This is a genomic window from Arthrobacter echini (genome assembly GCF_004803505.1).
In the GTDB taxonomy this organism is placed as follows: domain Bacteria; phylum Actinomycetota; class Actinomycetes; order Actinomycetales; family Micrococcaceae; genus Arthrobacter_D; species Arthrobacter_D echini.
Window position 1 is genome coordinate 1 of record NZ_SSWH01000005.1, and the last position, 56292, is coordinate 56292.

The 56292-nt window shown below is 68.0% G+C and carries 52 protein-coding genes, 2 tRNA genes, 1 rRNA gene and 1 pseudogene (1 of these 56 only partly in view); 30 read left to right on the forward strand and 26 right to left on the reverse strand.

What is annotated here, in order from left to right; genetic code table 11:
- The first annotated feature begins 193 nt into the window (after positions 1–193).
- The 4 genes from rrf to E8P82_RS06850 all read left to right on the forward strand — a co-directional run bounded on the left by rrf (position 194) and on the right by E8P82_RS06850 (position 2923).
- Positions 194–310: ribosomal RNA gene (gene rrf, locus E8P82_RS06835) — 5S ribosomal RNA — on the forward strand.
- 124 nt (positions 311–434) lie between these two features.
- Positions 435–968: an SRPBCC family protein gene (locus E8P82_RS06840; RefSeq protein WP_136453763.1), complete on the forward strand. Its 534-nt coding sequence runs from the start codon at positions 435–437 to the stop codon at positions 966–968.
- Entirely contained in the window at positions 968–2332 is a 1365-nt protein-coding gene (locus E8P82_RS06845; RefSeq protein ID WP_136453764.1) for an FAD-binding oxidoreductase, read from the forward strand. Before E8P82_RS06840 ends, E8P82_RS06845 begins: the two co-directional genes overlap by 1 nt.
- A 99-nt stretch (positions 2333–2431) precedes the next feature.
- On the forward strand, positions 2432–2923 hold the full coding sequence (locus E8P82_RS06850; RefSeq protein ID WP_136453765.1) for a DUF4190 domain-containing protein: 492 nt from the start codon (positions 2432–2434) through the stop codon (positions 2921–2923).
- A gap of 53 nt (positions 2924–2976) precedes the next feature.
- Here the strand turns inward: E8P82_RS06850 and E8P82_RS06855 are convergent, their stop codons facing one another.
- The 4 genes from E8P82_RS06855 to E8P82_RS06870 form a co-directional block, all read right to left on the reverse strand.
- Positions 2977–4338, reverse strand: coding sequence for a DUF4032 domain-containing protein (locus tag E8P82_RS06855; RefSeq protein ID WP_136453766.1), 1362 nt, complete (start codon positions 4336–4338; stop codon positions 2977–2979).
- Positions 4339–4495: 157 nt separating this feature from the next.
- A complete protein-coding gene (locus tag E8P82_RS06860) occupies positions 4496–5584 on the reverse strand; it encodes an ABC transporter ATP-binding protein (RefSeq protein WP_136453767.1) in 1089 nt (362 codons plus the stop codon).
- A 120-nt stretch (positions 5585–5704) separates the two neighbouring features.
- Positions 5705–6493 carry a trehalose-phosphatase gene (gene otsB, locus E8P82_RS06865; RefSeq protein WP_136453768.1) on the reverse strand — a complete coding sequence of 263 codons (789 nt, stop codon included), beginning with the start codon at positions 6491–6493 and terminating at the stop codon, positions 5705–5707.
- Complete coding sequence (locus E8P82_RS06870; RefSeq protein ID WP_168796509.1) at positions 6483–7970, reverse strand: alpha,alpha-trehalose-phosphate synthase (UDP-forming); 1488 nt, start codon at positions 7968–7970, stop codon at positions 6483–6485. The genes otsB and E8P82_RS06870 overlap by 11 nt, the downstream gene beginning before the upstream one ends.
- Positions 7971–8134: 164 nt before the next feature.
- Here E8P82_RS06870 and E8P82_RS06875 point away from each other — a divergent pair.
- Positions 8135–8211: transfer RNA gene (locus E8P82_RS06875), tRNA-Thr, on the forward strand.
- 45 nt (positions 8212–8256) lie between these two features.
- Here E8P82_RS06875 and E8P82_RS06880 read toward each other — a convergent pair.
- The 3 genes from E8P82_RS06880 to E8P82_RS06890 all read right to left on the reverse strand — a co-directional run bounded on the left by E8P82_RS06880 (position 8257) and on the right by E8P82_RS06890 (position 10017).
- On the reverse strand, positions 8257–9114 hold the full coding sequence (locus E8P82_RS06880) for a metal-dependent hydrolase (RefSeq protein ID WP_136453770.1): 858 nt from the start codon (positions 9112–9114) through the stop codon (positions 8257–8259).
- Positions 9115–9184: 70 nt separating this feature from the next.
- Complete coding sequence (locus E8P82_RS06885) at positions 9185–9385, reverse strand: hypothetical protein (RefSeq protein WP_136453771.1); 201 nt, start codon at positions 9383–9385, stop codon at positions 9185–9187.
- 116 nt (positions 9386–9501) lie between these two features.
- Complete coding sequence (locus tag E8P82_RS06890; RefSeq protein WP_136453772.1) at positions 9502–10017, reverse strand: metallophosphoesterase family protein; 516 nt, start codon at positions 10015–10017, stop codon at positions 9502–9504.
- A 109-nt stretch (positions 10018–10126) separates the two neighbouring features.
- On the opposite strand from E8P82_RS06890, the gene E8P82_RS06895 reads away from it, so the two are divergent.
- The gene (locus E8P82_RS06895; protein WP_136453773.1) at positions 10127–10318 is read left to right on the forward strand and encodes a hypothetical protein; all 192 of its coding nucleotides are present in this window, start codon (positions 10127–10129) and stop codon (positions 10316–10318) included.
- A 164-nt stretch (positions 10319–10482) separates the two neighbouring features.
- The gene (locus E8P82_RS06900; RefSeq protein ID WP_136453774.1) at positions 10483–10692 is read left to right on the forward strand and encodes a hypothetical protein; all 210 of its coding nucleotides are present in this window, start codon (positions 10483–10485) and stop codon (positions 10690–10692) included.
- Positions 10693–10702: 10 nt separating this feature from the next.
- Here E8P82_RS06900 and E8P82_RS06905 read toward each other — a convergent pair whose 3' ends face one another.
- The 3 genes from E8P82_RS06905 to E8P82_RS06915 form a co-directional block, all read right to left on the reverse strand.
- Positions 10703–11791, reverse strand: coding sequence for an alkene reductase (locus E8P82_RS06905; RefSeq protein WP_211096826.1), 1089 nt, complete (start codon positions 11789–11791; stop codon positions 10703–10705).
- Positions 11792–11984: 193 nt separating this feature from the next.
- Positions 11985–12503 carry a hypothetical protein gene (locus E8P82_RS06910; RefSeq protein WP_136453776.1) on the reverse strand — a complete coding sequence of 173 codons (519 nt, stop codon included), beginning with the start codon at positions 12501–12503 and terminating at the stop codon, positions 11985–11987.
- Positions 12504–12601: 98 nt separating this feature from the next.
- Positions 12602–13606, reverse strand: a complete 1005-nt coding sequence (locus E8P82_RS06915; RefSeq protein ID WP_136453777.1) for an aldo/keto reductase family protein — start codon at positions 13604–13606, stop codon at positions 12602–12604.
- A 226-nt stretch (positions 13607–13832) separates the two neighbouring features.
- Here E8P82_RS06915 and E8P82_RS06920 point away from each other — a divergent pair, with 226 nt between their 5' ends.
- From E8P82_RS06920 to E8P82_RS06930, 3 genes are all read left to right on the forward strand, one after another.
- Positions 13833–14873, forward strand: a complete 1041-nt coding sequence (locus E8P82_RS06920) for a lipid II:glycine glycyltransferase FemX (protein WP_168796510.1) — start codon at positions 13833–13835, stop codon at positions 14871–14873.
- An 80-nt stretch (positions 14874–14953) separates the two neighbouring features.
- Entirely contained in the window at positions 14954–16021 is a 1068-nt protein-coding gene (locus tag E8P82_RS06925; RefSeq protein ID WP_136453779.1) for a lipid II:glycine glycyltransferase FemX, read from the forward strand.
- 113 nt (positions 16022–16134) lie between these two features.
- Positions 16135–17649, forward strand: coding sequence for a threonine/serine exporter family protein (locus tag E8P82_RS06930; RefSeq protein ID WP_136453780.1), 1515 nt, complete (start codon positions 16135–16137; stop codon positions 17647–17649).
- 10 nt (positions 17650–17659) lie between these two features.
- Here the strand turns inward: E8P82_RS06930 and E8P82_RS06935 are convergent, their stop codons facing one another.
- Positions 17660–18463 carry a uracil-DNA glycosylase gene (locus E8P82_RS06935; protein WP_425456010.1) on the reverse strand — a complete coding sequence of 268 codons (804 nt, stop codon included), beginning with the start codon at positions 18461–18463 and terminating at the stop codon, positions 17660–17662.
- Positions 18464–18575: 112 nt separating this feature from the next.
- Between E8P82_RS06935 and E8P82_RS06940 the strand changes: the two genes are divergently transcribed.
- Positions 18576–18881, forward strand: a complete 306-nt coding sequence (locus E8P82_RS06940) for a DUF3263 domain-containing protein (RefSeq protein WP_246021047.1) — start codon at positions 18576–18578, stop codon at positions 18879–18881.
- A 232-nt stretch (positions 18882–19113) separates the two neighbouring features.
- Positions 19114–20751 (forward strand): chaperonin GroEL, encoded by a 1638-nt coding sequence (gene groL / locus E8P82_RS06945; RefSeq protein ID WP_136453781.1) that lies wholly within the window; start codon positions 19114–19116, stop codon positions 20749–20751.
- Positions 20752–20892: 141 nt separating this feature from the next.
- On the opposite strand, the gene E8P82_RS06950 is transcribed toward groL, so the two are convergent.
- The 6 genes and pseudogenes from E8P82_RS06950 to E8P82_RS06975 all read right to left on the reverse strand — a co-directional run bounded on the left by E8P82_RS06950 (position 20893) and on the right by E8P82_RS06975 (position 28046).
- Entirely contained in the window at positions 20893–21183 is a 291-nt protein-coding gene (locus tag E8P82_RS06950) for a WXG100 family type VII secretion target (RefSeq protein WP_136453782.1), read from the reverse strand.
- 63 nt (positions 21184–21246) lie between these two features.
- The gene (locus E8P82_RS06955; RefSeq protein ID WP_342773231.1) at positions 21247–22818 is read right to left on the reverse strand and encodes a sensor histidine kinase; all 1572 of its coding nucleotides are present in this window, start codon (positions 22816–22818) and stop codon (positions 21247–21249) included.
- 10 nt (positions 22819–22828) lie between these two features.
- Positions 22829–23539, reverse strand: a complete 711-nt coding sequence (locus E8P82_RS06960) for a response regulator transcription factor (RefSeq protein WP_136453783.1) — start codon at positions 23537–23539, stop codon at positions 22829–22831.
- Between the two features lie 59 nt (positions 23540–23598).
- Positions 23599–25269: pseudogene (locus E8P82_RS06965) on the reverse strand (DNA repair helicase XPB).
- Positions 25262–27691, reverse strand: a complete 2430-nt coding sequence (locus tag E8P82_RS06970; protein ID WP_136453784.1) for a helicase-associated domain-containing protein — start codon at positions 27689–27691, stop codon at positions 25262–25264. Before E8P82_RS06970 ends, E8P82_RS06965 begins: the two are co-directional and overlap by 8 nt.
- A 70-nt stretch (positions 27692–27761) precedes the next feature.
- Positions 27762–28046 carry a hypothetical protein gene (locus tag E8P82_RS06975; protein ID WP_136453785.1) on the reverse strand — a complete coding sequence of 95 codons (285 nt, stop codon included), beginning with the start codon at positions 28044–28046 and terminating at the stop codon, positions 27762–27764.
- Between the two features lie 178 nt (positions 28047–28224).
- Between E8P82_RS06975 and E8P82_RS06980 the strand changes: the two genes are divergently transcribed.
- Genes E8P82_RS06980 through E8P82_RS06990 form a run of 3 tightly spaced genes read left to right on the forward strand, consistent with a single transcriptional unit; the run spans position 28225 to position 30496 of the window.
- Positions 28225–28608: a cold-shock protein gene (locus E8P82_RS06980; protein ID WP_136453786.1), complete on the forward strand. Its 384-nt coding sequence runs from the start codon at positions 28225–28227 to the stop codon at positions 28606–28608.
- A 9-nt stretch (positions 28609–28617) separates the two neighbouring features.
- On the forward strand, positions 28618–29193 hold the full coding sequence (locus E8P82_RS06985) for a DUF3027 domain-containing protein (RefSeq protein ID WP_136453787.1): 576 nt from the start codon (positions 28618–28620) through the stop codon (positions 29191–29193).
- Between the two features lie 25 nt (positions 29194–29218).
- Positions 29219–30496: an MFS transporter gene (locus tag E8P82_RS06990; RefSeq protein WP_136453788.1), complete on the forward strand. Its 1278-nt coding sequence runs from the start codon at positions 29219–29221 to the stop codon at positions 30494–30496.
- Positions 30497–30521: 25 nt separating this feature from the next.
- On the opposite strand, the gene serC is transcribed toward E8P82_RS06990, so the two are convergent.
- Positions 30522–31646, reverse strand: a complete 1125-nt coding sequence (gene serC, locus E8P82_RS06995) for a phosphoserine transaminase (protein WP_136453789.1) — start codon at positions 31644–31646, stop codon at positions 30522–30524.
- A gap of 248 nt (positions 31647–31894) precedes the next feature.
- Here serC and E8P82_RS07000 point away from each other — a divergent pair, with 248 nt between their 5' ends.
- The 5 genes from E8P82_RS07000 (at position 31895) to E8P82_RS07015 (ending at position 35420) form a co-directional block, all read left to right on the forward strand.
- A complete protein-coding gene (locus tag E8P82_RS07000; RefSeq protein ID WP_136453790.1) occupies positions 31895–32593 on the forward strand; it encodes an iron-dependent transcriptional repressor DtxR in 699 nt (232 codons plus the stop codon).
- Positions 32594–32756: 163 nt separating this feature from the next.
- Positions 32757–33254 carry an HNH endonuclease gene (locus E8P82_RS07005; RefSeq protein ID WP_136453791.1) on the forward strand — a complete coding sequence of 166 codons (498 nt, stop codon included), beginning with the start codon at positions 32757–32759 and terminating at the stop codon, positions 33252–33254.
- Positions 33251–33859 carry a molybdenum cofactor guanylyltransferase gene (gene mobA / locus E8P82_RS07010; protein WP_246021049.1) on the forward strand — a complete coding sequence of 203 codons (609 nt, stop codon included), beginning with the start codon at positions 33251–33253 and terminating at the stop codon, positions 33857–33859. Before E8P82_RS07005 ends, mobA begins: the two co-directional genes overlap by 4 nt.
- A 17-nt stretch (positions 33860–33876) precedes the next feature.
- Positions 33877–34161 (forward strand): DUF6457 domain-containing protein, encoded by a 285-nt coding sequence (locus E8P82_RS15005; protein WP_168796511.1) that lies wholly within the window; start codon positions 33877–33879, stop codon positions 34159–34161.
- Positions 34158–35420 carry a molybdopterin molybdotransferase MoeA gene (locus E8P82_RS07015; protein ID WP_168796512.1) on the forward strand — a complete coding sequence of 421 codons (1263 nt, stop codon included), beginning with the start codon at positions 34158–34160 and terminating at the stop codon, positions 35418–35420. Before E8P82_RS15005 ends, E8P82_RS07015 begins: the two co-directional genes overlap by 4 nt.
- Positions 35421–35457: 37 nt before the next feature.
- Here E8P82_RS07015 and E8P82_RS07020 read toward each other — a convergent pair whose 3' ends face one another.
- Positions 35458–36177: an RAD23 family protein gene (locus E8P82_RS07020; protein ID WP_136453793.1), complete on the reverse strand. Its 720-nt coding sequence runs from the start codon at positions 36175–36177 to the stop codon at positions 35458–35460.
- A gap of 293 nt (positions 36178–36470) precedes the next feature.
- Between E8P82_RS07020 and fdhD the strand changes: the two genes are divergently transcribed.
- Complete coding sequence (gene fdhD / locus E8P82_RS07025) at positions 36471–37298, forward strand: formate dehydrogenase accessory sulfurtransferase FdhD (protein ID WP_136453794.1); 828 nt, start codon at positions 36471–36473, stop codon at positions 37296–37298.
- A 42-nt stretch (positions 37299–37340) separates the two neighbouring features.
- Here the strand turns inward: fdhD and E8P82_RS07030 are convergent, their stop codons facing one another.
- The 3 genes from E8P82_RS07030 to E8P82_RS07040 form a co-directional block, all read right to left on the reverse strand.
- On the reverse strand, positions 37341–38105 hold the full coding sequence (locus E8P82_RS07030) for an amino acid ABC transporter ATP-binding protein (RefSeq protein ID WP_136453795.1): 765 nt from the start codon (positions 38103–38105) through the stop codon (positions 37341–37343).
- Entirely contained in the window at positions 38092–38751 is a 660-nt protein-coding gene (locus E8P82_RS07035) for an amino acid ABC transporter permease (RefSeq protein WP_136453796.1), read from the reverse strand. The genes E8P82_RS07030 and E8P82_RS07035 overlap by 14 nt, the downstream gene beginning before the upstream one ends.
- A gap of 63 nt (positions 38752–38814) precedes the next feature.
- Positions 38815–39642: an amino acid ABC transporter substrate-binding protein gene (locus tag E8P82_RS07040; protein WP_136453797.1), complete on the reverse strand. Its 828-nt coding sequence runs from the start codon at positions 39640–39642 to the stop codon at positions 38815–38817.
- A 141-nt stretch (positions 39643–39783) separates the two neighbouring features.
- Between E8P82_RS07040 and E8P82_RS07045 the strand changes: the two genes are divergently transcribed.
- Entirely contained in the window at positions 39784–41667 is a 1884-nt protein-coding gene (locus E8P82_RS07045) for an ABC transporter ATP-binding protein (protein WP_136453798.1), read from the forward strand.
- 32 nt (positions 41668–41699) lie between these two features.
- Here E8P82_RS07045 and E8P82_RS07050 read toward each other — a convergent pair.
- Both E8P82_RS07050 and E8P82_RS07055 read right to left on the reverse strand, forming a co-directional pair.
- Positions 41700–41776, reverse strand: a tRNA-Arg gene (locus E8P82_RS07050).
- Positions 41777–41812: 36 nt separating this feature from the next.
- Positions 41813–42448: a hypothetical protein gene (locus tag E8P82_RS07055; RefSeq protein ID WP_136453799.1), complete on the reverse strand. Its 636-nt coding sequence runs from the start codon at positions 42446–42448 to the stop codon at positions 41813–41815.
- Positions 42449–42612: 164 nt separating this feature from the next.
- Between E8P82_RS07055 and E8P82_RS07060 the strand changes: the two genes are divergently transcribed.
- The 6 genes from E8P82_RS07060 to E8P82_RS07085 all read left to right on the forward strand — a co-directional run bounded on the left by E8P82_RS07060 (position 42613) and on the right by E8P82_RS07085 (position 50700).
- The gene (locus tag E8P82_RS07060) at positions 42613–44154 is read left to right on the forward strand and encodes an alanine/glycine:cation symporter family protein (protein WP_246021051.1); all 1542 of its coding nucleotides are present in this window, start codon (positions 42613–42615) and stop codon (positions 44152–44154) included.
- Between the two features lie 127 nt (positions 44155–44281).
- Complete coding sequence (gene pcrA, locus E8P82_RS07065; RefSeq protein WP_425456011.1) at positions 44282–46759, forward strand: DNA helicase PcrA; 2478 nt, start codon at positions 44282–44284, stop codon at positions 46757–46759.
- Positions 46760–46905: 146 nt separating this feature from the next.
- Complete coding sequence (gene sucC / locus E8P82_RS07070; protein WP_136453802.1) at positions 46906–48072, forward strand: ADP-forming succinate--CoA ligase subunit beta; 1167 nt, start codon at positions 46906–46908, stop codon at positions 48070–48072.
- Positions 48073–48081: 9 nt separating this feature from the next.
- On the forward strand, positions 48082–48984 hold the full coding sequence (sucD, locus tag E8P82_RS07075; RefSeq protein ID WP_136453803.1) for a succinate--CoA ligase subunit alpha: 903 nt from the start codon (positions 48082–48084) through the stop codon (positions 48982–48984).
- Between the two features lie 132 nt (positions 48985–49116).
- Positions 49117–50172, forward strand: a complete 1056-nt coding sequence (locus E8P82_RS07080; protein ID WP_136453804.1) for a zinc-dependent alcohol dehydrogenase family protein — start codon at positions 49117–49119, stop codon at positions 50170–50172.
- A 57-nt stretch (positions 50173–50229) separates the two neighbouring features.
- Positions 50230–50700 carry an SRPBCC family protein gene (locus E8P82_RS07085; protein ID WP_136453805.1) on the forward strand — a complete coding sequence of 157 codons (471 nt, stop codon included), beginning with the start codon at positions 50230–50232 and terminating at the stop codon, positions 50698–50700.
- A gap of 19 nt (positions 50701–50719) precedes the next feature.
- On the opposite strand, the gene E8P82_RS07090 is transcribed toward E8P82_RS07085, so the two are convergent.
- Positions 50720–51814 (reverse strand): VIT1/CCC1 transporter family protein, encoded by a 1095-nt coding sequence (locus E8P82_RS07090; RefSeq protein WP_246021053.1) that lies wholly within the window; start codon positions 51812–51814, stop codon positions 50720–50722.
- A 125-nt stretch (positions 51815–51939) separates the two neighbouring features.
- Between E8P82_RS07090 and E8P82_RS07095 the strand changes: the two genes are divergently transcribed.
- Both E8P82_RS07095 and E8P82_RS07100 read left to right on the forward strand, forming a co-directional pair.
- Positions 51940–53670, forward strand: coding sequence for a long-chain-fatty-acid--CoA ligase (locus E8P82_RS07095; protein WP_136453807.1), 1731 nt, complete (start codon positions 51940–51942; stop codon positions 53668–53670).
- Positions 53667–54992: an AI-2E family transporter gene (locus tag E8P82_RS07100; RefSeq protein WP_136453808.1), complete on the forward strand. Its 1326-nt coding sequence runs from the start codon at positions 53667–53669 to the stop codon at positions 54990–54992. Before E8P82_RS07095 ends, E8P82_RS07100 begins: the two co-directional genes overlap by 4 nt.
- Before the next feature lie 63 nt (positions 54993–55055).
- Here the strand turns inward: E8P82_RS07100 and E8P82_RS07105 are convergent, their stop codons facing one another.
- On the reverse strand, positions 55056–56292 hold the 3' portion of the coding sequence (locus tag E8P82_RS07105) for a sodium:solute symporter family protein (RefSeq protein ID WP_136453809.1). Its footprint extends 257 nt past the window's final position; the window shows 1237 of its 1494 coding nt (coding positions 258–1494); its start codon lies beyond the right edge, outside the window; its stop codon occupies positions 55056–55058.

Genomic DNA, 56292 nt, shown 5'->3' on the forward strand with positions numbered 1-56292 from the left:
CGGTTCCCGACCAACAACCACGGAAACCACCACCCACAAGCACAAACCCACGGGCGGTACCCCACAGGCGCAGACTCATAACTCAATACACGACACGTACACCAGACTTACCGGCACTCCCACCCACCCCGAACCCCCACAAAGGGGGCCACGGGCCAAGGGCACACCAGGGGACGCGACCGGTACACAAGGTTACGGCGGTCATAGCGTGGAGGAAACGCCCGGTCCCATTCCGAACCCGGAAGCTAAGACCCACAGCGCCGATGGTACTGCACCCGAGAGAGTGTGGGAGAGTAGGACACCGCCGGACACACCATCACGGGAAGGCCCCGCACCACCAGGTGCGGGGCCTTCCCCACTTAAAACACCCCACCCCACCCCACCGACCACAGACACACTGCGAACAGAGCTAGGCCCGGCGCTAGGATCGGGGCATGAATGCATTGTTCTCGCATGCCGTCGTGCCCGGAGCTGAATCCGGCGATAGATCCGATCTGCGCGCTGCGGTGACGGTTCCCGCCCCGGCTGACCACGCCTGGGCGGGGTTGACCGAGCATGTTCATCTGTGGTGGCCCGCGGGGGTGCTGAGCCGATGGGGAGAAGATGGCTTCTTCGACCTCGAGGACAACGCGCTCGTCGAGACCTCGGCGCAGGATGATGAATATGTCTGGGGCGAAGTCACCGACGGACGACCCGGGCACTGGCTCTCACTGCGGTGGAGACATGTTGGGTCCGACTCCGTGACGCAGGTCCTGCTGGAGCTGACCACGCAGCCCGGTTCGGCCGCTGGCGACACCACATCGCCGGCGCGCATCGAGAATGGCACCGACATGCCGGAGTCCGTTTCGGCGCTGACGCTCACGCACGGGGGATGGTCCGGCGCCGACGCGCAGGACCTCTACGATTTCTATCGCGCGTTCTGGCCGAAAGCCTTGGCCGCTTACCAGCGCTTCATGGGCGGCTCGTGATGGACTGCGCGCTCCTGGAGGAACTGCAGGCCGTTCTACCCGGACGCGTGTCGACCTCGTCGAGCGACCTGGATCGGTACTCCACCGATGAAGGGCCCGTCGTGAGCCCTGCATCGCCCGAAGCCGTGGTGCGCGCCCGTTCGGTGGCCGATGTACAGAACCTTCTCCGCTGGGCTACCCGGCATACGGTGCCGGTGGTGAGCAGGGGCGCAGGCTCGGGGCTGTCGGGTGGAGCCCATGCGACGCCCGGATCGGTGATTCTGTCCCTCGAGGACATGAACAGGATCGTCGCCGTGAATCCAGACGACGAGACGGCCGTCGTCGAGCCGGGGGTCATCAACGCAGACCTGAACCAGGCGGTGGCCGAACACGGACTGATGTACGCCCCGGATCCTGCGAGCCATCGGTGGTCGACCATCGGCGGTAACGTCGCGACGAACGCCGGAGGACTACGGTGTGCGAAGTACGGCGTCACGCGGGACTCCGTACTTGCGCTCGAGGTCGTCCTCGCGGATGGCACGCTCGTATCGACCGGTCACGCGCCGTTCAAGGGTGTCGCCGGCTATGACCTCACGTCCCTGATGACGGGCTCAGAAGGAACCCTCGGAGTCATCGTGGGCATCACGGTCCGCCTTCGCTACCTGCCACGTTCAGTGCATACGCTCGCAGCGTTCTTCGGCGATTTCCCGAAAGCGGCCGCCGGGGTCCTCGCAATCGGGCGTGCACGCGTTCAACCCGCCATTCTCGAACTCCTCGACGGCCGGACACTCGAGGCCCTCGATCGGGCCCATGGATCGAACCTGCGCCGGCGCGGAGGCTCCCTGCTCCTGACGCAGACGGACGGATACGGCGCTGCAACGGAAGCCGAGATGATCACGGCAGCGCTGACAGAAGCCGGGGCTGTCGTGAGCGAGGAGAACTCGGCTGAGGCGGAACATCTTGTCGAGCTGCGGCGCGACAGCAGGGGAGCCAGCGCGGAGGATCTGTACCGGGTGGGGGAGGACGTCGCAGTACCGAAGTCCCAGCTCGTGTCCTACGTAACAGCTCTCGGGGCCATGGCGGAGAAGCACGGGGTGCAGCTGAAGGTCATCGCGCACGCTGGTGACGGCAACCTGCACCCGACGTTCTGGGTCGAACGCAGCCAGGGTGACCTGGGCCGCTCGCGCCTGGAGGAGGCGCTCGATGAATCGGTACGGAGTGCGCTCGAACTCGGAGGGACGATCACAGGAGAGCACGGGGTGGGCCAGCACAAGCGACGCTGGCTGGCATGGGAGCAGTCAGAGGAAGTCCTTGACCTGCAATCGGGGATCAAGCGGCTCTTCGATCCTTTGGGCATCCTCAACCCTGGAAAGGCCATCTGCTGATGGTCCTTCCAACTCGCTCAGCTCTCGGTCGGCGAGTGATACTGTCGACGAAATCGTCGGGTTCCGCCGACGCTTCCGACACCATCCCCTGGGGGCATCATGAGTGACAACACGCCGGAATCGAAGGGCGCCTCGCCCTACGGTCAGAACCAGCCGCAGTACGGCGAACAGAGCCCGTCGCCCTACGGGCAGCAGAGCCCGTCGCCCTACGGGCAGAGTTCAGCACCATATGGCCAGGCGGATCCCGGCGCATCCAACTACCCGGGACAGCAGTACTACCCTGGCCCGCCGGCGGAGAACCCGGGCAGGACCCTGGGAATCGTGGGCTTCATCCTGGCGATCTTCATCGCGCCCGTGGGACTGATCATCAGCATCATCGCCTTCGTGAAGTCACGGAAGGCCGGCATGGGCAACGGTCTCGCCCTGGCCGGCATCATCATCGGCGCCATCTTCACAGTCCTCCTCGTGCTTGGCGCGATCGCTTTCGGGGCCCTGTTCAACGAGATCGCACAGCAATTCGCCGAAGCCTGTGAGGGACTGCCATCGGGCACAACGGTGACGGTAGAGGGACAAGCGCTCGACTGCCCTTAACGACGCAAGCACAGGACCGGCAGTCACCCGGCTGCCGGTCCTGTCATGACCACCTAAGTGCTCTCGTAGTCCGAGTCCGCGTCGATACCTATGGTCCGTGCATCGGCCGTGAGCATGATCTCTGCTTCGTCGCGCCGATGCCTGAGTTCGTCGTCGATGTACGACTGGACGGCCTCGGCCATCGGTACGTTCCGGTCCTCGCGTTCCGACATGTACCACCGGTGCTCGAGTACCTCGTGGACGACTTCGGCTGGTTCGAGCTTTCCACTGAGATCGCGGGGCACCGCGCGCACGATCGGTTCGAAGACCTCGTTGACCCACAGATGGGCGCTGAACTCCTCATCCAGCTGTGGGTTGTTGTCCACCCTGTAGGCGTCCATGTCATTGAGCAGGCGCCGAGCCTGGTTCTGCTGGGCATCGAGTCCGGTGAGCCGTAGCAGGCGGCGGCTGTGATGACCGGCGTCGACGACTTTCGGCTGCAACTGGATCTGGGTGCCGTCGGACGCCGCCCGGATCGCGTATTCCTCGACGTCGAACCCGAGGTCGTTCAATCTGCGGATCCGCGCACCGACGCGCCAGCGTTCACCGAGTTCGAAGGATTCCTTCTCGGTGAGCTCGCTCCAGAGCCGGCGGTAGCTGTCCATGATCAGCTCGCTCGTCGCGAGCGGATCCACCTTCTCCTCGATGAGTCCGCCTTCGGCGAGATCCATGAGCTCACCGGCGATGTTCACCCGGGCTATCTCGAGATCGTACTCACGCTGGCCCACCGACAGTTCGGGATAGAGCTCCCCCGTCTCGGCGTCGACGAGGTAGGCGGCGAAGGCTCCTGCGTCACGACGGAACAGCGTGTTGGAGAGGGACACATCGCCCCAGTAGAAGCCGATCAGGTGCAGTCGCACGAGGAGCAGTGCCTGCGCGTCGATGAGGCGGGTCAGCGTGTCACGGCGCAGAGTCTGGGAGAACAGGGCCCGGTAGGGCAGTGAGAACTTGAGGTGGCGCGTGACCAGTACAGGGTCGAGTTCCTCGCCCTCCGGGCTCGACCTGCCCGAGATCACGGCCACCGGCTCCACGCAGGGCACATCCAGCCGCCGAAGCTTCCGCAGCATGTGATATTCGTGGCGCGCAACATGTTCGCTCGTCTCCTTGACCGCGATGACCGATCCCCCGAGGTGGGCGAAGCGCACGACGTGTCGGGAGATGCCGCGCGGGAGGGCGGCGAGGGCGCTGGCCGGCCAGAACTCGAGAGCGACATCCCATGGCAGGTCGAGAAGCTCGGGATCGGTCGCTGCTGCAGTGATGTTCAGTGAGCCCAGGGTCGGGCTCTGGGTGGACGTCGCACGAAGCCGTGGCAGTTTGCCGGTCTGGTCGTAGTCCGTCGGTTCATCGCGCCACTGGGCGTCCGGGATCTCGCTCATGGTGCTGACTTCCTGGCAGGACGAAAAGGGCTTGCATCAAGCGTAGCGCCCACGCACCGACGGCGATCCTCCGCCGGGCTCCGAGCGGATACCCGGCGGAGGACCGCCGTCGGAGCCGCGTCCGGTACTGGTTCGTACCGGACGCGGCAGGAAGGTGTCAGACCGTGTCCGCCAGGCGCAGGCCGTTCGTGGTGTCGAACAGATGCACGTGGCCCTGCTCGGGTCGGACGTGCACGTCGTCACCCTTCATCGGCGGACGACGGCCGTCCACGCGCACCACCATGTCGTAGTCCTTGCCGTCGAGCGTGGTGTGGCCGTAGATGTAGGCGTCGGCACCGAGCTCCTCGACCACGTCGACGTGCACCTGCAGCCCCTGCCCGTCGTCGCTGATCTTCAGGTCCTCCGGTCGTACCCCGAGGGTGACGGTACTGCCGCCGGCCGCGCTGAGGATGTCGCGGTGTACGGGATAGGTGATACCGCCGAACACCACACCGTCGTCCGCGACCGGGAGCTCCAGGAGATTCATCGCAGGAGAGCCGATGAAGCCCGCCACGAAGACGTTCCTTGGACGGTCGTAGAGATTCCGCGGCGAATCGATCTGCTGGAGGAGGCCGTCCTTGAGCACCGCGACGCGATCACCCATGGTCATCGCCTCGACCTGATCGTGGGTCACGTAGACCGTGGTGACACCCAGTCGGCGGGTCAGCGAGGCGATCTGGGTGCGGGTCTGCACGCGCAGCTTGGCATCCAGGTTCGAGAGCGGCTCGTCCATCAGGAAGACCTGGGGGTTCCGCACGATCGCCCGTCCCATGGCGACACGCTGACGCTGACCACCGGAGAGCGCTTTCGGCTTGCGATCCAGGAAGTCCTCGAGGTCCAGGAGCCTGGCCGCCTCACGGACCCGCTCGGCGCGCTCCTCCTTGGAGACGCCTGCGATCTTGAGTGCGAAACCCATGTTGTCGCCGACCGTCATGTGCGGATAGAGCGCGTAGTTCTGGAAGACCATCGCGATGTCGCGATCCTTCGGGGGCACATCCGTGACATCCCGGTCCCCGATCAGAATGCGTCCGGAGTTGACGTCCTCGAGACCTGCGAGCATGCGCAGGGAGGTCGACTTCCCACAGCCGGAGGGTCCGACGAGGACGAGGAACTCGCCGTCGGCGATCTCGATGTCGAGTTTGTTGACGGCGGGCCTCTCGGCACCCGGGTACACGCGTGTTGCCTGGTCGAACGTCACTGTCGCCATGTTGTGTTCCTTTTCACGGGCAGGTACGTGCCCGACGATCCGTAGTGAAGGGAAGATATTCAGTTGTGCGGTACCACCTCACGCCACGGTGGGTGATACTTCTCGCGCATCGGTAGTATGTCACCTCCGGTCGCCGGACGCACCCGATGCTCGCCGGCGGAGGAGCTCCTGCAGGACCTCGGAGAACGCCGCCGGATCCTCCACGGTGAACGAAGCTGCGGTCTCGCCCGCACCGATCCGGATGCCGACGTCGTCCGGCCCCAGGGTCCGCTGGGCGTCCTCGTCCGTGACGTCGTCGCCCGCGAACAACACGGCGGTCGCTCCCGATACCCGGCGCAGGAGGGCCAGGCCCTGCCCCTTGTCCGTATCCAGTACGGAGATCTCCAGCACGCGCTTGCCGTCCGTGATGCTGAGGCCGCTGACCGATTCCAGTTCGGCGCGGGTCGAACTGACGGCCGCTGCGGCCACCGCGCCGTCGGCGGAGCGGGTGTGGAGGACCACGCCGGCCGGTTTGAACTCGATGCGCGTTCCCTCGTGGGCGGTGACGACGTGCTCGACGACGCGGACCGCGCGGGAGAGGAGCTCCGACTGCTCATCCGTCAGGGAGAGGGGAGCGGCATCCGGTCCTGTCCACGTCTCGGCGCCGTGGCTTCCGATCAGCAGGGTCTCGGCGGGCGGATCGGCGACTACCCGAAGACTGTCGAGAGCCCGTCCTGAGATCAACGCCGTCGTCGTGCTCGGCAGCCCGGCCAGCGCGCGGAGGGCCGCGGCCGACGCGGGGAGGGGACGGGCGTCCTCGGCGAGCTCGACGAGGGGGGCTAGGGTGCCGTCGAAGTCGAGCGCCACGAGCAGGTGGTCGGTTGCGGCGAGCGTACTGAGCGCCGCGACCAGGGACGGCTCAATCGCCATGCCGGCGGTCCTCAGCCTGGAGTGCGTCGAGGAACGACCGGGACCACTGTTCGACGTCGTTCTGGATGACCTGACGTCGCATGAGTCTCATGCGGCGCGTCGCCTCGGCTCGGGGCATGCCGACGGCCTGGACGATGGCGCTCTTGAGGCCGTCGATGTCGTGCGGGTTGATCAGGATCGCCTGCCGCAGGGTGTCGGCGGCGCCTGCGAACTCGCTGAGGACCAGCGTGCCGGTGTTCCCCGTGCGGGCCGCCACGTACTCCTTCGCGACCAGGTTCATGCCGTCGCGGAGCGCCGTGATGAGCATGACGTCCGCAGCCAGGTACAGCGCCACCATCTCCTCCACCGGATAGCTGTGGTGGAGGTAGCGGATGGCAGTGTTCTTCATGGTGTCGTGCGTGCCGTTGATCCTGCCGACCGTGCCTTCGATGTCCTCGCGCAGCAGCCTGTACTGCTCCACGCGCTCACGGCTGGGGCTGGCCACCTGGATGAGTGCGGCGTCCTCGACGGTGATCGCACCGTCGTCGAGCAGCTCGCCGTAGGCCTTGAGCCGGTGGCCGATGCCCTTGGTATAGTCGAGACGGTCCACGCCGAGCAGAATGTGCCGCGGGTCCCCGAGCTCAGCGCGGATCTCCCTCGAGCGCTCGATCACGTCGGGGCGCTGCGCCAGTTCGGCGATCGACGCGGTGTCGATGGAGATGGGAAAGGCCTCGGCGCGGGAGACGTAGGCGGGAGTGCCGTTCTCGTCGGCCGGTACCTGGACCTGCTGGGTCCTGACCGGGTAGCCGGTGAACCGGCGGACGCAGCGCAGGAAGTTGCTGGCGTCGCTCGGGCGCTGGAAGCCGATGAGGTCGGCGCCGAGGAGGCCCTCGATGACCTGCCGCCGCCAGGGCAACTGCCCGTAGATCTCCAGTGGCGGGAACGGGATGTGGTTGAAGAAACCGATGCGCAGATCCGGCCGGGCCTGCCGCAACAACTTCGGGACCAGCTGCAGCTGATAGTCCTGGACCCATACCGTGGCGCCCTCCGCTGCCACGGATGCCGCGGCCGCAGCGAAGCGCTCGTTCACCCGGCGGTAGCAATCCCACCAGGTGCGGTGGAATTCAGGGGACGCGATGACGTCGTGGTAGAGCGGCCAGAGCGTGGCATTGGAGAAGCCCTCGTAGTAGAACTCCACCTCCTCCTCGCTGAGTGGCACGGGTACCAGGCGCATGTTCGCCTCGTCGAAGGGCTCGAGGGTCTCGTCGGGCGCGCCGTGCCAGCCCACCCATGCGCCGTCGGCCTTCGCCATGACCGGCGCCAGTGCGGTCACGAGGCCGCCGGGGGAGCGTCGCCAGGAACTGTCGCCGTGCTCGTCGACGACCCGGTCCACCGCGAGCCGGTTGGAGACGACGATGAAGTCGAACTCGCCGAACTGCCCTTTTGTGGAGAACGACGACGTGACCCCCGGAGTGGTCGAAGGCTGTGCTGCACTCAAAACTGGCTCCATTGCAGTAGGTGAACTCCCTCTGACTCTATCCGTTCGGATCGCCGGTGGCCGGAGGGAGATGATTTCCTGCCTCGCAGGCGCTGGGCTACCCTTGTGATGCGCTGGTGCTTGCTCGCCGCAGGCGTGCTGCGCTCCGTCGGCCCGGCCGGCACGCCTCCTTAGCTCAGTTGGCCAGAGCACCGCTCTTGTAAAGCGGGGGTCGTCGGTTCGAATCCGACAGGGGGCTCCACGAACTTCTCGCAACTCGCCGGGAGAGCTGGCTCCGAGCCCGCTCTCAGCCGTGTCCTGTCGCCGCCGTCAGGGTCTGCAGCCCCGTGCGTCCCATGCTGATGACGGCCCAGCCGACACCGCCGATCGCGTAGAGGCTGATGGGTACCAGCAGGCACCACTCACGGGCGGAGCCGGCGTTGCCGAGTACGGGGACGCCGACATAGCCGTTCCTCTTCCATACCCAGTTCACGACCGGCAGTGCGGCGATCACCTTCGGCGGCCTGATCACGAGCGGGTAGAAGAGGTTGCAGCCGCCGGTGGTCATCAGGTCACCGATGATGTGGACGATGACGCCGATCCCCACGGCGATCGGGAACCAGAACTGCTCCTCGGGGGCGAACGCTGTGATGAAGATGCCGGCGGCAAGACCGACCACCCAGGGGGATTTCCGCATGCGGTCGGGGATGATCTTCAGCGCTTTGGCCGCGAAGGACACCAGCAGCACCGCCAGCAGCCCGGCTCCGGGGTAGATCCGGCCGAAGGTCTCCGTCTGGACGGTCCACAGTCCTGCGACCCACGCGATGGCGATGAACGCCGCGATGCCGATGATGGAGTGCGTACCGTGGCGGTGTCCGCCGGAGATGGCTCCGATGCCGTCGCAGAGCGCGTTGGACAGCGGTGGCAACGAGTGGGCGATGGTGGCGTTGTGGTGGTCGGCATCCGGAAGGAGGGCGGCTCCTGCGGTGACGAGTGCTCCGGTGACAACTCCGACGAGGCTGACATCGAGCAGGCCGAGGCCGACACCGACCGACTCCGGCAGGACCGGGATCCTCCCCGCGAGGGCGCCGAGTCCCACCTCGATGTCCGTCGTGACTGCGACCCAGGCGGCGGCACCGCAGGCAGCATGGTGGGCACCCATCATGGCAGGGTCCTTTCTGTGGGTGAGGAAAGAGTTCCTGCCCATCATGTGGTGGGCTGCCGACAGTCAGTCCTCAGACGGAGGTCCTGCGCGTCCGGGATGCGGCTTTCCGCGCGGCTCTGCGCTTCTCCCGGGCCAGCAGGCGGCGGAACTTCTCCTCATCCACGGCGGCATTGCGGCTCATGCCCATGACCCAGACGATGATCAAAGCAACAATGAGCATCCATACGACGAATCCGGCGCCGACGAGCAGGATGATCTGCACAGCGGTCATGGGATTCCTCGCCTCGCGGGTCGGCCTGGCCCGCGGCCGTGCGGGTAATCCATTGTCCCATCTCCACCGTCCATCGATCGTGAAGAGCGCGAGGGTGGCGAATGGCGCCTGATCCTTCAGGTCCTGGGAACGCGGCGTGGTAGCCGGTGCAGCGTCACCGCCAGCTCACCTGCGTCGATGACCGCCGTCATGAAGGTGCAGAAAGGCTGGCGACGCCGATCGGTCGGCGACCCGGGATTGAGCAGCCGAAGACCGGAATCTGCCCGCGTGTCCCACGGAATGTGGCTGTGGCCGAACACGAGGACGTCGACGTCCGGGTACAGTCCGGCCATGCGGGCCTCCCTGCCGCGCGCAGGGCCTGTCTCGTGCACGACAGCCAGGCGCACGCCGTCGAGCTCATCCCGCGCAACCTGGGGCAGTCGCGCTCCGAGGACCGGGCCGTCGTTGTTCCCGTAGCAGGCGACCAGGTGAGCCGCCCGCCCCTGGACCTGCTCGAGCAGGTCCGGTTCGGTCCAGTCGCCGGCGTGCACGACGACGTCCGCGGCGTCGACCGCCTCCCACACCGATCCGGGGAGTGCCTTGGCGCGCTTGGGCAGGTGGGTGTCGGCCAGGATGGTCAGTGTGAGGCTCATGCGCCCATTGTCCTGCGAGGGGCCCTTCGCTGTGACAACCCTTGCCTCCTGTGTGATGCTTTCGTCAGCACGCTTATCGAAGCGGGCACCTGACGCGAAGGAGGCACTGATGAACATCGACAAACAGCAGATCATCGATCTGCTCAAGAGCCAGGGCAAGAACGACGACGCCGATCAGGCCCGGTCCGAACTCCCCGACAAGGTGGACTCGGAGCAGGACTCCGGTCTGCTCGCGAAGTTCGGTATCGATCCGAAGGATCTGCTGGGCAAGATCCCCGGCCTCGGAGGATTCGGGAACTAGTTGTCGGCTGCCGGAGAGACCGGCGGCATGACGACGGAAGGGAGCCTCCTCAACGGGGGCTCCCTTCCGTCGTCATGTACCGCTGCGGTCACCGGGTGCGCGTTCTGCCACGCCGCCGGTGAGGGAACTCGGCAGTCCTGGGCGCGGCAGGTAGCGTTGAGCCCATGCTCATAGTTCCCGAGAATTTCCCGCCCCGCTACACCGCCTACCTCGAAGCCCAGAACGAGCACTTCGCCGAGACCGTCCTCATGGTGATGAAACAGTCGGTGGCCGAGGGCAAGCACGGCATCCTGGTCGGCAACGAATCAGCCGATCGCCACGCCGAGGTCTCCGACAGGGTTCCCTTCGGCGAGGTCGTGGAGGGCATCCTCTAGGTTCTTCGACCTACGCCGTGGCGGCCGTGGTGTCGTAGAACGGGTAGTCCGTGTACCCTTCGGCGCCGAGCCCGTAGAACGTGGCGGGATTCGGCTGGTTCTCCGGAAGATTGTCCCGCCAGCGGCGGGCGAGGTCCGGGTTGGCGATGGCCGGACGTCCTACCACCACGGCGTCTCCCACGCCGTCCTCGAGGATCGCGATGGCTTCCTCGCGGTTGGTGATGACACCGAAGCCGCTGTTGACGAGGAAGGGACCGCCGAAGGTCTGTCGGAGGTCCTGTACCAGACCGCCGGTGGGCTCCGCGTGCAGCACACTGAGGTAGGCGAGCTTCAGCGGGGCGATCGACCTGACGAGCGCGGTGTAGGTCGCGTGGACGTCGTCGGCGTCGGTCTCGAGGGCGTCCTGGATGTTGTGCGCCGGCGAGATGCGCAGCCCCACCTTGTCGGCTCCCACCTCGGCGGCCACGGCGGTCACGACGTCGACGACGAACCGGGCCCGGTTCTCGGGAGATCCACCGTAGGAGTCCTCGCGCCGATTGGCCGCCGGCGAGAGGAACTGGTGCAGCAGGTAGCCATTGGCACCGTGCAGTTCCACGCCGTCGAACCCGGCCACGTCGATCGCCTTGCGCGATGCAGTGACGAACTCGTCGATGATGCCCGGGAGGTCCTCCGCCGTGAGAGCGTGGGGTACGGGGTACGGCACCTTCCCGGTGCTCGTGCGGGTGGTGCCGTTGATCGCGATGGCACTCGGCGCCACGACCTCGTAGCCGCCGTTGATGTCCGGGTGGCTGACCCGTCCCGCGTGCATGACCTGAGCGATGATCCGCCCGCCGTCGGCGTGGACCGCGTCCGTGACGCGCTTCCAGCCCGCGAGCTGCTCGTCCTCGACCAGGCCGGGCTGTCCGGGGAAGCCCTGGCCCGCATGGCTGGGATACGTGCCCTCGCTGACGATCAGTCCGAGGGAGGCCCGCTGGCGATAGTGCTCGACGACGATGTCGCCGGGGATGCCTGCCTCGCCCGAGCGCACACGCGTCAGGGGAGCCATGATGACGCGGTTCGGGAGCTCCAGGGAGCCGAGGGTGAGGGGGGAGAAGAGCAGCATGAATCCAATACCTTCCGAGGTTGTGTCCTACGCTGGCTCAACCGGGTCTGGATCCTGGCTATTCCTGCTCCGACGTGTTCCTGCTGTGGCCGTCGTCACTGCTGCTGGACTGCTGCCCGTCCGCTCCGGATGACGAAGGAGCCCCGGACCGTGCTCGGGGCTCCTTCGTGATCGATCGCGCTCGGGTCCGCTACCGTGGCTCCGGGTCGTCCATCGCGCTCAGCGACGAACCGCCGCGATTGGCCGGATCGTCGCTGCCGTTGCCGTCGTAGCCTTCGTCGTCCTCCATCATGCCGAAGTCGACATCGGCGGCGGCTTCCCCGATGCGGGGCTCCTCCGGTGGGATCTGTTCCTCGCCGTCCTCGTACCTCGCCTCGGCGGTGTCCGCCCGGAGCAGCTGTTCGGTCAGCTCGCCTTCCTCGCCGTCGGTGATCCCGTTCTCCTCGTCGACCGAGTCCTCGGTCTCCACGTCGTCGGTCCCCGTATCGTCCGTCTCGAGGTCGTCGGCCGCCAGGTCGTTGGCCTCGGGATCGTCCTGCAGGAGCGGATCCTCCTGCCAGCGGTCCGGGTTGTCCTCGGCCGCGCCCTCGTAGCTGTCGGGTCGTCCGTCGACGACGGGGTCGAGGGACTCGGGCTCGAGCGGGTCGACGGGAACGCCGGGCTCCTCGCCCTCGACGGTGAGTTCCTCGTCGGGAAGATTCTCGGTCATCTGCTCTGCCTTTCGTCGGTGCTGCGTGCGTGCTGCTGGGTCAGCCTACTGATCTTCACCCGGGGACGTCGCCGTGGATCGGCGGTGACACCTCGTGATCAGGCCGGCCTGGTCTCGGGCGAGACGGTCTTGGAGGCATCGGTCTCGGCAAGATCGCCGATCGCTTCGTCGATGGCGCGCATGACGTCGTCCTCGAGCTTCACACCTGCCGCGACGGCGTTCGATGCCACCTGCTCCGGCCGCGACGCGCCGATGATCGCCGCGGCGACATTCCTGTTCTGCAGCACCCAGGCGATCGCCAGCTGCGCCATCGACAACCCTGCACCGTCGGCGATGGGTGCCAGCTTCTGGACCCCGGCCAGGACGTCGTCGCCCATCCAGCGCTTGATCATGTCCGAGCCGCCCTTGTCGTCCGAGGCGCGCGTGCCCTGCTCGGGCTGCTGTCCGGGCCGGTACTTGCCGGTCAGGACGCCCTGGGCGACCGGTGACCAGACGATCTGCGAGAGGCCGAGCTCCTGGGAGGTGGGGACCACCTCGGACTCGATCACGCGCCACAGCATCGAGTACTGGGGCTGGTTGGAGATCAGCTGGAAGCCGAGCTCCCGCGCGAGCGCATGAGCCTCCCGGATCTGCTGCGCGGTCCACTCACTGACCCCGATGTAGAGGGCCTTGCCCTGCCGGACCACGTCCGCGAACGCCTGCATGGTCTCCTCGAGGGGCGTCTCGTGGTCGTACCGGTGGGCCTGGTAGAGATCCACGTAGTCCGTCTGCAGCCGCCCGAGGGAACCGTCGATCGACTCCATGATGTGCTTGCGCGAGAGCCCTGCGTCGTTGTGGCCCTTCGGCCCGGTGGGGAAGTACACCTTGGTGAAGATCTCCAGCGACTGGCGCCGCTCGCCCTTCAGGGCTTCACCGAGAACGGTCTCGGCAACCGTGTTCGCGTAGGTGTCCGCGGTGTCGAAGGTGGTGATCCCTGCATCGAGGGCCGCGCGTACGCACTGGGCGGCGACGTCGTTCTCGACCTGCGAGCCATGCGTGAGCCAGTTGCCGTAGGTGATCTCCGAGATCTTGAGTCCGCTGTTTCCGAGGTGTCTGGTGTCCATGGTTCGATGCTAGCCCCGGCCGACCACTGCGTGCACGATGCCGGAGTCCACCACCCAGCCGGTAGACTGGCACCGCCCGAGCAACCGTGGTTTTCCAGCGGCGCCGGGCAGTTCCATGTCACAGTCAGTTCGATCATCCCAGCCAACGAGGACGAGGTTCTTTGCGCAGCTTCCCAGCCCGGTTCCCCAGCGACGAAGATTCGGCCCTCCGGCGTGGTGGAGCATCATGAGACTCCGCTCGGCCACGCCCGAGGAGGTCGCGCGCTGGGACACGCTTGTCCTCGGGAACCCCGGGGGCGGGGATCTGCTGCAGAGCACCTTCTTCGCCGAGCAGAAGCGGGCCAACGGCTGGGTGCCCCGCTTCATGGTGTACGACGGCGAACCGCGCATCCATGCCCTGTTCCTGGTCAAGAAGGTCTATGGGCTCGGGCAGCTGTGGTACTGCCCCAAGGGGCCGGGAGTCGACGACGCAGGCATCCTCGACGCGATCGCCGACGCCAATGCCGACTACGCCCGTGACCACCGGGAGGTCTTCCTCTTCAAGCTCGAACCCGAGGTCCCCGCCGGGAGCCCACTGCCGTCGTCGTTCATCGCGGTCCAACCCGTCCAGCCCAACGTGCACACCATCATCGTGGACCTGGCGCCGGATGAGGAGGAGATCTTCGCGAGCTTCCGCCAGCGGGGCCGGCGCTCGGTGCGCAAGGCGGAGAAGCAGGGCATCACGGTGGAGGGCCGTCCCGCCACGGCGGAGACGATGGAGCTGATGTACGACCTCTATCGCGAGACCGCGGAGCGTGGTGGGTTCTATCTGCGGGATCTCGACTACTACCGCCATTTCTGGAGCTCCGCGGCGGAGCGCGGTTTCGGCTCCTTCCATTTCGCGCTCAGGGACGATGAGCCCGTGGCGGGCATCTTCGTCACACGGTTCGGTACCAAGGGGCTGTACAAGGACGGCGCCAGCTCGCAGGCCATCGGCAACACCGGTGCTCCCTATCTGCTGCAGTGGGAGGTCATGAAGCACCTGAAGTCCGTGGGCGTCACCAGTTACGACCTCCACACCACACCACCGCCCGAGGCCATGGAGGACAAGGACCATCCCAGTTACGGGCTGGGTCAGTTCAAGTCGGGCTTCTCCAACGAGATCGTGTCCTTCGTCGGCACCGTGGATCAGCCGGTGCGGAAGCTCCCGTACTACCTCTGGGAGCGCATCGGGGAGCGGGTGGCGCTCTCGCTCTCGTACCGGCTTCGCCACCGGCTGTTCTTCTAGAACCGGCTGTTCTTCTAGGACACCCAAACCAGCGACACCAGCATCCGAAACAGCAGCATCGATGGACTCGAGGTACGAACTTGGCACGCTTTTCAGCCCGGCCGGCATCAGCGGCAGAGATCGAGGACTGGGACTCACACGTCACCGCGAACCCCAACGGGGGGAACATGATGCAGTCCCAGCCGTTCCTGCAGGTGAAGCAGGAACAGGGGTGGAACCCGGTCCACCTGGTCATCGAGGGTGAGGGCATCTCCTCCTACAACCCGGTCCTGGAGAAGGCGTTCCCCGGCCTGGGCAAGCTCTGGTACATGATCAAGGGACCGGACACGGTCGTCCCGCATCACGTCCCGGACATGGTCGCAGCGGTCGCCGAGCTGGCGCGGCCGCAGAACGTCTTCGCCATCAAGATCGAACCCGACGTCGTGGACTCCGCCGACGTCCGCGAGGACTGGACGAGCCGGGGACTGGTGAAGTCCTACAACATCCAGGTCAACGACAGCACGGCGCTCCTGGACCTGACACCCGAGGAGAACCAGCTGTTGCGGTCCCTGCACTCGCGCGGCCGCAATGCCATCCGCCGGGCCATCCGCGACGGCGTGGAGGTGCGCAACGTCGAGGGGACGGAGGCCACGTTCCGTGACATGTACGCCATGATCGGCACCTCCCAGCAGGGTAGGCTCTCCGCCACGCCCCGGCCCTATGCGTATTACAAGAGTTTCTGGGAGAAGTTCCTCGCGGCGGGAATGGGCCGCTTCCTGTTCGTCTACGAGGACGGTAGACCCTCGGTCGGTGCCTTCGTGATCAACTACGGACGCAAGGGGACCTACAAGGACGGCGGCTCGGTGCCGCGCCGCTCCCAGTACGGGGATTCGCACCTGCTGCAGTGGACCGCGATCAACCAGCTCAAAGCGGAAGGAATCGCCGAGTACGACTTCTGCGGCACCCCGCCCAGCGACCAGCTCAAGGACACGGACCACCCGTACCATGGGATGGGGCTGTTCAAGACGAGCTTCTCGAAGACCGTGACCGATTTCGTGGGGTGCTACGACTTCGTGGTCAGCCCCCTGAAGTACCGCCTGTGGAATCTCATCGCCGAACGCGTGGTCCGACAGATCTACTGGCGGCGTACGCACCAACCGTTCTACTGACAAATCTGCCGTGGCCCGCCCCGGTGCTCGAACGAAAGGCGGCTGTGAAAGACGGTCCCACGCCAGCGGACGGCCGATCGCCTTCCACCAACCCCTCGCCGGTGGCCCAGGCGATGCCTCTCATCCAGCGCCCGTTCGATCCGCCCGAGCGCCGGGACACGCGGCCTGAGACGCGTCCCGCCGACGCACTGCCGACCACACCGTACAGCGTTCCGGTATCGGGCCGGTCCAATGCTGCCGCGCGCAGCATGCTGCGTCGCCTGGTGCAGGGCGAGGATCCGCCCACGCAGGCGATGACCGTCGTCGAGCGACTCGCGGGCAGCCCCTATGCCGATCCGGCCGTGTACGTCGCCGGTCCTGACGCCAATGCGCGCAAAGCGCTCGATTTCGCCCTCGACCTCGCCGAGGCGATGTTCCGGTTCGGCGCCGGCGCCCTCCAGGTCGAGACCAGCATCATCGCCGTGATGGCCGCCTTCGGCCTGGACGGCGTCGAGGTGGACATCACGAACCAGTCGGTGGTGATCAACTACTCGACCAAGGACCAGACGCCGACGACGGTCCTGCGGGTGGTGCGGTCCTGGACCGACAATTACGCGGGCCTGACGAACATCCATCGGCTCGTGTCCGACATCGCCGCAGGAGGCGTGTCCCGGACGGAGGCCGTACAGCGTCTCGACGACATCCTGCGCCGGCCCAAGCCCTTTCCCCGCTGGATGGTGACGGCCGCGTTCGGCGTCTTCTCGGCGGCGATCGTGGGGGTGGTCGGTGGTACGCCGCTCGGATCTTTGATCGGCCTCGTCAGCTGCATCCTGATCGATCTGGTGAGCCGCAAGCTCGGCCAATGGCGGGTTCCGGAGGTGTTCGCCGTGTCGATCTCCGCGGGCATCGTCACCTTCATCGCGATGTTCGTCTGGTGGCTGGACGCGCCCGTCGCTCCGGCGCTCGTCGTCGTGGGCGGCATCCTGTTGCTCCTGCCCACGGGCAGGCTCGTCTCGGCCACGCAGGACGCGATCAACGGGTTCCCTGTCACTGCGGCCGGGCGGTACCTGTCGGCAGGACTCGTCTTCGCGGCCCTGGTCGCGGGAATCGCCGTCGCGCTCATCGCCGGCACTGCACTCGGCGTGCCGGAGCTCGACGTGCTGGAATCGAGCGGCAGTCAGTACCCGTGGCCGGTGGTCTGCATCCTCGTCTTCGTCGCCGTCGCCATGATCTGCATCGCCGAGCAGACCGCCCCGAAGATGATCATCCCGACGTCCCTGGTGGCCGTGGCCGGGTATCTCGTGTTCATCAGCGCCACGGCTACGGGGGTCGGTTACCGGCTGGCTCCGGCACTGGCAGCCATCGTCATCGGCGCACTCGCTCGGGTCGTCGCGCTCCGGATGCGGGCGACCCAGCTGGTGGTCGCCGTCCCCGCACTCCTGTTCCTGTATCCCGGGCTGGCGATCTTCCGGGCCATGTACGATCTCACGATCGAGGCGGAGGTGGTCTCGACCGGCGTCGTCGGACTCTTCAACGCCTCGACCGTGGTGCTGGGCATCGCTGTGGGAGTGGTGCTCGGGGACAACCTGGTCAGGCCGTTCACGAGGAGGTTCAGCTCCGACGAGCAGCAGCGGAACCGTCGACGGTAGGGCGCCTCACTCAGGAGGAATCGCGCATCCTAGCCGGACCCGTGGTCCGCGCCCAGTCGATGGGCGCGGAGCCCTGCTGGACGAGCAGCTCGTTCACGCGGCTGAACGGCCGCGAACCGAAGAATCCGCGGGATGCGGAGAGCGGACTGGGATGGGCGGACTCCACCGTGGGCGTGGTGCCGAGGAGTGGCTTCAGCCGCAGCGCGTCCTTGCCCCAGAGGATGCTCACGAGTGGGCCGCCGCGGGCGACGAGAGCACGGATGGCGGCGTCCGTCACCTGTTCCCAGCCGAGTCCCCGATGCGAGGCGGCTTCCCCGGCGCGCACCGTCAGAACCCTGTTCAGCAGCAGTACGCCCTGGTTCTCCCACCCGGAGAGGTCCCCTGTCGCCGGCGGCGCGATCGAGAGGTCCGCGGCGAGTTCCCGGTAGATGTTCGCGAGGCTCCGTGGCACGGGCCGCGTGGCCGGGTCGACGGCGAAGCTCAGGCCCACGGCGTGCCCGATGGTCGGGTAGGGATCCTGACCGACGATGACGACCCGTACGCTCTGAAGAGGTGTCTCGAAGGCGCGGAGAATACGCCCGGTCTCGGGCAGGATCCTGGCCCCGGCGTCGAGGTCAGCGGCGAGGCTCGTCGCGAGCCGGTGCAGTACGGGTTCGACCGGTTTGAGGCCGGCCACCCAGTCCGCCGGGACGAGCTCCTCGATCCCGGTGGGAGCGGCGAACGGGAAGGCGGATTCGCTGGGCGAGGTCGCTGTCCCCCGACCGGCGCCGGTCGGGGTCGGGGGCAGGTCGAAGAGAGCGTCCTCGTGCATCATGGTCCCATTCTCACCTCCCACGTGCGGCTCCTGACAGCGGGGGGAGAGCGAATGACACCGGTGTCATCCGGCACTAGGATGGATACCTGCGCCGGCCGGAGGGAGGGTGGACGTGGACGAATCAGCCCACAGCGGGAACGAGACCCGCGAGGAGCAGGACGGCAAACCGGTCCTCGGGGACCGCGAGCAACGCATGCTTGCGCTGGAGCGCGAGTGGTGGAAGTACTCGGGGGCCAAGGAACAGGCCATTCGTGAGCTGTTCACCATGTCGGCCACCCACTACTACCAGGTGCTCAACGCCCTCATCGACACCGAGGCCGCGCTGGCCCACGACCCCATGCTCGTGAAACGGCTCAGGCGCCTGCGGTCCACGCGTCAGAAGGCACGCTCCGCACGCCGCCTCGGCGCCGAGATCTAGCGGGCAGGCACCCCTGGGCAGGTTGCACTCAGTGGGTGGGAGTGCTAATTATTGACTTAGCACTCGCACGCACAGACTGCTAAAGCTGGACGTGTCGGGTGAAGCAGGCAAGCCTCCGTGGTGGGGGTGGGGCATGGACGTGAAAGAGATCGTCCATCCGCTGCCCGGCCGTCGCGGGCACCACACGCAGGCAAGCGCAGATGCAATCGTCCCCGAAAGGACCTACGCCACCATGGCCAAGATCATTTCTTTTGATGAAGAGGCCCGCCGCGGCCTCGAGCGAGGCCTCAACATCCTCGCTGACGCCGTCAAGGTAACCCTCGGCCCCCGTGGCCGGAACGTGGTGCTCGAGAAGAAGTGGGGCGCTCCCACCATCACGAACGACGGCGTCTCGATCGCCAAGGAGATCGAGCTCGACGATCCGTTCGAGAAGATCGGCGCCGAGCTCGTGAAGGAGGTCGCCAAGAAGACCGACGACGTCGCAGGCGACGGCACCACCACCGCGACCGTCCTCGCCCAGGCGCTCGTCAAGGAGGGCCTGCGCAACGTCGCGGCCGGAGCGGATCCGCTGAGCCTCAAGCGCGGCATCGAGAAGGCCGTCTCCGCGGTCACCGATGAGCTGCTCTCCTCGGCCAAGGAGATCGAGACCAAGGAGCAGATCGCTGCTACCGCGTCCATCTCCGCCGGTGACAAGCAGATCGGCGACCTGATCGCCGAGGCCCTCGACAAGGTCGGCAAGGAAGGCGTCATCACGGTCGAGGAGTCGAACACCTTCGGCCTCGAGCTCGAACTCACCGAGGGTATGCGCTTCGACAAGGGCTACATCTCGGGCTACTTCGTCACGGACGCAGAGCGCCAGGAGACGGTCCTCGAGGATCCGTACATCCTGATCGTCAACTCCAAGATCAGCAATGTGAAGGACCTCGTCGCGGTCCTGGAGAAGGTCATGCAGTCCGGCAAGCCGCTGCTGATCATCGCCGAGGACATCGAGGGTGAGGCACTGGCAACCCTGGTCGTCAACAAGATCCGCGGTACGTTCAAGTCCGTCGCCGTGAAGGCTCCTGGCTTCGGCGACCGCCGCAAGGCCCAGCTGGCAGACATCGCCATCCTCACGGGTGGACAGGTCATCGCCGAGGAGGTCGGGCTCAAGCTCGAGACCGCGACCCTTGATCTGCTCGGTACCGCCCGCAAGGTGGTCGTGACGAAGGACGAGACCACGATCGTCGAAGGTGCCGGCGAAGCCGATGCCATCGCCGGACGCGTGGCCCAGATCCGCGCCGAGATCGACAACTCCGACTCGGACTACGACCGAGAGAAGCTGCAGGAGCGCCTGGCCAAGCTGGCCGGCGGCGTTGCGGTCATCAAGGCCGGTGCCGCGACGGAGGTCGAGCTCAAGGAGCGCAAGCACCGCATCGAGGACGCCGTGCGCAACGCGAAGGCCGCCGTCGAGGAAGGCATCGTCGCCGGTGGTGGCGTTGCCCTCATCCAGGCCGGCCTGAAGGCGTTCGCCTCGCTGGACCTCTCGGGTGACGAGGCGACGGGCGCGAACATCGTACGTGTGGCCATCGACGCACCCCTCAAGCAGATCGCCTTCAACGCCGGCCTCGAGCCAGGCGTCGTCGTCGACAAGGTCCGCGGACTGCCCGCCGGTCACGGCCTCAATGCCGCGACCGGGGACTACGAGGACCTGCTCGCCGCAGGCGTCAACGACCCGGTGAAGGTCACTCGTTCGGCCCTGCAGAACGCAGCGTCGATCGCCGGACTCTTCCTCACCACGGAGGCCGTCGTGGCCGACAAGCCTGAGAAGGCTGCACCTGCCGGCGGCGGCGGAGACGACATGGGCGGCATGGGCGGGATGGGCGGCTTCTAGCCACCCGCGTCCGCAGCACCACCGTGGACCGGCAGATCCACGATAGGTCGACTGCACGATAGGTCGACTGCACGATAGGTCGACAGGGGCGGCACTCCCTTCCGGGAGTGCCGCCCCTGTGCGTGCGAGCAGGACCACCCGTCAGCTCATGAACATGCGGGCATTGCTCTGCTCGGCATCGGCGTACTGCTGGGTGGCGACATTGAGGGCCTCGTTGATGCCCGTGAGCGACTCCTCGACCTGCTGCTGGGTGGCCCGCCACTGCACGATCAGCTGCTGGAAGTTCGTGGCGGCCTGCCCGGTCCACAGCCCCTCCAGCTCGCGCAGCCCCGCCTGCATGGAATTGACCTCGGCCTGCAGGCGCGAGATGGTGCCCTGGACCTGGCTGCTCTTGGCCGCCAGGCTGTCGGTGTCTACGTTGAAGAATGCCATGCTGGACTCCCGTGTACTAGCGCTTCGTTGACCTTCCCGACGCTAGGTCACCGGCTCGCTTCCTCAGCGGCCGTCCCCACGTTTGTGGACAACGGGTCGCTCCGGGGGCGGCTGTGGAGGAGTGATGCCCGAGAGCCTGCGGCCCTCCCCCGCGAGGTCCTCGCCGGCCGTGCCGCCGTCGTCCTCCTGATGATTCTCCTCCCGGGTCTCGGGTGGGGCGTGGGGCAGACGGATGGAGAGGGTCGCGCCACCACCGGGCGTATCGTCCAGGTGCACCGTTCCCTCGTGCTGGGCGACGAGAGCAGCGACGATGGCCAGGCCCAGGCCCGTCCCACCGGTCTCCCTGTCACGCGACGAATCCGCCCGGTAGAAGCGTTGGAAGACCCGGTCGGCATCCTCCGCCGAGATGCCGGGCCCGTGATCTCGGACCTGGAGGACGGAGTGGTTGCGCCCCTCCCCGGAGGATTCGACGCCGACGGCGATCTCGATCGGCGAACCTTCCGGCGTGTAGCGCAGGGCGTTGGTGATGAGATTGGCGACGACCTGCCGCAGGCGTGCTTCGTCGCCGGTCGTCGGCGCCGACCGCGGAGCGCCACCGTCGAGGCCGATCACGGAGATCTCGCGGTCCTGCGCGGTTGCCCGCGCGTCGAAGGCCGCGTCGAAGCCGAGAACCCTCAGGTCCACCGGTCCGGCCTCGAGCGGACGCTGTTCGTCGATCCTCGCCAGCGTGAGCAGGTCCTCGACCAGCTGACCCATCCGGATGGCCTCGCTCTCGATCCTGCCCATCGCGGCAGCGACGTCCTCCTGCTGCTGCAGGGCTCCGTGACGATAGAGTTCCGAGTAGCCCCGGATGGTGACCAGCGGGGTGCGCAGCTCGTGCGAGGCGTCGGCGACGAAGCGCCGCATCTTCGCCTCCGACGCCGTCCTCGCGGCGAACGCGCTCTCGATGTGCGCCAGCATGGCATTCAGCGAGCGCGAGAGCCGGCCGATCTCCGTTGCCGGACGCTCGATGGCCACACGCCGGGTGAGATCGCCGCCGGCTATGGCTGCCGCCGTCCGCTCGACCCTGGCCAGCGGGGCGAACTGGCGCGTCACCGCGATGAAGGCGATCAGCGAGGCCAGCGCGGTCGTGATCAGACCTGCGGTGAAGATGACCTCCGTGGCTTCCTGCACCGACTCGTTCACCGTGTTCAGCCGGGTGGCGATGAGCAGGTAGCCCTCGCCGTTGGTGAACCTGAGGATCTTCGCTCGCCACTCCTGTGCACCCGGTCCTTCGCCGGGCAGGGTGACTCCGGCCCCGTTGAGTTCGGCGATGCGCCCGGTCGTCAGCCCCGAGAGATCGGGGACACCGGTGGATTCCGCGGCCTGATTGGCTCTGTAGGCGTTCCCCTCGGCGTCGAGCAGTGCCGCGTAGTAGCGCAGCGCGACGCCCTGGGTCGGCTCCTGCTGCAGGAAGATGCTCCGGGCGACATCAGATGCGTTGTTCGACAGCTCGATGTCCACCCGGTCCACCAGGCCATCGCGCAGCAGTGACACCGTTGCCAGCCCGGTGACCCCGACCGTGACGATCATGAGCGCCATGATGATCGCGACGAGCTGCGAGCGGAGGGACGCCGCGTTCCAGCGCGTGGTCACCGGGACCGTGCTACCGCTTGTCGGCGGTGCGGAGCAGGTATCCCACGCCGCGCTTGGTCTGGATCAGGGCCGCGGAATCCGTCGTCCGGTCGATCTTCCGGCGCAGGTAGGAGATGTAGGACTCCACGATCGAGGCATCCCCGTTGAAGTCGTACTCCCAGACGTGGTCCAGGATCTGCGCCTTGGACAGGACGCGGTTCGGATTGAGCATGAGATAGCGCAGCAGTTTGAACTCGGTGGGGGACAGGTCGATGGTCTCACCGCCGCGGCGGACCTCGTGCGCGTCGTCGTCGAGTTCGAGGTCGTCCACGCGGATCACGGAGTCGTCGTCCTCGATCGGGTGCGTACGGCGCAGGACCGCACGGATGCGGGCCACGACCTCGTCGAGGCTGAAGGGCTTGGTGACGTAGTCGTCACCGCCGACCGTCAGTCCCGTCACCTTGTCCTCGGTGTCGTCCCGGGCCGTCAGGAAGACCACGGGGAAGTGGCGTCCGGCCGCGCGCAGCCGGCGCGTGACGGTGAAGCCGTCCATGTCCGGCAGCATGACGTCCAGGACGGCGAGATCCGGGTTGTGGGTCTCCGCGGCTGCAAGGGCGTCGCGGCCGTTCCCGGCGGCGACGACGTCGAAGCCCGCGAATCGCAGGGACGTCGAGAGCAGTTCGCGGATGTTCGGTTCGTCGTCGACGACCAGTAGCTTCGCTTCGGGGCCAGTTTTCTTCACAGCACCAGTATCCGCGATAGTGCTGTGAACGGGCTGGTGCGACCCTGGGAACTTCCTGATCAATCGCTGGGTCTGGCGTCCCCGATCCCGGCAGCGTCGATCCCGGCAGCGTCGAGAACGCGGTAGGCGTATCCCTGCTCCGCGAGGAAGCGCTGACGTCGCGCCGCGTACTCCTGGTCCAGGGTGTCCCGCGCGATGACCGTGTAGAAGCGTGCGGCCCGTCCGTCGGCCTTGGGCCGCAGGAGCCGGCCGAGGCGCTGGGCCTCCTCCTGACGGGATCCGAACGATCCCGAGACCTGGATGGCGACGGCGGCGCCGGGCAGGTCGATCGAGAAGTTCGCGACCTTCGACACGACGAGGACCTGGAGCTCGCCGGCACGGAACGCGTCGAAGAGCCGCTGCCGCTCCTTCACGGAGGTCTCGCCCTTGATCACGGGTGCCTCGAGCCGGCGCGCGAGATCGTCGAGCTGGTCGATGTACTGGCCGATCACGAGCAACTGCTCGCCGCGGTGCGCGGCCACGAGTTTCTCCACCACGGCGGATTTCGTCTCCGACGTCGAGCACAGGCGGTACTTGTCGGCGTCGTCGGCCATGGCGTACGCGACGCGCTCGTCCCGCGGGAGGTCCACCCTGACCTCGACGCAGTCCGCCGGGGCGATGTAGCCCTGGGCCTCGATGTCCTTCCACGGTGCGTCGTAGCGTTTCGGCCCGATCAGGGAGAACACCTCGTCCTCACGGCCGTCCTCGCGGACGAGCGTGGCGGTGAGCCCCAGCCGGCGCCGGGCCTAGAGCTCGGCCGTCATCTTGAAGACGGGCGCGGGGAGCAGATGGACCTCGTCGTACACGATCAGCCCCCAGTCGTCGGCGTCGAGCAGTTCCAGATGCGGGTAGAGCCCGCCGCGCCTGGTCGTGAGCACCTGGTAGGTGGCGATCGTGACGGGCCGGACCTGCTTGACGGCGCCGGAGTACTCGCCGATCTCGTCCTCCGTCAGCGAGGTGCGGCTGAGCAGTTCCTGCTTCCACTGGCGCGCCGAGACCGTATTGGTCACGAGGATCAGCGTGGTGGTCTGGCTCGTGGCCATCGCCGCAGCGCCGACGAGTGTCTTACCGGCGCCGCAGGGCAGCACGACGACGCCCGAGCCGCCGGACCAGAAGTTCTGCACGGCCAGCTGCTGGTAGGGGCGCAGGCCCCACCCGTCCTCGGTGAGCACGATCGGATGGGGTCGACCGTCCACGTACCCGGCGAGATCCTCTGCTGGCCAGCCGAGCTTGAGCAGAAGCTGCTTGAGAGCGCCCCGCTGCGAGGAGTGCACCACCACGGTCTCCGCGTCGATCCTGGGCCCGAGCAGGGGCTGGATCTTCCTCGCGTGCAGGACCTCCTCGAGCACGGGGTAGTCCGTGGTCCGCAGCACGAGCCCGTGGCGCGGATCCTTCTCGAGACGGAGCCGGCCGTACCGGGACATCGTGTCCTCGATGTCCACCAGGAGGGTGTGCGGGACGGGGAACCGCGAGTAGGCCAGGAGGGTGTCGAGGACGTGCTCTGCATCCAGTCCGGCGGCGCGCGCATTCCACAGCCCGAGAGGCGTGAGGCGGTAGCTGTGCACGTGTTCGGGCGCTCGCTCGAGTTCGGCGAAGGCGGCGATCGCATGGCGCGCCTGCTCTGCCTGCTCGTGGTCCACCTCGAGCAGGATGGTCTTGTCGCTCTGGACGATCAACGGGCCATCAACCATCAGCAGGGCTCCCTTCCAGGATCTCGACGTCCATGATGCGGTGCACCGATACCACCTTCTCCACCTGCCGCTGAGGGTCGAACACCCTCAGCCGCCCACCCGAGACCGAGAGGGGCACCAGGACCTGCAGTTCGTGGTTGCCCCGGCTGTCCGCCGTTCCGAGGCGGACCCGGCGTCGTGAGCGGATGGCGGACCGCAAGGTCTCGAGCCCCACGACGACGTCCTCTGCGGGCGCCGCACCCTCGCCGGGGCCGCGCCGGGACGAGCGCAGTGAGGTCAGCTGGTGCGCGATCTCCTCCTCGCCGACGGACCACGGATCCAGCCGCGCCCTGAGCCGGTCCGCAGGCATCAGCACGGATGCGGTCGAGTCCGGCTCGCGCACGGGCGTGCTCTCCGCAGCGGGGGCAGTCTCGATCGCGGGGGCGAATCCGAGATCGCGCAGCAGGGTCGTCAGCTCCTGGGGCGATCCGGGCGAGACCAGCACGGTGGGTGCGAGCTGGTGGACACCGATGCGTGCTGCTCGGGGGTCCGCGAGGACAGCTGCCACGATGGCCTCGTCCTCGATGCGCACGTAGCTCCCGGCACGTCCCACCTGCATACCCCTGTGGCGGGATGCGGTGTCCTCGATGAGGTAGGTCAGCGCCTGCGGAACAGCCGTGGCGGCATGCCTGCCCAGGAAGGCGATGATCGATGCCGCGTCCTCACCGGCATCGAGGGCGGAGCGGATGGAGTCGGCGGAGAACCGGTAGATGGTGGCCGGGCCCTGGCCCTCGGGCGTCGCCACGCGCAGCAGCGCCCGAGCGAGCCCGGGCTGGAGATAGCCGGGCGCGACGGCGGTGAGATCGGCCTGCAGCACCACGTGGGCCACGGGTTCGGGCAGGGCCGAGCCGACCCCGTGCGCTGCCTCGTCGAACCTGCCCTCGGCGATCGCTCGCCCGGCGTCCGTCAGCGCTCCGCCGCCGGTCAGGCCGAGGGCTGCCGCTTCGCCGAGCATCCCCGGCAGCAGCCGCGTCAGACGTCTGGTCAGGCGTGGTTGGTACCAGGTGGCCAGGGCAATCACGCGAGCTTCGGTGAGAACAGGGACAGAGGCAGAGCCGGAGCCGGCCGGCGGATCGTCGGCAGGAGCCTCCTCGACGGGGTCGGACGCGCTCAGCGCCACAGTGACGGCCAGCATCCGCCGTCGGACCATCGGTGCGTCAGGTCGTGAGGCCCCGGCTGCGAGTGCATTGATCGATGTTCCGTCGGGGAGGGAGGAACCCACCAGGGCGGGCGCGCGGTCGAGGGTGAGCCAGCCCTGCACGAGCAGGAGCCACTGCGCGCCCCGATCGAGCCTCTCCCAGGCGTCGCGGTGCGCGGTCTTCCAGCGCGAATCGTCCGGGTCGAGGGCGAGGAGCCCGACGGCGGCGGTGAGTTCCAGCAGCCAGGCCGCTTCCGCGTCGCCGACGGCCAGGCGCTCCCGGACGCGTTTGAGTTCACGAACTCCCACGCCGCCCGAGCGCAGCGTGGTCACCGGAGAGGCGGAGACGGTGGCGAGGAGTGCCGATACCAGTCGCAGTGTCTCGGCGATGGCGCTCAGGGCCGCGTTGTCCCGCAGGGTGATGCGCGTGGTCCGGTCCACCGCGACCGGTGGGGTCGATTCGAGAGAGGTGAAGACAGCGTGGTCCCGGAGAGCGATCCCCACACTGCGTGGCAGCTCCACGTGGACGGCGTCCAGCGGTGCGAGCAGACATCGATCGACGAGCCACTGCACCGCCGACGCAGTACCGGCGCCACCTGCCGCGGCTGTCGAGCCGACGGGCGCAGCACGCAGCCGGGAGAGGACGGCACCGGCGCCCTCGGGAGCTGAGGACATGAGCCGGTCCCAGAGCGCGGGGTCCTGCATCACGTTCTCGAGGACGCCTGCGGCAGCTGTGCGGGTCAGCGTTCGCGTGGCCACTGCCGGATCGACGAGTGCCGCCGCCCGGATCAGGGCCGCGCCGTAGCGTGGAAGGGAGCCGGCGAGGGTCGTCAGGGACCGGCCGAGGCCCGCCGGGTAGGGGCCGAGTACCTCGGGAAGCGCTCCGACGGGCGTGAAACCCTCCCGCCCGGAGCCGACGATCAGCACGCGCTCGAGAAGGGGTGCCACCAGCGCTTCGAGGGGGTGGGGGAGCCCGTCCGCGAAGGCCCCCTCCAGTCGTTCCAGGGTGACGGGGCCGTCGTCGTCCCCGTCCAGGACCACCACTGCCTCGAGGAGCTGGAGCTGGGGGCGCGTGACGTTCTCGACGGCCCGCTGGAGACCCACGCGGCTCGAGGCCCGTGCCGCGAGCGCCGCGAAGTCCCGCACCGGCGGAAGGATGAGATCGGGCCGTGCGGTGAAGAGTCCGCGCAGCTCGCCGTCACCCATGCCGGCCAGCTGGTGTGCCAGTGCTCGGATCTCGGACATCGGCCCAAGGGTACCCGTCACCTCTGACAGCACCGGGTGACCGGACGCCAGGGGGATCGGATCCTCCTGGTCAGCTCCTCCGCCGGGAGATGGCGGACAGGAGGATCAGCGAGCACATCAGCACGAAGGCGATCGGCAGGAAGAAGTAGCTGACCAGGACGAAGCCGGGCCAGATGGTCCAGTCGAAGAAGGCGGAGACGAGGATCGCCGCGAGGGAGGCCAGCCCGATCACGGCGAATCCGACGGCGCAGACCATCAGCACGAATCGGGCGCGCTTCGGCCGGTCGGCGGACTCTGGGGCGGTCGGTGGCAGGGGCTCGTCCGGGAAGCGGGGAGCGGATTCGTCGGGGATCATAGCCGTCCCAGCCTACAAGGGCGCAGGACCATGACGGCCGTGGTAAGGCGATAGCCTAGGAGTTGCGGACCTTCCGGGCTGTGGCCGCGAGCCCGGCGAGCGGAAGGTACCCGCACAACCCGGAACCATGACCGGAGGTGAGGGCTGCCTTCCGGTACAGCTGAGAAGAGGTAACGACGTGCCTACCGGCAAAGTGAAGTGGTTCGACGCGGACAAGGGATTCGGCTTCCTGACCGCTGACGACGGCAAGGAGGTCTTCCTGCACGCCTCGGCCCTCCCCTCCGGGGTGACCGAGGTGAAGGTGGGGACCAAGCTCGAGTTCGGCGTCGCCGATGGTCGGCGCGGGCTGCAGGCGCTGTCCGCCCGCATCCTCGAGGAGGCCCCCTCGGTGGTCAGGAGCACCCGCAAACCCGCCGACGACATGGCCGCCATCACGGAGGATCTCATCAAACTCCTCGACGGCGTCTCCAACGGCCTGCGCAAGGGCCGCTACCCCGAGAAGGGCCAGGCCTCCAAGGTCGCCGCGGTCCTCAGGGCGGTAGCCGACGACCTCGACGCGTAGGCTGCGATCATGACCCCGAGCGACCTGCAGACACCCGAGGAAGCACCCTCCGACGCGGCGACGGCGGAGGAAGCGACGGCAGAGGTTGCTGACGCCGCCGCGCCGGGCACGAGCGACGTCCTCGCGCCCGTCACAGGGCGGAAGCCCCGGGCGTCGCGTCGTATCCCGAAGTCCGACGCCGTCCTGGAGGCCGCCGTGGAGCGGGCACGCCAGGGGATACTCGAGATCGCGCCCGAGTCGCAGATCGGTCGGCACGTCTCGGCCGTGGTGGAGGGGGAGCGGCTCGTCACGCACCGGTTCGAGGCATTCCTGCCCGGCTACGGCGGCTGGCAGTGGTACGCCAGCCTGGCCCGGGTGCCGCGCGGCAAGGAGGCGAGCGTCTGCGAGGTGGGACTGCTGCCGTCGGAGACATCCCTGAGGGCGCCCGACTGGGTGCCGTGGTCCGAGCGGGTCCGTCCCGAGGACCACGAGCAGGAGGACGGTGCAGCTGCGACGGCACCTGCACCCGCGGCAGCTCCCGTTCCGGAGACCGGAGCGGGACCGGGGACGACCGGGGACGACGCGGAGCAGCCCGACGCCCCATGAGGGGCCGTAGGTGCGGTGGACAGGCATGAACACCTTCAGGTCGCTCCGACTCCACAACTATCGGCTCTGGTTCGTGGGAGCGCTGATCTCCAACATCGGCACCTGGATGCAGCGGACCGCCCAGGACTGGCTCGTGTACGACATCCTGACAGAGCAGAACGCCTCGGCCCTCGGGATCGTCCTCGCCCTGCAGCTCGGGCCGCAGCTGGTGATCGCCCCCTGGGCCGGGCTGATCGCCGACAGTGTGGACCGCCGCCGGCTGCTCGCCATCACGCAGATCGTCATGGCGCTGCTGGGTGTGGGCCTAGGGATCATGGTGCTGCTCGACATCGCCGTGCTCTGGCACGTCTACGCCTTCGCCCTGGCGCTCGGAGTCGTCTCGGCCTTCGACGCCCCGGCCCGCCAGGCGTTCGTGTCCGAGCTGGTGCGCGAGGACTACCTGCCCAACGCCGTGGCCCTGAACAGTGCCTCCTTCAACGGAGCCCGTCTGATCGGGCCTGCGATAGCGGGTCTGCTCACAGCGGGCGTCGGGCCGGGCTGGGTCTTCATCATCAACGCGCTGACCTTCGGCGCCATGGTCTGGGTGCTGGTCGTCATGCGCACCTCGGAGTTGAACGAGCAGCCCTTCTCGGCTCCGGGGCGGGGCCGGATCCGCGCCGGGTTCCGCTACGTACGCCGGCGTCCCGACATCATGATGGTGCTGCTCGCCATCTTCATCGTGGGCACCTTCGGGCTCAACTTCGCCGTGTACATCGCCGCGATGGCACGCACGGAGTTCGGGCAGGGCGCAGGGGTCTTCGGCGTGCTGTCCTCCGTGATGGCCGTGGGCTCGATCGCCGGTGCCCTGCTGTCCGCCCGGCGCGATCGCCCGCGGCTGCGTTTCGTGTTCGGTGCGTCCGCAGCTTTCGGACTGGCGTGCATCCTGGCGGCCCTCGCACCGACGCTCTGGCTCTTCGGGCTGGCACTGATCCCCGTGGGCCTGTTCGCCCTGACGCTCATGACCAGCGCCAACGCCTACGTGCAGACGACCACGGAGCCCGCGATGCGCGGGCGCGTCATGTCGCTGTACTTCGCCATCTTCCTGGGCGGGACACCCCTCGGCGCGCCCGTGGTGGGCTGGGTGTCCGATGCCTTCGGCCCGCGCTGGAGTCTCGGCGTCGCCGCGGCGTCGGGCATCATCGCGGCCGGGGCCGGCCTGTTCTGGGCCTGGAAGTACCACGACGTGCGCCTGCACTATCACCGCACGGGACCTCGCCGGCTCCGCTTCGATCTCGGGACCGATCCCGTGGACGGCGCGCCCTGAGCCATCGGCTCGGTTCCCGGGGCACTCAGCGGAGCTCTGCCACCACGAAGTCGATGCACGCGAGCAGGGCGGAGACGTCGTCGGGTTCGATCGCCACGAAGGTGGCGATCCGCAGCTGGTTGCGCCCGAGCTTCCGGTACGGCTCGACGTCGACGATCCCGTTGGCGCGGAGCACTGCCGCCACGCGCGCGGCGTCCACGGTATCGCTGAGGTCGATCGTGACGATCACGGTCGAGCGGTCCGCGGGCCTGGGGACGAACGGGCTCGCGATCGCGGAATCCTCGGCCCAGCTGTAGACCCGGTGCGCGGACTCGGCGGTGCGGGCGGAGGCGAAGGCGAGGCCACCCTGTTCGTTGAGCCATCGGAGCTGGGCCTCGAGCAGCACGAGCGTCGACAGCGCCGGCGTGTTGTAGGTCTGGTCGAGGCGCGAGTTGTCTATGGCCGTCCGCAGGTTCAGGAAATCCGGGATCCAGCGCTCGCCGGCGTCCACGCGGGCGGCGCGCTCGAGCGCCGCGGGGGAGAAGAGGCCGAGCCACAGGCCGCCGTCCGAGGCGAAGTTCTTCTGCGGCGCGAAGTAGTAGACATCGGTCTCGGCGACGTCGACGTCGAGTCCTCCGGCGGCTGAGGTCGCATCGATGAGGACCAGGGCGTCCTCATCGGCGCCGTCGACCCGCCTGACCGGTGCCGCGACGCCCGTGGAGGTCTCGTTCTGCGGCCAGGCGTAGCAGTCGACGCCGGCTTCGGCCACGGGCTCCGCGCGCGTCCCCGGCTCGGCGGTGATGACCGTCGAGGTCTCGAGGAACGGTGCCCGCGTGGTGGCGGCGGCGAACTTCGAGCCGAACTCCCCGAACGAGAGATGCTGTGCCTTGCGCTCGATGAGCCCGAAGGCCGCCACGTCCCAGAACGCCGTGGACCCGCCGACGCCGAGGATCACCTCGTAGCCGTCGGGAGCCTCGAAGAACACGCGCAGGCCCTCGCGGACCCGGCCCACCAGGTTCCGCACGGGCGCCTGGCGGTGCGACGTCCCGAGGAGCGAGGTGCCGGCCGCTGCCAGCGCGTCGAGCTGTGCACTGCGGATCTTCGAGGGACCGGCGCCGAAGCGTCCGTCCGAGGGCAGGAGGTGTCCGGGAATGCGGGGAAGCTCGCTCATGGGTGTTCCAACTGGTCGACGGCGGGTATCGGATCCATTCTCTCCCGGCGGAGACCGTCCGCGTGCAGTGCCGGTTGCCGGTGGTCGTCCACCCGGCGGGGTGCCCTCACCGGGTGGATTGCCGGGCCCGTCGGCCCATGGACTAATCTTGGGAAGCGGCGCCCGAGCGCGCGGTGACGGCCGCAGCGCGAGAACTCTCATGAGGATTCACAGACGCGCACCCGCACTGCACCAAGGAGCTGAACCGCATGACGGACCTCATCGACACGACCGAGATGTACCTGCGGACCATCCTCGAACTGGAGGAGGAGAACATCGTGGCCCTGCGGGCGCGGATCGCCGAGCGGCTGCGGCACTCCGGTCCCACCGTCTCCCAGACCATCGGGCGCATGGAGCGCGACGGCCTCGTCGTCGTCTCCGGCGACCGGCATCTCGAGCTCACCGAGGCCGGGCGTGACCGCGCCACCGGAGTGATGCGCAAGCACAGGTTGGCGGAACGGCTCCTGAGCGACGTGATCGGGCTCGACTGGGCATACGTGCACGACGAGGCGTGCCGCTGGGAGCACGTGATGAGCGAGCGGGTGGAGCGCCGGCTGTACGAGTTGCTCGGCAAGCCCTCCGAGTCTCCCTACGGCAACCCGATCCCGGGTCTCGGCGCTATCGGCGGCACCGACTCCGGTCTGTTCACCGACGGGGTCATCACGCTGCTCTCCGCGATGGACGGCTATACACCAGAGGACCGGGTCATCCTGGTGCGTCTGGCCGAACCGATCCAGGTGGATCCGGAACTGCTCGCGCAGCTCGACGAGGGTGGTCTGCGGCCAGGGGCGCACCTGGACCTCGAGTCGGTGGGCGACTACGTCTCGGTCCGGGTCCCCGGGGTCGAGGGTGCGCTGGAACTACCCCCCGAAGTGGCATCGCACATCTTCGTGTCGGTCTCCGACTGAGCCGGTCCCGGAGCGGTCCGCACGGCTGACGACCGCCGGCGATCACATCGGATTCGCGGAGGACCGGTCTCCGGTCTACCCTTGCACTGTCAATCCGAAGTACTTGTCCCTTCCCCGGGATGGCACCCGGTTACGGGGAGCAGGTCGGCAATGAGGCCAACACATGCGCACTCTTGTTCTGAATGCAGGGTATGAACCGCTGGCGGTGATCACATTCCGCCGGGCACTGGTGCTTGTGCTCACGGGGAAGGCGAGCGTCATCGCCGAGGACGAGGATCCCGTCGTCGGTCCCACCGAGACCCTCGGCAGACCGTCGGTGATCCTCCTCAACCGCTACGTGAAGATCCCGTACCGGCAGGATCACACGGCCACACGGCGCGGAGTCCTGCGGCGGGACAACCACGTGTGTGCCTATTGCGGGAAGAGCGCCTCGACCATCGACCATGTCATGCCGCGCTGCCGCGGTGGCGGGGACACCTGGGAGAATCTCGTGGCGTGCTGCCTGACGTGCAACAACGCCAAAGGTGACAGGACCCTCGGCAGCCTCGGGTGGCAGTTGAGGATCAGGCCCCTTCCCCCGCGAGGTCCCCAGTGGCAGATCCGGGAGCTGGAGAAGCCCGCCCCGCAGTGGAGCGAGTTCCTCACGGAGAACGCTGCGTGAGCGCAGCCGACGTGCGCTTCGACGCCGTCGTCCTCGCGGGCGGCCGCTCCTCACGGCTCGGCGGGATCCCCAAGGCAGGGCTCGTACTCGGCGGACGGACCCTGCTCGAACGCTGCTGCGCTGCACTCGCCGGTGCACAGCGCCTCGTCGTCGTCGGCCCCGAACCCGAGCCCGGCACACGACGTCACCTGGCAGGGCGACCGTCGTTCGTGCGGGAGGAGCCGCCCTTCGCCGGGCCGGCAGCCGCCGTCGTCGCCGGATTCGGGACCATCACGGACCCGGCGCCGTGGTGCGCTGTCATGGCCTGCGACATGCCGCGTGTGGATGAACTCCTGACCGTGCTGCTGGAGGCGTCGCGGCAGGACGGGCGGGCGTCTCTCGTGCCGGTGGACGGCGGGCGTGACCAGCCGCTCGCCGCGCTCTACCGCAGCGAGGACCTGGGTCTGGCCATCGACTCGGTCCTGGCCCGCGGGGCCGTCGAGAACATCTCCATGCGGAACCTCCTTGCTAGTGTGAGGACCAGAGTCGTCCCGGTTCCGCCGGGCGTGACGCACGACGTCGACACCCCCGAAGATGCTCGAGAGCTGGGGATCGACGTCCCCTGAGACTGCCTGGAGGGCCCATGGACGATCGCCAGAAACTGCTGCACGACTGGACGGAGAGGCTGCTCGCAGCCCTCGAGCTCGAGGGCACCGCCGTCGACGTCGACTCCGTCCTCGGGTTGGCGGGACGCGCAGCGCATTCGGTGGTGCGTCCTGCAGCGCCACTGACGACGTTCGTGGTCGGCTACGCGGCCGGCATCGCCGTCGGAACGGGCCAGGCGGAGGAGAAGGTCGCCATGCGATCGGCGACGGCGGTGGCGGACGCGCTGTGCGCGGACGCCGCGACGGAGCGGAGTGCCGAGTGAGCGAGGCCACGGATCCCCGGAACCTCGACTGGGAGAGGGCCCGGACGCTCGCGCACGGAGCAGCGCATCCGCTGCCGTACCAGACGGTCACGCTGGCCGACGCCCTGGGCAGGACACTCGCCGAACCCGTGCACGCGTTGCAGGACATCCCGCACTACGCCTCGTCCGCGATGGACGGCTGGGCGGTGAACGGGCAGCCGCCCTGGACGCTGGTCAGCCACGCGGAGCCGGAGGAGCACCGCTGGGGCAGGCCCTCGCCACACGCCGATTCCGGCGAGGTGGCACTGGCACCGGGCGAGGCGACGTTCATCCTCACGGGCGGGGTGGTACCGGAGAACACCGAGGGGATCCTGCGTACCGAGCACGGCCTGGTGCGCGGCGATCTGCTCGACCGCAACGAGGACGCCCGGGCCGGGGAGCCATCCCCACGGGAGCACATCAGACCGGCGGGGGAGGAGGCGGGGAAGGGCTCCGAGGCCATCCGCGCGGGCGTGGTGCTGAACCCGGCGCAGATCGCGCTCGCAGCCGTCTGCGGGCACGACACGCTCACCGTCCTCCGGGCCCCGCGTGTCTCACTGCTGATGACCGGTGACGAGGTGATCGAGCAGGGGCTGCCGCACCCGGGCCAGGTACGCGACACGTTCGGACCGCAGTTGCCGGGCTTCGTCTCGATGCTCGGTGGTCATGTCGACGTCGCGGGACGGGCGAAGGACGATCTCGAGGACGTGATCGCCGCCATCAGCGCGGAGCCGACCGACGAGTTCTCCCTGGCCAGGGCCTCCGGTGACGTCCTGATCACCACGGGCGGCACAGGCAGCTCCTCGGCCGACCACATCCGCCGGGCCCTGGTGGAACTCGACGCCGAACTGATCATCGACGGCATCGCCATGCGTCCCGGGCACCCGACCCTCCTGGCACGACTGCAGGACGGCCGATTCCTCGTGGGACTCCCCGGCAACCCGCTGGCCGCCATGATGGCCATGCTCACCGTTGCGGGCCCCCTGATCGCGGGACTCCGTGGCTCCGCGCTCGCGGCCCCCTCCCGGGTCCTCAGCGGAGAGGCGTTCGAGCCACTGCCCGGACGCAGCAGACTCGTGCCCTACCGGCTCACCGCCGGGCGCGCGATGCCGAGCACGCATCAGCGCTCCGGCATGCTCAGCGGTCTGGCCGGAGCCGATGGCGTCATGGTGATTCCCGGGGAGGGTTGCGCCGCCGGAGACGAGCTCGCCGCGATGGCTCTGCCGTGGGTGACCGGCTGAGGGGTGCACCGCACTGCTGCGGCCGATCCGTTACCGGTCAGGCCGGAACCACTTCGATGACGGCGAACTGCTTCGATGCCTCGAAGGCGTCCGAACCCCCGCTGTCCCGGGCAGCCGCCTCATAGGTCATGACGCCGTAGGTCCGTGCTTCGAGGTCCGGTGCGACGGCGATCCTGAAGCTGTAGTTGCCGTCGGCGTCGGCGACGGCCGTCTGGTCCTCCATGACGAAGACATCGCTGCGGTAGTAGCCGAAGGTGATGATGATCTCCTGCCCGGGTTCGTACCCGCTGCCGACGACGGTGAACGCTCCCCCTTGCGGGACCGAAGTGCTCGGACCGCCGAAGCCCGGCGTCGTCGGAACGATGACGCTCTCCGGCTCGACCGGCACCGCAGGCTCTGCCGGAGTCTGCTCGGCGGGGACCGGCGCCGGTGAGGCGGGTGCCTGGCTCGGAGCAGGCTCCTGCGGAGGCGCCGTCCCGGGCGCGGGGGTGTTCTCGGGCGCAGGGACGGGCGGTTGCGTCGACGGAGCCGGTGACGGCGCGGACGAGGTGGACGACGTCGACGCCGTTGTCGGAGCCGGCGATGGCGCGGCAGTGGTTTCCGCAGTGGTTTCCGCAGTGGTTTCGGCAGGGGTACTGGACGAGGCCACGCCGGCGGCCCGCGTAGCGCCGGCGTCGGATTCGGTGGGGGTGTTCGTGCAGCCCGCGACGAGCGCGGCGATGGTGGCGAGGACAATGATGGACGGCAGCTTGGGCACGGGCCTGATTTCCTGTGTGAGAAGGGCTGTGGGCGAGGAATCGCCGAGCAGGAACCCTGCCGTGCTGCATCCCCCGTCTCGGACATTACTGGCAACCCGGCCTGACGATCGCATCGACCCCGCACTGTTCGCAAACCGTTATGCAGTGATACCCGGTGAGCCCGCGGCGTGGCTGGCGCGCCGCTGGTTCTCGGATCGATCCGAGACGGACACGGTCGTGTCGGCGGTCAACTAATCTTGGACCAGGAGCCGAACCGCGGGTCGGATGAAGTGGGCCGAACGAAGGAGCACGCATGAACAGGGTCACGCAGCGGCGGCGCATCACGAAGTTCCGCATCGGTGGGCAGACAGGACGCCGCGAGGATGTCCTGGCGGGGGAGGAACCCCTGGAGATCCGTCTCGGTGGCAGCGCCTTCACGGTGACCATGCGGACGCCGGGGGACGACTTCGACCTCGTTGCCGGATTCCTCGTCTCGGAGGGCGTGATCTGGGAGCCCGGACAGCTCCCGAGCCTGCGCTACTGCGCGGGCGTGGACGACGACGGCCGTCAGACCTTCAATGTGGTCGAGGCCCAGCTGCGACCGGGAGTGGAACTGCCCGATACCGCCATGGAGCGTCACGTCTACACCTCGAGCTCGTGCGGTATCTGCGGGACGGCGTCGATCGACGCCGTCAGGAAGTCCTCCCGTTTCGATCTTGCGGACGATACCGCGCAGATCGACCTCGACGTGCTGGCAGGGCTGCCCGATCGCCTGCGCGAGAGCCAGAAGCTGTTCGACCGCACGGGTGGCGTGCATGCGGCCGGTCTCTTCACGCGCGAGGGCGAGCTCCTGTGCCTCCGCGAGGACGTCGGACGGCACAACGCCGTCGACAAGGTGGTGGGCTGGGCGCTGAGGGAGGGCATGCTGCCGCTGCGCGGAACCATCCTGCAGGTCTCGGGGCGTGCCTCCTTCGAGCTCGTGCAGAAGGCGCAGCTCGCGGGCATCCCGACCCTGGCAGCTGTCAGTGCGCCGTCGTCGCTCGCGGCGGATCTCGCCGACGACTCCGGTCTCACGCTCGTGGGCTTCAGCCGTGGGGCATCGCTGAACTGCTACTCCCACCCGGACCGCATCGCCGCCTAGCGGTATCGCACGTAGCTGTATCGACAGTCGAGGTGTCCAGCACTAGAAGGGGTTGAGCAGACGGTCCACGAAGCGGCGCGTGCGTTCGTGCCGGGGATTGCGCAGCACCTGGTCGGGGTGGCCGTGCTCGACGACGACGCCGTCGTCCATGAAGACCACCTCGTCGGCGACCTCGCGGGCGAAGGCCAGCTCGTGCGTGACGATCACCATGGTCCAGTCCTCCTCCGCGAGTTCCTTGATGACCGTCAGGACCTCCCCGACCAACTCGGGATCGAGGGCGGAGGTCGGCTCGTCGAACAGGAGCAGATCGGGCTGCAGTGCCAGCGCCCGGACGATCCCGACGCGCTGCTGCTGCCCTCCGGAGAGGTTGAACGGGTGATCGTCGCGCTTGTCAGCGAGTCCGACGCGCGCCAGGAGCCGCTCCGCGTTCGCGATGGCCTCCCGGCGTGGTTGCTTCTGCACCTGGACGGGACCTTCGACGACGTTCTCGAGCACCGTCATGTGCGGGAAGAGGTTGTACGTCTGGAACACCATGGCACTGCGATCACGCAGTGACAGCGCGTCCTTCTTCGAGACCTTCGGGCCGAAGTCGAGCGCGGGCCCACCGCGGAAGGCTACCGTGCCGCCGTCGGGCGTCTCCAGTCCGTTGAGGCAGCGCAGCACCGTGGTCTTCCCCGACCCCGAGGGGCCCACGAGCGCCACCACCAGACCGCTGTCGATGCTCAGGTCGATGGATTTCAGCACCTGATTGGACCCGAAGGACTTCTGCAGGGCTGTGGCTCTCAGGAGGGGGTCAGCGGGCGACATAGCGGTCCAATCTCTTCTCGAGCGCGGACTGACCGACGGACAGGACGAGGCAGAAGACCCAGTAGATCGCGGCGGCCTCGATGTACACCACCATGAACTGCTGCGAGAAGGCCGCGATCTGCTGTGCCTCGCGGAACAGTTCACCGACGAGGATCAGTGAGGCGAGCGAGGTGTCCTTGACGAGGCTGATGAACGTATTGGACAGCGGCGGCACGGAAACCCGGGCCGCCTGCGGCAGGATCACCCGGCGCAGCGTGAGCGTGCGCGACATGCCGATGGTGTGTCCCGCCTCCCACTGGCCCTTCGGCACCGAGAGGATTGCGGCCCGCAGGATCTCGGCGGCGTAGCCCGCCACATTGAGCGAGAAGGCGATGATGGCACTGGGCCAGGGATCGATGGTCACCCCGAGCGATGGGAGCCCGTAGAAGATCACGAACAGCTGCACCAGTAGGGGAGTACCCCGGATGACCGAGACGTAGAAGCGGGCGATCGCCGAGAGCACCGGTTGCCCGCTGATGCGCATGAGGGCGATCACCAGGGCCAGCAGCAGTCCGAGCGCGAAGGAGGCGAGCGCCAGCGGGATGGTGGCCGTGAGGCCGCCGGAAAGCATGGGCCAGAAGGAGGAAAGCACCAGGTCCCAGTCCATCAGTCAGCTCCTCAAGCCTCGGTCGCCCCGAGCGGGGGCCACATTCTCACCCTAGCGGCAGGCTCACTCGGTGACGTCGGAGCCGAAGTACTTCTGCGAGATCTCCGCCAGCGTGCCCTCGGCGCGCAGCTCGTCGAGGGCCGTGTCGATCGCGTCGACGAGTTCGGTGCTGCCCTTCCGGGCGGCGACGGCGCTCATCGAGTTCTCCTCCGTGGTGGCCGCGATCTTGATGCCCTCGTTGTTGTTCGTGTTCTGGTAGTCGAGATACGTCAGTTCGTCGTTGATGGTCGCGTCGACGCGGCCCTGCTCGAGGAGCGTGACGGACTGCGCCCACCCCTCGACCGGCTCCACGTTCGCGCCGCTCTCGGTGGCGAGCTCGTACCAGTTGCTCGTCAGGGACTGCGCGGTGGTCCTGCCGTCGAGGTCCTCGAACGAGGTGATGTCACTGTTGTCCGCTGCGGTCACGATCACGCCGGAGCTGACGGTGTAGGGCTCGGAGAAGTCGTAGGCCTCGATGCGGTCCTCGGTCATGGTGACCTGGTTGGCGATGACATCGAAGCGACCGGCCTCCAGCCCGGCGAAGATGGCGTCCCACTGCGTCTCCTCGAACTCCGCCTCGACGCCCATCCTGTCGGCGACGGCCTCGATGACCTCGACGTCGTACCCCGTCAGCTCTCCGCTGCCGCCCTCATGGAAGCTGAAGGGCCGGTAGGTGCCCTCGGTCCCGACGGTCAGGACGCCGGAGTCCTGGACCTCCTGGAGCGTGGTGGGCGCGGCCGCGCTGGCGGAGCCGGAGGCATCGGGCGAGTCCGCGGTGTCCGACGTCGAGCAGCCCGCGAGGGCCAGCGTGAGCGCGGCAGCGGCACCGAGGATGGACAGGCGGTGATTCATGGCAATGATTCCTTCTCGTGGTGGCTGACGTCGAACACTACCGAGGTCAACACCGGAGGGACTATTCATTGTTCCGCAGTGTTGCGCGGGGCTGCCAGACTTGTGGGGGCACATTCGTGCGCACCACCGGGAGGAATCACCATGTCCATGGAAGGCGCAGCCTGGAGCTCGCTGTACAAGATCTCGTCGGCGAAGGACCGCAGGCAGGGCTTCTCGCGGGAGACGGTGCGGCGCATCCTCACCTTCGCCGTGCCCTACCGGACGATGCTGATCCTCTTCATCGTCCTGTCCATCGCCGGTGCCTTCCTGGCGGTGGCGACGCCGGTCCTCGCCGGGCAGGTGGTGGACGTCATCGTGGCCGGCGGCGAGGTACGCACGGTCGTCTGGCTCGCCGTCCTCATTGCACTTGTGGCCGTGGCCGACGCGGCGGTGTCCCTGGTGACCCGCTGGTACTCCGCGCGGATCGGTGAGGGCGTCATCCTGGATCTCCGTACCGCCGTCTTCGACCACGTCCAGAAGATGCCGATCGCCTTCTTCACCCGCACCCGTACCGGCGCCCTGGTGAGCCGGCTGAACAACGACGTCATCGGTGCGCAGCAGGCCTTCAGCGGAACGCTCTCCGGAGTGGTCACGAACGTCGTCGCCCTGGCGCTGACGCTGATCGTCATGCTGAGTACCTCGTGGCTCGTGACGGTGCTCGCCGTGATCATGCTCCCCATCTTCCTGATCCCCGCCCGCCGGATGGGCGGACGCCTCGCCGCGCTCCGCCGCGAGGCCGCGGACCACAACTCGGCGATGAGCACGCAGATGACGGAGCGCTTCTCGGCACCGGGGGCCACGCTGGTCAAGCTCTTCGGCCGTCCCGACGAGGAAGCCGAGGAGTTCCGCCTCCGCGCCTCCCGCGTGCGCGACATCGGAGTGCGGACGGCGATGCTGCAGTTCGTCTTCTTCACCGCCCTGATGCTCGTCTCGGCGCTCGCGCTCGCCCTGGTCTACGGCCTCGGTGGCTTCCTGGCGCTCGCCGGGCAGCTCGACACCGGCGAGGTCGTCACGCTCGCGCTGCTGCTCACACGTCTCTACGCACCGCTGACCAGTCTGGCGAACGCCCGCGTGGAGATCATGAGCGCGATCGTCAGCTTCGAGCGCGTGTTCGAGGTCCTCGATCTCGAGCCGCTCATCCAGGAGAAGCCCGACGCCGGTACCGTGCCCGCCGGACCGGTGTCCGTGGAGTTCGACGACGTGCGATTCGCCTACCCGTCGGCCGACAAGGTGTCCCTGGCGTCCCTCGAGGAGGTCTCGACGCTCGACACCCGAGGCGGGGAGGAGGTGCTCCACGGGGTGTCCTTCCGGATCGAACCCGGTCAGACCGTGGCGCTCGTGGGGACATCGGGCGCCGGTAAGTCGACGATCGCCCAGCTCGTCGCCCGGTTGTACGACGTCGACAGCGGCGCCGTACGCCTCGGTGGGACGGACGTGCGCGACGTGACCTTCGCCTCGATGCGCCACACGCTCGGGATGGTGACGCAGGACGGCCACCTGTTCCACGAGACGATCCTCTCCAATCTCCGCCTCGCCAGGCCGGAGGCCACGCTGGACGAGGTGTGGGACGCCGTTCGACGTGCGCGCCTGGAACCTCTCCTGCGGTCACTGCCTGATCAGCTGGACACCATGGTGGGCGAGCGCGGGTACCGGCTCTCGGGCGGTGAGCGCCAGCGCATGACGATCGCGCGCCTCCTGCTCGCCCAGCCGCGCGTGGTCATCCTCGACGAGGCGACGGCTGCATTGGACTCGACGTCGGAGGCAGCGGTCCAGGCGGCGCTGACCGAAGCGCTCGAGGGTCGCACCGCGATGGTCATAGCCCACCGGTTGTCCACCATCCGCAGCGCGGACCTGATCCTCGTGGTGGAGGACGGCTCCATCGTGGAACGCGGAACCCACGACGAGCTCCTGGCGGCCGGTGGGCGCTACGAGGAACTCCACCGCACGCAGTTCGCGGTCAGGAAGGTCGTGGCGGCCGGTGAGTAGCCGGGATCCCTCCCCGACCGGCGTCGTGCCTGTGGTGCCCCTGGCCGGAATCGAACCGACGACCTTCCCTTTAGGAGAGGGACGCTCTATCCTACTGAGCTACAGAGGCTCGAACACGTCACAGACCGCGTTCGGCGGTACCAGCCTACCTGTTCGGGGCGCCGCTGTTCTCCCTCGTTCCCGGTGACCCCCTGCGTCCCGGGCTGAAGACCGAGATCCCACCGGCCCCCAGGCTCACGACCAGCAGGACCCAGCGCAGAACGGTCAGGGTCGAGGCCAGCGCCACGGCACCGGGCTCGGGAGAGGACTGGGCCAGGGCGGTGTCGATGGCGATGTTCTCCCAGAGGTCGACGACGACGAACAGGATCACCGGGCTCCACAGCACCCAGCGAAGCCGGCGGCGCCCGGTATTGAGCTGGATCAGCAGCAGCCAGGCGAACGCGAAGATCAGCGGGAAGAGCGTCCCCGCGGTCTTGTGCAGATAGCTCAACTGGCCGCGGGCGTCGTCGTCCATCGCCCCGCGCAGGCGCTGGACGTACTCGGTGTCGTACCCGCCCACCATCATGTCGGGCATCGCCAGGCCGTCCGAGAGCTGGGTCATCTGCCCGAGCGCGAGCAGGTGGAAGTACCAGAAGAGGAACACAGCGGCAACAGCGGCGGCGATGATCACGAGGCTGCCGTTGGAGCGCTGCCTGTCCGGCAGGACGGTCGCCGGGCTCGCCGGAGGTGGGGGAACTCCCGTGGAGTGCTTGCGTGCGATCTGCGCTCGTGTCCTGGCCACGTCTCCAGTATGGATGACGACTCCCGGTGGGCAGGCGATCCTGAGTGTCACGTGTGAATCGGGTTGCAATTCGGTGACAACAGGGCAGAAATATCGTTTGTGTGATTGCGCTCACGTTCGAAGCAGAGTTCATTGGGGGCATGCCCCTAGTCCTTGCCTTACCCATGACCACCGTCACCGACGACTCCTCGTGGTTGACCGATGTCGACGAGGCCGTGAACTCGGCGTTCGCCAGACCCACGGAGATCTTCTCGAACATCGTGTTCTACCCCATCACGATCGGCGATGTCAGTTTCCCCGCCGTCGTGGCCTGGCTGATCATCGCCGGCATCATCTTCACGATCTACTTCAAGGTGCCCCAGTTCCGCGGCCTGAAGGTGGGCTACGAGGTGGTGCGCGGACGTTATTCCTCCAGGAGCGACCCCGGTGAGGTGCCCCACTTCCAGGCTCTGACCTCCGCGCTCTCGGGCACTGTCGGTCTGGGCAACATCGCCGGTGTGGGTGCTGCGATGGCGCTCGGCGGGCCGGGTGCCACGTTCTGGATGATCTGCGCCGGCCTGATCGGCATGGCCACGAAGTTCGCCGAGTGCACGCTCGGCGTCAAGTACCGCCAGGTCCACGAGGACGGCTCGGTCAGCGGTGGTCCGTTCAAGTACCTGCCCATCGCCTTCAGCAAGCTCGGGCGTATTCCGGCGAAGATCCTCACCGGTATCTTCGCCGTGGCGATCCTCATCTTCGGCGTGGCCGGCGGCAACATGTTCCAGGCGAACCAGACCTTCGCGCAGGTGCAGAACGTCACCGGCGGTGAGGACGGTTTCCTCGGCAGCCCGGCGTCGGCCTTCATCTTCGGGATCGTCCTCGCGGTCCTCGTGGCGATCGTGATCCTCGGTGGTATCAAGTCGATCGGCGCCACCACCTCGAGGCTCGTCCCCTCCATGGCCGCGGTCTACGTGCTCGCCTGCCTGTTCGTCATCATCGTCAACATCGACCAGGTTCCCGGTGCCTTCGGCGAGATCATCGGTGGCGCCTTCGACCCGCAGGGCATCGCCGGTGGCTTCCTCGGCGTCCTGATCGTCGGTTTCCAGCGTGCCTCGTTCTCGAACGAGGCCGGTATCGGTTCGGCGGCCATCGCCCACTCCGCGGTCAAGACGCGTCGCCCGGTCAGTGAGGGGTTCGTGGCACTCTACGAGCCACTCGTCGACACGGTGCTGGTGTGCACCATGACGGCACTGGCGATCATCATCGCCGGTGCTCCGAGCTTCCAGGCAGGAATCGACCAGGTGCAGGCGGGCGGGGCCACTCCCGACGGCGTGACGCTGACCTCGGACGCGTTCGCCACGGTGCTGCCGTGGTTCCCGATCGTGCTCGCGATCGCCGTCGTACTGTTCGCCTACTCGACGCTGATCACCTGGTCCTACTACGGGCTGAAGGCCTGGGAATTCCTCTTCGGTCGCAGCAAGACCGCAGAACTCATCTACAAGATCATCTTCCTGTTCTTCACGGTCACCGGGTGTGTGCTGACCTTCAGCCAGGTCATCAACTTCGCCGATGCCGCACTGTTCGTCTGTGCCTTCGTGAACCTGCTCGGCGTGTACTTCCTGCTGCCGGTCATCAAGAAGGAGATGCGTGAGTACCTCGCCGACCGCAAGAGCGGCAAGCTCCTGGAGCTCGGCGTCGAGCGGGACGAATTCCGGACCGGCAAGTGAACCTCGAGTGAACCAGGGCCGCTGACTGCGGCCGGAGGCCCCCGCCGATTCCATGGCGGAGGCCTCCGCCGTCTGCCGAAGCAGGTGGGTTGTCGGGCGCACCGCCTAGACTCGAACCACCATGGACATGCTCTTCGATCCCTACCTGTCCCAACCCACGCCTGCCGAGAAGAAACGTGCACGCGCAGCAGCAATGGCCGGTGAGCCGCAGGCTGCATCCCCCGCGCATGACCCAGCAGACCCCGCGACAGCACATGTACCCGCGCCCGCAGGCGTCGATGGGCACCGGGCACAGGAACTGCTCGTGGGCCTCAATCCCCAGCAGGAGGAAGCCGTCACGCACGGCGGTTCCCCGCTGTTGATCGTCGCCGGGGCCGGATCCGGCAAGACCCGCGTCCTGAGCCACCGCATCGCGCACCTGCTGGCCACGGGCAGGTCCCACCCCGGGCAGATCCTTGCCATCACCTTTACGAACAAGGCTGCCGCGGAGATGCGCGAACGCATCGAGGCGCTGATCGGCGATGTCGCCAAACGTATGTGGATCTCCACCTTCCACTCCTCCTGCGTGCGCATCCTCCGCCGCGAGGCCGCATCGGTGGGCCTGAGCTCCAACTTCTCGATCTACGACTCCGCGGACACGCTGCGCCTGATCACGCTGGTGGCGAAGGGACTCGAGCTCGATCCCAAGAAGTTCGCGCCCAAGGCGATCCAGCACCGCATCTCCTCCCTGAAGAACGAGCTGATCGACGAGGAGAGCTTCGCCTCGAGTGCCAGTTCCTCCGATCCGTTCGAGCAGGCCGTCGCCGAGGTCTACACGGGCTACGCCCAGCGCATGCGGCAGGCGAACGCGATGGACTTCGACGACCTGATCGCGCAGACCGTCTTCATGTTCCGCGCCTTCCCCTCCGTGGCCGACTACTACAGGCGCAGGTTCCGGCACGTCCTCGTGGACGAGTACCAGGACACGAACCACGCGCAGTACGCCCTGGTGAGGGAGATCGTCGGGGTGCCCGGCGAATCCACGGACGATCCCGCCGAGCTGACGGTGGTCGGTGACTCCGACCAGTCCATCTACGCCTTCCGCGGAGCCGACGTGCGCAACATCGTCGAATTCGAGAACGACTACCCGAGCGCCCGCACCATCCTGCTCGAACAGAACTACCGCTCCACGCAGAACATCCTCAGCGCGGCCAACGCCGTGATCTCCCGCAACCCCGACCGGCCCGAGAAACGGCTGTGGACCGCGGAGGGCAGCGGCGCGAAGATCGTCGGGTACGTCGGCGAGAACGAGCACGAGGAAGCGCGCTTCATCGCGGAGGAGATCGACCGGCTGCAGGACGAGGAATCGATCAGACCCGGTGACGTCGCGGTCTTCTACCGCACCAATGCGCAGTCACGTTCCATCGAGGAGATCCTGCTCCGGGTCGGACTGCCCTACAAGGTGGTCGGCGGCACGCGCTTCTACGAGCGCAAGGAGATCAAGGACGCGCTCGCGTATCTGCGGGTCCTGGTGAACCAGGACGACGTCGTCAACCTGCGCCGCATCCTCAACGAGCCCAGGCGTGGCATCGGGGACCGCGCCGAGTTCGCCGTCGCTGCCTTCGGCGAGCGCGAGCGGATCGGCTTCATGCAGGCCCTGCGCCGGGCGGACGAGGCTCCGGGCATGGCCACCCGGTCGGTCAACGCCGTCGCCGGCTTCGTGAAGCTCGTCGACGACCTCGCCGAGGTGGCCGACGGCTCGGGTGCCGCCGCGGCGCTCGAGGCCGTGCTCGAGCAGACCGGGTACCTCGAACAGCTGCGGACCAGCAGTGATCCGCAGGACGAGTCCCGCGTGGAGAACCTCGCCGAACTCGTGGCCGTCCTCCGCGAGTTCGAGCGTGACAATCCGGAAGGCTCGCTCGGGGACTTCCTGGAGCAGGTCTCCCTCGTGGCCGATGCCGACCAGATCCCCGACGCGCCGGAAGGCTCCCGCGCCGACGTCCAGCGCGCCGTCGAGGAGGCACGCCGCCAGGGCGTGGTGACGCTGATGACCCTGCACACCGCGAAGGGCCTGGAGTTCCCCGTGGTGTTCCTCACCGGCATGGAGCAGGGCATCTTCCCGCACCAGCGCTCCGCCACCGACCCGAAGGAGCTCGCCGAGGAGCGGCGGCTGGCCTACGTCGGGCTGACACGTGCACGCCAACGCCTGTACATCACGCGCTCGGAGGTGCGCAGCATGTGGGGGCAGAGCCAGTACAACCCGGCGAGCCAGTTCGTCAGCGAGATCCCCACCGAACTCATCGACTGGAAGCGAGAGGGTACGGCCGCTCCGGCACGGTCCACCAGCGGCAGCATCAGCGGGCCCCGCTTCAGCGGCTCCTACTGGGGCGCCGGCGGAGGAGGGTTCTCCGGAGGTCCCGCCCCGGCGAAGGCCATCGGCCGTGTCCAGCCCCAGAAGGAGGTCGTCTCGGTAACGGTGGGCGACAGCGTCAACCACACGACGTTCGGTGACGGTACCGTGCTGTCGGTGGAAGGCTCCGGGGACAAGACGGTCGCCAAGGTCCGCTTCGACGTCGGCGAGAAACGCCTGCTGCTGCGCTACGCGCCGCTGACGAAGGTGGCCTGAGCGCGAGCATCTCTGCCGCGAGCATTTCTACACTGCATAGAACTGTGGGTTGCCCAGCGACCCGCTACGCTGGTAAAGGCCTCAGCGCCAGGAGGGCTACAGTTCCCTCGTGTAAACCGACGTCGACGTAGAAGGGCACGAGCCAAGTGGACCTGTTCGAATATCAGGCGCGCGATCTCTTTGAGGCACACGGGGTTCCCGTGCTCGCCGGTATCGTGGCGCACACCCCGGAAGAGGCAAAGGCAGCAGCCGAGAAGATCGGCGGTGTCGTCGTCGTCAAGGCCCAGGTCAAGGTGGGCGGGCGTGGCAAGGCCGGCGGTGTGAAGGTCGCCAAGACCGCGGACGAGGCCTACTCCCACGCCTCCGACATCCTCGGGATGGACATCAAGGGCCACACCGTGCAGCGCGTGATGATCGCCCAGGGCGCGGACATCGCCGAGGAATACTACTTCTCCGTGCTGCTCGACCGGTCCAACCGCAAGTACCTGGCCATGTGCTCGGTGGAGGGCGGCGTGGAGATCGAGCAGCTCGCCGTCGAGCGCCCCGATGCCCTCGCTCGCGTGTCCATCGACGCCGGTACCGGGATCGACCGGGCGAAGGCCGAGGAGATCGTCGACACTGCAGGCTTCGCACCCGATGTCCGCGACGGCGTCATCCACACCATCCTCACGCTGTGGGAGGTCTTCGAGAAGGAGGACGCCACGCTCGTGGAGGTCAACCCGCTCGTCAAGACCGGCAGCGGGGAGATCCTCGCGCTGGACGGCAAGGTCACCATCGACGAGAACGCCGACTTCCGCCAGCCCGGTCACGCGGAGCTCGAGGACAAGGACGCGGCCGATCCGCTCGAGGCCAAGGCCAAGGAGAACGACCTCAACTACGTCAAGCTCGACGGTGAGGTGGGCATCATCGGCAATGGCGCCGGTCTCGTCATGTCCACGCTCGACGTCGTCGCCTACGCGGGCGAGGCGCACGGAGGCGTGCGGCCCGCCAACTTCCTCGACATCGGAGGCGGGGCCTCCGCCGAGGTGATGACCGCGGGTCTCGACGTCATCCTGAACGACAGCCAGGTCAAGAGCGTCTTCGTCAACGTCTTCGGCGGCATCACCGCGTGCGACGCCGTCGCCACCGGAATCGTCAGGGCGCTCGAGATGCTCGGCGACGAGGCCAACAAGCCTCTCGTGGTCCGGCTGGACGGCAACAAGGTCAAGGAGGGCCGCCGGATCCTGGCCGATGCGAACCACCCGCTGGTCACTCTCGCAGACACCATGGACGAAGGCGCCGACAAGGCAGCCGCACTGGCCTACGGAAAGTAAGGGTTTCCCATGTCTATCTACCTCAACAAGGACTCCAAAGTCATCGTCCAGGGCATCACGGGCAGTGAGGGCACCAAGCACACCGCCCTCATGCTCAAGGCCGGTACCCAGGTGGTCGGCGGAGTGAACGCCCGCAAGGCCGGCACCACGGTCACGCACGACGACGTCACCCTGCCCGTCTACGGCACGGTGGAGGAAGCGATGAAGGAGACCGGCGCCGACGTGTCGATCGTCTTCGTCCCGCCGGCGTTCACCAAGGATGCCGTCGTCGAGGCCATCGAGGCCGGGATCGGGCTCGTGGTGGTCATCACCGAGGGTGTGCCGGTGCAGGATTCCGCGGAGTTCTGGGCCCTCGCCCAGTCGAAGGTCGACGCCGACGGACAGCAGGTCACACGGATCATCGGCCCCAACTGCCCGGGCATCATCACACCCGGGGAATCCCTCGTCGGCATCACCCCGGCCAACATCACGGGCAAGGGCGGGGTGGGCCTCGTCTCGAAGTCCGGCACCCTGACCTACCAGATGATGTTCGAGCTCCGCGATCTGGGCTTCTCGACCGCCATCGGGATCGGCGGTGACCCGATCATCGGCACCACGCACATCGATGCGCTCGCGGCGTTCGAGGCAGACCCCGAGACCAAGGCGATCGTGATGATCGGCGAGATCGGTGGCGACGCCGAGGAACGGGCCGCCGAGTTCATCAAGGCCAATGTCACCAAGCCGGTGGTCGGCTACGTCGCCGGCTTCACAGCACCCGAGGGCAAGACCATGGGCCATGCAGGCGCGATCGTCTCCGGTTCGGCAGGTACCGCCCAGGCCAAGAAGGAAGCGCTCGAGGCCGCAGGCGTCAAGGTCGGCAAGACGCCGTCCGAAACCGCGGATCTTCTCCGTGAGGTCTACACGAGCCTCTGAGCGGGTCCTCCAGCATTCTGTCGGAACAGCCTTCCCCGCCGCGGGGGAGGCTGTTCTGCTGTGTACCACCCGCCGGGCTTGTATCGTCGGGCGAGGACAGTAGCTCCACCAGGCAAGCTTCGAGGAGAAACCATGCGCGCCACCATCATCCACGGACCCGGGGACATCCGCGTCGAGGACCGCGACTACCCGCAGATCGTCCGCGCCAAGGACGCCGTCGTCAGGGTTACGGCATCCTGCGTCTGCGGCTCCGATCTGTGGCCGTACAGAGGCGTCCGGCCGACCAGGGAACCCAAGGCCATCGGCCACGAGTTCATCGGCGTCGTGGAGTCCATCGGCGAGGAGGTCCGCGACGTGCGCGTCGGGGACCTCGTGATCGCCCCGTTCGTGGACAGCTGCGGCGTCTGCCCCCAGTGCCGCAACGGCGTCACGGTGGCCTGCGACCATCTCGCGAGCTGGGGCAGCACGGACGAGAACGGTGACTTCGTGCAGGGCGGCCAGGGCGAGGCCGTGCGCGTTCCGCATGCGGACGGGACACTGCGGGTCGTCGACGGCGTCACCGACCCCGATGACGCGCTGACAGCCAGCCTGCTCACGCTCTCGGACGTCATGTCCACGGGCCACCACGCCGCGGTGTCGGCGAACGTGGGCCCGGGCAGCACCGTGGTGGTCGTGGGCGACGGCGCCGTGGGCCTGTGCGGTGTGCTGGCCGCGAAGCGGCTCGGCGCCGAGCGCATCATCGCCATGTCCCGCCACGAGGACCGACAGGCACTGGCCCGTGAGTTCGGAGCAACCGACGTCGTCGCCGAGCGCGGGGACGAGGGAGTGGAGCAGGTCCGCGAGCTGCTCGGCGGTGTCCTCGCCGATTCGGTGCTGGAGTGCGTGGGGACCAAGGAGTCCATGGACCAGGCGCTGCGCAGCACGCGTCCCGGTGGCAACCTCGGCTTCGTGGGCGTTCCCGCCGGAGGGCCGGAGCTGCCCATCGGCTATCTCTTCGCCAGGAACATCACCGTGGGCGGTGGGATGGCACCGGCCCACACCTACATCCCCGAACTGCTGAGGGACGTCCTCGACGGGACGATCGATCCGGGACGGGTGTTCGACGTCGTGATGCCGCTCGAGGAAGCGCCCGAGGCGTACAGGGCCATGGACGAGCGGCGGGCCATCAAGGTTCTGCTCCGGCCCTGAGCGTGGGGTGATGACGGTGGAACCGCCTGTGGACGATGTTCGTGGACAATGAGGGCTATGACATCTCCCACCGGCACGGACCAGGCCTATCTCATCTCCCGGGAGCGGCTCATCGACGCGCCCGCCGACCGGATCTTCGAGGTCCTCGCCCGGCCCGCGCTGCACAGCGTGATCGACGGCTCGGGGACGGTCCGCGGCGAGCAGCCCAACGGGCCGGAACGGTTGTCCCTGGGTGCACGCTTCGGGATGCAGATGCGGATCGGCGCCCCCTACAAGATCCTCAACCGGGTGATCGAGTTCGAGGAGGGGCGCCGTATCGCCTGGCGGCACTTCTCCTCGCACGTGTGGCGCTACACGCTCGAACCCCGAGGCGACTCCACCCTGGTGCGCGAGGAGTGGGACGGCAGGGCCGTGCGCTGGAAGTTCATCTTCCGGCTCGCAGGTTTCACCCGCAGCCATCCGGCAAGTATCGAAAAGACCCTCCGGAAGCTGGAGGACTACGTGCTGCAGGAGCGCCGTTCGGCCTGAGGCGCCCGCTCCCGCAGAGTCAGGAGATCGAGGTGCCGAAGAGCAGGCCGAGCAGGTACGTCACGGCGGCGGCACCCAGGCCGATGCCGAGCTGGCGCAGCGCCAGACGCAGCGGGGAGGCTCCGGAGAGCAGGGCGACGACGGCTCCCGTGGCGAGCAGGGCCAGTCCCACCAGCAGGCACGCGAGCACCACGGCCAGGAGTCCGTCGAGACCCAGGACATAGGGTAGCACCGGGATGATCGCCCCCGCCGCGAAGAAGCAGAAGCTGGAGGCCGCTGCCCCGAGACCGGTGCCGACGGTCTCGTACTGATCGGGCAGATCCTCCTCCGGGCGCAGCGAGAAGCTCGGATCGCAGTCGCACTCCAGCAGACCCAGCCGCTCCGCGGCCCTGTGTTCCGCTGCCGCCGGCGTCATGCCGCGGGCGCGGTAGACCAGCACGAGTTCATTGGCCGCGATGTCCAGTTCCTTCGCCGCGGTGAGGGTGATCTGCGTGGGGCGCGACGCCGAGAGCAGTTCGCGCTGGGACCGCACCGAGACGTACTCGCCGGCGCCCATCGACAGTGCCCCGGCGAGCAGACCGGCGAGACCGCTGAAGAGGATGAAGGCGGCGGGAACGCCGGTGGCTCCGATGCCGATCACCAGGGCGAGATTGCTGACCAAACCGTCGTTGGCGCCGAAGACCGCAGCCCTGAAGTTCCCCGACAGCCGGGCGCGGCCACGCGTGGCCAGGCCCCGCACCACCTCCTCGTGGATCTGTTCGTCGGCGACCATGGCGCTCGTCGCCGAGGGATCCGCGGCGTAGGGGGAGCGGGCCTCGGAGCGCTGGGCCAGGGCGAGGACGAAGACGGACCCGAAGCGGCGCGCGAACCAGCCCAGCACCCGGTTGCGGAGCGAGGCCCGCAGCGGGCGTCCTGCGTGTTCGCCGAGCAGAGCGAGCCAGTGCGCCTCATGACGGCCCTCGGCCTCGGCGAGTCCGAGGAGGATCTCGCGCTCCTCGCCGCTCCGGCGTCGGGCCAGCTCCCGGTAGGTGGCAGCTTCGGCTCGTTCGTCGGCCAGATGCCGGCGCCACCGACTGATGTCGTGGGCCGTGGGAGGCTGCTCGGGGGGTGTCACAACCCTCCAGCGTACCGGAGGCGGAGAACCGATAGTATGCGATGCGGCCCGTGATCCTAGGAGATTCGGGTAACGTGACTCGTCGGCCCCGCGTTAGAGTCGGACGCACAACAGGAAGCAGGCTTATGGATCTGGCAGCCCGACCCTGGCTCGCGAGCTACGCGCCCGGTGTGCCCACGACGTTCGAGGTGCCGGCAGGAACGCTGACGGATATGCTCGATACCTCGGTGCGGACCTACGGCGACGCGAAAGCCCTCGAGTTCTTCGGTGCCGCGACGAGCTACCGTGAGCTGGGTGGCGCCGTCGCCCGTGCGGCAGCAGGGCTGAAGTCCCTCGGCGTCAGGGCCGGTGACCGCGTGGCCCTCGTGCTCCCGAACTGCCCCCAGCACATCATCGCGTTCTACGCGGTGCTCCGCCTCGGCGCGATCGTCGTCGAGCACAACCCGCTCTACACCGACCGGGAACTCCGGCACCAGTTCGAGGATCACGGGGCGCGGATCGCGATCGTCTGGGATCGTGTGGTCCCGCGCGTTCAGCGCATGCCGGCGGACATCGCGGTCACCACGGTGGTCTCCGTGGGGCTCATCGGTGCGATGCCCGCCTCCCGCCGTCTTGCCCTGAAACTGCCGATCGGGCGCGCGCGCGAGGCCCGGGCTGCGCTGACGACGACGCAGAAGCTCGCCGGCCCCCGGCGGCTCGTGGCCTGGAAGGACGTCCTCCGGCACCGTCCCCTCCCCGGGAAGCACCCTCGACCGGTCGCCACCGACACCGCGGTCCTGCAGTACACCAGTGGCACCACGGGAGTGCCGAAGGGGGCGATCCTCACGCACCGGAATCTGCTGGCGAACGCGGCGCAGGGCAGGGCCTGGGTGCCGGGCCTGCAGGCCGGGCGTGAGACGGTCTATGCGGTGCTGCCCATGTTCCATGCGTACGGGTTGACCCTGTGCCTGACCTTCGCCATGAGCATCGGCGCGAAGCTGGTCCTCTTTCCGCGCTTCGACGTCGGGATGGTCCTGGACGCCGCGAAGAAGAGTCCTCCCACGTTCCTGCCGGCCGTGCCACCCATCTACGACCGCCTTGCTGCCGGCGCGGCGGAGCGGGGAGCGGACCTGCGCAGCATCAGATTCGCCATCTCCGGCGCCATGAGTCTCCCGCAGTCCACGGTGGAGACCTGGGAGGAAGCCACCGGTGGCTACCTGATCGAGGGCTACGGGCTCACGGAGACCTCCCCGGTCGTGGCGGGCAACCCGATCGGTCCCACGCGGCGTCCGGGAACGGTCGGCGTGCCCTTCCCCGGCAGCGACGTGCGGATCGTCGATCCCGAGAACCCGGACGTCGATCGCGCCTTCGGTGAGGCGGGGGAGCTGCTGGTTCGCGGACCGCAGGTGTTCCAGGGGTACTGGCACAACCCCGAGCAGACCCAGGCCGTCCTGCTCGAGGACGGCTGGTGCCGCACGGGGGACATCGTGCGGATGGACGAGGACCACTTCATCACGATCGTGGACCGCATCAAGGAACTCATCATCACCGGCGGGTTCAACGTGGCCCCGTCCGAGGTCGAACGGGTCCTGTTGCGCCATCCGGATGTTGCCGACGTCGCCGTCGTGGGGCTGCCCGGGGCAGCCGGCGAGGACGTCGTCGCCGTCGTCGTTCCTGCGCCCGGAGTCGAGGACCTCGATGTCGAGGCGCTGCGCTCCCACTGCCGCGGCGAACTCGCGGCCTACAAGGTTCCCCGCAGTATCGTGCAGGTCCAGGATCTGCCGCGCTCGCAGCTCGGCAAGATCCTCCGGCGCGAGGCGCGTGCCCAACTGCTCGAGGACGGCCGTCCGGCCGAAGGAAGAGGTGATCGTCGATGATTCGTCCGGCCCACGTGTCGAAGCCCGCACCCAAGGGTCCCTGGCGCGACAGCCTGGGCAATGCCAGCATCAGGTCGGCGCAGCTCCTGCTGCTCCTGGTGCTCGCGGTTGCCGCGGTCTACGCCCTGATCCAGGTGCGGCTCGTCGTCATCCCGATGCTGCTCGCCCTGATCCTGGCCGCGGCGATCGGGCCGTTCGTCAACTGGCTGCGCAGGAAGGGCTGGCCTGCCTCGGCCGCGACCGCAGCGGCCTTCGTGCTGCTGCTGCTGATCTTCAGCGGGCTCATCACGGGCATCGTCTTCGCCGTGGTGGGCCAGGCCGACGAGCTGGCCGCCAGCGCCACCGAGGGCTTCGACCGGCTCTACGCGCTGGTGCAGGACGGACCCATCCCCGTCGACGAGGCGCAGATCCAGCAGGCCCGCGACTGGGCCGTGGACTTCGCCACGAGCAGCACCGTCGGCGCCGGCGCCATCTCCGGGCTGAGTGCGGCCGGCAACTTCTTCGCGGGCCTGGTGCTCATGGTGGTCATCCTGTTCTTCTTCCTCAAGGACGGCGAGCAGATCTGGGCGTTCATACTGCGTGCCTTCAAGGGCAAGCGCCTCGTGAAGGCCCGCCGCGTCGGCTACAGCGGCATGACCGTCCTCGGCGGCTACATCCGCGGCACCGCGATCGTGGCGCTCGTGGACTCCGTGTTCATCGGTCTCGCCCTGTTCCTCCTCAATGTGCCACTCGCCCTGCCCCTGGCGGCGATCGTCTTCGTCGGTGCGTTCATCCCCCTGGTCGGGGCGACCCTGGCCGGAGTGCTGTCCGCGCTGGTGGCGCTGGTGGCCAACGGTCCGCTGATCGCGCTCTTCGTGATCATCGCGGTGATCGTCGTGAACCAGCTCGAGGGCAACTTCCTGCAGCCCGTGGTCATGGGCCGCACGCTCCAGGTCCACGCACTCGTGATCCTGGTCGCGCTGACCGCCGGCACCGTGCTCGCCGGGATCATCGGTGCCATCCTCTCGGTTCCCGTCGCCGCCGTCACCTGGGCGGCCATCAAGGCGTGGAACCAGGAGGACGACGAGGACATCACGGACGAGGAGATCGCCGAGGCCGAGAAGCGGACGGCGCTCGACGAGACCGGCAGGGGACTTGCCTCCACCCCGAAGGAGGACCACGAGCGCCGGAAGGACGCGGCTGCCGTCGCGGTGGAGGTGGCCGATCGTCGCAGCGCGGTGCACGAGCGGCCGGTCGACGACTCCGACGAGGACGCGCGGAAGAAGGACTCCTCCGGGGTGGACGAGACCGACGGCGGTGGCTCAGAACCCGTGCAGCGCTAGTGACGTGCAGGCCGCACCGGATCGTCGGGCACCAGGGGCGCGCTGCCGCAGTGAGCGGTGCGATCACCGGGCCGGTGCGGCCGGGACGTCCTCGGGGACCCCACCTGCCACGCGCCGATCCCAGGCGGCCATGACGTCGGCGCGGGTGGGGCGGGTGAGCAGCGAGACGACGACGTACACGATCGCCGAGACGCCCAGCCCCCAGTAGATCGGGGCATTGGCGTAGATGCCGTCGTACCGGTTCTCGGCCGTGATCTCGAGGTAGCCCATGACGCCGAGGGTGACCAGCGTGCCGGCCGCCATCGAGGCGCCGGCACCGATCCCGTTGCCGCGGCGCCAGACGAGCCCACCGAGGATGGCGACGAGGAGCCCGCCCACGAGGATGTCGTAGGCGATGGTCAGGGCCGCGACGACATCCTGTACCACCACTGCGAGGCCGAGCGTGACGAGCCCGAGCCCGAGGACCCACCAGCGGCTGGCGGCGATGTCCTCCTGGGCGGCGCGCTCGTCGCCGCCGCGTCCGAACCAGCCGCCCACGAAGGGGACGACGTCGGTGCGGGCCACGGTGGCGGCCGCGATCAGGGCGCCGGAGGCCGTCGACATCATCGCGGCGACAGCGGCGGCGAGCACCAGCCCGCCGATGCCGACCGGCAGGACGTCGAGGGCGATATCGGCGTAGACGTCGTCCCGCGATTCGATCGCCGGCAGGATCACGCTGGCGCTCATGCCGATCACCGCGCCCGCGATGCCGTACAGGATGCAGTAGATGCCTGCGGCAGAACCACCCCACCGGGCCACCTGGGGGGTGCGGGAGGTGAAGACGCGCTGCCAGATGTCCTGCCCGATCAGCAGCCCGAGGGTGTAGACCACGAAGTAGGTGACGATGCTCTGCGCGCCGATACCCGTGATGCTGAAGAACTCGTCGCCCGCGCGCTCGGCGATGCCGTCGAACCCGCCGGCGGCAGCCAGGGAGAAGGGCAGCATGAGCGCGAAGACCCCGATGGTCTTGATCACGAACTGCGCCATGTCGGCGAGCGTGATGGACCACATGCCGCCGATGGTGGAGTAGATGAGCACGATCGCCCCGCCGACGGCGATGGACAGGGCCCGGTCCCAGCCGAAGAGCACCACGAAGATGGTGGCGTAGGCGCCCGTGGAGGTGGCGCAGAGCATGAGGGTGTAGGCGAGCATCACGATGCCCGAGACCCGCGTGGCGCGGTGCCCGTAACGCAGTGTGAGCATCTGCGAGACCGTGTAGATCTTCAGCTTCTGGATGGTCGGTGCGAAGAGGAGGCTCAGC

Excerpts from the sequence above, each read along its gene's own strand:
- E8P82_RS07080 (WP_136453804.1), top strand. The coding sequence starts at position 49,117 with ATGCGCGCCACCATCATCCACGGACCCGGGGACATCCGCGTCGAGGAC.
- E8P82_RS06895 (WP_136453773.1), top strand. The coding sequence starts at position 10,127 with ATGAACATCGACAAACAGCAGATCATCGATCTGCTCAAGAGCCAGGGC.
- E8P82_RS07100 (WP_136453808.1), top strand. The coding sequence starts at position 53,667 with ATGATTCGTCCGGCCCACGTGTCGAAGCCCGCACCCAAGGGTCCCTGG.
- E8P82_RS06845 (WP_136453764.1), top strand. The coding sequence starts at position 968 with ATGGACTGCGCGCTCCTGGAGGAACTGCAGGCCGTTCTACCCGGACGC.
- E8P82_RS06935 (WP_425456010.1), bottom strand. The coding sequence starts at position 18,463 with ATGATGCACGAGGACGCTCTCTTCGACCTGCCCCCGACCCCGACCGGC.
- otsB (WP_136453768.1), bottom strand. The coding sequence starts at position 6,493 with ATGGCGATTGAGCCGTCCCTGGTCGCGGCGCTCAGTACGCTCGCCGCA.
- E8P82_RS07085 (WP_136453805.1), top strand. The coding sequence starts at position 50,230 with ATGACATCTCCCACCGGCACGGACCAGGCCTATCTCATCTCCCGGGAG.
- E8P82_RS06850 (WP_136453765.1), top strand. The coding sequence starts at position 2,432 with ATGAGTGACAACACGCCGGAATCGAAGGGCGCCTCGCCCTACGGTCAG.
- E8P82_RS06970 (WP_136453784.1), bottom strand. The coding sequence starts at position 27,691 with ATGTCCGAGATCCGAGCACTGGCACACCAGCTGGCCGGCATGGGTGAC.
- E8P82_RS06985 (WP_136453787.1), top strand. The coding sequence starts at position 28,618 with ATGACCCCGAGCGACCTGCAGACACCCGAGGAAGCACCCTCCGACGCG.
- E8P82_RS06975 (WP_136453785.1), bottom strand. The coding sequence starts at position 28,046 with ATGATCCCCGACGAATCCGCTCCCCGCTTCCCGGACGAGCCCCTGCCA.
- E8P82_RS07035 (WP_136453796.1), bottom strand. The coding sequence starts at position 38,751 with ATGGACTGGGACCTGGTGCTTTCCTCCTTCTGGCCCATGCTTTCCGGC.
- E8P82_RS07095 (WP_136453807.1), top strand. The coding sequence starts at position 51,940 with ATGGATCTGGCAGCCCGACCCTGGCTCGCGAGCTACGCGCCCGGTGTG.
- E8P82_RS15005 (WP_168796511.1), top strand. The coding sequence starts at position 33,877 with ATGGACGATCGCCAGAAACTGCTGCACGACTGGACGGAGAGGCTGCTC.
- E8P82_RS07060 (WP_246021051.1), top strand. The coding sequence starts at position 42,613 with ATGACCACCGTCACCGACGACTCCTCGTGGTTGACCGATGTCGACGAG.
- E8P82_RS06930 (WP_136453780.1), top strand. The coding sequence starts at position 16,135 with ATGCCTCTCATCCAGCGCCCGTTCGATCCGCCCGAGCGCCGGGACACG.
- E8P82_RS06885 (WP_136453771.1), bottom strand. The coding sequence starts at position 9,385 with ATGACCGCTGTGCAGATCATCCTGCTCGTCGGCGCCGGATTCGTCGTA.
- serC (WP_136453789.1), bottom strand. The coding sequence starts at position 31,646 with ATGAGCGAGCTTCCCCGCATTCCCGGACACCTCCTGCCCTCGGACGGA.
- E8P82_RS06855 (WP_136453766.1), bottom strand. The coding sequence starts at position 4,338 with ATGAGCGAGATCCCGGACGCCCAGTGGCGCGATGAACCGACGGACTAC.
- E8P82_RS07040 (WP_136453797.1), bottom strand. The coding sequence starts at position 39,642 with ATGAATCACCGCCTGTCCATCCTCGGTGCCGCTGCCGCGCTCACGCTG.
- sucD (WP_136453803.1), top strand. The coding sequence starts at position 48,082 with ATGTCTATCTACCTCAACAAGGACTCCAAAGTCATCGTCCAGGGCATC.
- E8P82_RS07045 (WP_136453798.1), top strand. The coding sequence starts at position 39,784 with ATGTCCATGGAAGGCGCAGCCTGGAGCTCGCTGTACAAGATCTCGTCG.
- E8P82_RS06915 (WP_136453777.1), bottom strand. The coding sequence starts at position 13,606 with ATGGACACCAGACACCTCGGAAACAGCGGACTCAAGATCTCGGAGATC.
- E8P82_RS06990 (WP_136453788.1), top strand. The coding sequence starts at position 29,219 with ATGAACACCTTCAGGTCGCTCCGACTCCACAACTATCGGCTCTGGTTC.
- E8P82_RS06950 (WP_136453782.1), bottom strand. The coding sequence starts at position 21,183 with ATGGCATTCTTCAACGTAGACACCGACAGCCTGGCGGCCAAGAGCAGC.
- E8P82_RS07030 (WP_136453795.1), bottom strand. The coding sequence starts at position 38,105 with ATGTCGCCCGCTGACCCCCTCCTGAGAGCCACAGCCCTGCAGAAGTCC.
- fdhD (WP_136453794.1), top strand. The coding sequence starts at position 36,471 with ATGAACAGGGTCACGCAGCGGCGGCGCATCACGAAGTTCCGCATCGGT.
- E8P82_RS06880 (WP_136453770.1), bottom strand. The coding sequence starts at position 9,114 with ATGATGGGTGCCCACCATGCTGCCTGCGGTGCCGCCGCCTGGGTCGCA.
- E8P82_RS06900 (WP_136453774.1), top strand. The coding sequence starts at position 10,483 with ATGCTCATAGTTCCCGAGAATTTCCCGCCCCGCTACACCGCCTACCTC.
- E8P82_RS07005 (WP_136453791.1), top strand. The coding sequence starts at position 32,757 with ATGCGCACTCTTGTTCTGAATGCAGGGTATGAACCGCTGGCGGTGATC.
- pcrA (WP_425456011.1), top strand. The coding sequence starts at position 44,282 with ATGCTCTTCGATCCCTACCTGTCCCAACCCACGCCTGCCGAGAAGAAA.
- groL (WP_136453781.1), top strand. The coding sequence starts at position 19,114 with ATGGCCAAGATCATTTCTTTTGATGAAGAGGCCCGCCGCGGCCTCGAG.
- E8P82_RS06890 (WP_136453772.1), bottom strand. The coding sequence starts at position 10,017 with ATGAGCCTCACACTGACCATCCTGGCCGACACCCACCTGCCCAAGCGC.
- E8P82_RS06860 (WP_136453767.1), bottom strand. The coding sequence starts at position 5,584 with ATGGCGACAGTGACGTTCGACCAGGCAACACGCGTGTACCCGGGTGCC.
- E8P82_RS06840 (WP_136453763.1), top strand. The coding sequence starts at position 435 with ATGAATGCATTGTTCTCGCATGCCGTCGTGCCCGGAGCTGAATCCGGC.
- E8P82_RS07000 (WP_136453790.1), top strand. The coding sequence starts at position 31,895 with ATGACGGACCTCATCGACACGACCGAGATGTACCTGCGGACCATCCTC.
- E8P82_RS06920 (WP_168796510.1), top strand. The coding sequence starts at position 13,833 with ATGAGACTCCGCTCGGCCACGCCCGAGGAGGTCGCGCGCTGGGACACG.
- E8P82_RS06910 (WP_136453776.1), bottom strand. The coding sequence starts at position 12,503 with ATGACCGAGAATCTTCCCGACGAGGAACTCACCGTCGAGGGCGAGGAG.